The organism is Mycolicibacterium sphagni, from assembly GCF_002250655.1.
In the GTDB taxonomy this organism is placed as follows: domain Bacteria; phylum Actinomycetota; class Actinomycetes; order Mycobacteriales; family Mycobacteriaceae; genus Mycobacterium; species Mycobacterium sphagni.
Map to the genome: position 1 here is coordinate 1 of NZ_NOZR01000015.1, position 56321 is coordinate 56321.

At 65.5% G+C, this 56321-nt stretch carries 59 protein-coding genes and 1 tRNA gene (1 of these 60 running past the window's edge); 36 read left to right on the top strand and 24 right to left on the bottom strand.

The window, feature by feature from the left end:
* Positions 1-173: 173 nt before the first annotated feature.
* Positions 174-3749, bottom strand: a complete 3576-nt coding sequence (locus CG716_RS17405; protein ID WP_094481831.1) for a tetratricopeptide repeat protein — start codon at positions 3747-3749, stop codon at positions 174-176.
* A gap of 195 nt (positions 3750-3944) precedes the next feature.
* Here CG716_RS17405 and CG716_RS17410 point away from each other — a divergent pair, with 195 nt between their 5' ends.
* The 7 genes from CG716_RS17410 to CG716_RS17440 all read left to right on the top strand — a co-directional run bounded on the left by CG716_RS17410 (position 3945) and on the right by CG716_RS17440 (position 8212).
* Entirely contained in the window at positions 3945-4454 is a 510-nt protein-coding gene (locus CG716_RS17410) for a hypothetical protein (RefSeq protein WP_094481833.1), read from the top strand.
* 219 nt (positions 4455-4673) lie between these two features.
* Positions 4674-4907, top strand: coding sequence for a hypothetical protein (locus CG716_RS17415; protein ID WP_094481835.1), 234 nt, complete (start codon positions 4674-4676; stop codon positions 4905-4907).
* Positions 4904-5689, top strand: a complete 786-nt coding sequence (locus CG716_RS17420) for a hypothetical protein (RefSeq protein ID WP_094481837.1) — start codon at positions 4904-4906, stop codon at positions 5687-5689. Before CG716_RS17415 ends, CG716_RS17420 begins: the two co-directional genes overlap by 4 nt.
* A 1-nt stretch (position 5690) precedes the next feature.
* Positions 5691-6743, top strand: a complete 1053-nt coding sequence (locus tag CG716_RS17425) for a hypothetical protein (RefSeq protein WP_133066966.1) — start codon at positions 5691-5693, stop codon at positions 6741-6743.
* Positions 6740-7609, top strand: a complete 870-nt coding sequence (locus CG716_RS17430; protein ID WP_094481841.1) for a vWA domain-containing protein — start codon at positions 6740-6742, stop codon at positions 7607-7609. Before CG716_RS17425 ends, CG716_RS17430 begins: the two co-directional genes overlap by 4 nt.
* Positions 7606-7809: a hypothetical protein gene (locus tag CG716_RS17435; RefSeq protein WP_234817886.1), complete on the top strand. Its 204-nt coding sequence runs from the start codon at positions 7606-7608 to the stop codon at positions 7807-7809. Before CG716_RS17430 ends, CG716_RS17435 begins: the two co-directional genes overlap by 4 nt.
* A 241-nt stretch (positions 7810-8050) precedes the next feature.
* Complete coding sequence (locus tag CG716_RS17440; RefSeq protein ID WP_234817887.1) at positions 8051-8212, top strand: hypothetical protein; 162 nt, start codon at positions 8051-8053, stop codon at positions 8210-8212.
* 352 nt (positions 8213-8564) lie between these two features.
* On the opposite strand, the gene CG716_RS30790 is transcribed toward CG716_RS17440, so the two are convergent.
* A complete protein-coding gene (locus CG716_RS30790; RefSeq protein WP_234817888.1) occupies positions 8565-8801 on the bottom strand; it encodes a hypothetical protein in 237 nt (78 codons plus the stop codon).
* Positions 8802-8852: 51 nt separating this feature from the next.
* On the opposite strand from CG716_RS30790, the gene CG716_RS17445 reads away from it, so the two are divergent.
* The 9 genes from CG716_RS17445 to CG716_RS17495 all read left to right on the top strand — a co-directional run bounded on the left by CG716_RS17445 (position 8853) and on the right by CG716_RS17495 (position 17578).
* Positions 8853-10409, top strand: a complete 1557-nt coding sequence (locus tag CG716_RS17445) for a type IV secretory system conjugative DNA transfer family protein (protein WP_234817889.1) — start codon at positions 8853-8855, stop codon at positions 10407-10409.
* Entirely contained in the window at positions 10406-11368 is a 963-nt protein-coding gene (locus CG716_RS17450; RefSeq protein ID WP_094481847.1) for a replication-relaxation family protein, read from the top strand. Before CG716_RS17445 ends, CG716_RS17450 begins: the two co-directional genes overlap by 4 nt.
* Positions 11365-12402, top strand: coding sequence for a DNA-methyltransferase (locus CG716_RS17455; protein ID WP_094481849.1), 1038 nt, complete (start codon positions 11365-11367; stop codon positions 12400-12402). The genes CG716_RS17450 and CG716_RS17455 overlap by 4 nt, the downstream gene beginning before the upstream one ends.
* An 86-nt stretch (positions 12403-12488) precedes the next feature.
* Positions 12489-12818 carry a hypothetical protein gene (locus CG716_RS17460; RefSeq protein WP_094481851.1) on the top strand — a complete coding sequence of 110 codons (330 nt, stop codon included), beginning with the start codon at positions 12489-12491 and terminating at the stop codon, positions 12816-12818.
* A 138-nt stretch (positions 12819-12956) separates the two neighbouring features.
* Positions 12957-13577, top strand: a complete 621-nt coding sequence (locus CG716_RS17465; RefSeq protein ID WP_094481853.1) for an antirestriction protein ArdA — start codon at positions 12957-12959, stop codon at positions 13575-13577.
* 85 nt (positions 13578-13662) lie between these two features.
* Positions 13663-14157, top strand: a complete 495-nt coding sequence (locus CG716_RS17470; RefSeq protein WP_234817891.1) for a helix-turn-helix domain-containing protein — start codon at positions 13663-13665, stop codon at positions 14155-14157.
* Entirely contained in the window at positions 14154-14483 is a 330-nt protein-coding gene (locus CG716_RS17475; protein ID WP_234817892.1) for a helix-turn-helix domain-containing protein, read from the top strand. Before CG716_RS17470 ends, CG716_RS17475 begins: the two co-directional genes overlap by 4 nt.
* Complete coding sequence (locus CG716_RS30240) at positions 14480-15859, top strand: tyrosine-type recombinase/integrase (protein ID WP_165774191.1); 1380 nt, start codon at positions 14480-14482, stop codon at positions 15857-15859. The genes CG716_RS17475 and CG716_RS30240 overlap by 4 nt, the downstream gene beginning before the upstream one ends.
* A gap of 39 nt (positions 15860-15898) precedes the next feature.
* Positions 15899-17578: a recombinase family protein gene (locus CG716_RS17495; protein WP_094481857.1), complete on the top strand. Its 1680-nt coding sequence runs from the start codon at positions 15899-15901 to the stop codon at positions 17576-17578.
* Here CG716_RS17495 and CG716_RS17500 read toward each other — a convergent pair.
* Positions 17547-17632, bottom strand: a tRNA-Tyr gene (locus tag CG716_RS17500). The two genes, CG716_RS17495 and CG716_RS17500, sit on opposite strands and share 32 nt — an antisense overlap.
* Before the next feature lie 106 nt (positions 17633-17738).
* Here CG716_RS17500 and CG716_RS17505 point away from each other — a divergent pair.
* Complete coding sequence (locus CG716_RS17505) at positions 17739-18230, top strand: YajQ family cyclic di-GMP-binding protein (protein WP_094481859.1); 492 nt, start codon at positions 17739-17741, stop codon at positions 18228-18230.
* A 70-nt stretch (positions 18231-18300) separates the two neighbouring features.
* Complete coding sequence (locus tag CG716_RS17510; RefSeq protein ID WP_094481861.1) at positions 18301-19815, top strand: flavin-containing monooxygenase; 1515 nt, start codon at positions 18301-18303, stop codon at positions 19813-19815.
* Here CG716_RS17510 and cynS read toward each other — a convergent pair.
* On the bottom strand, positions 19812-20267 hold the full coding sequence (gene cynS / locus CG716_RS17515; RefSeq protein ID WP_094482091.1) for a cyanase: 456 nt from the start codon (positions 20265-20267) through the stop codon (positions 19812-19814). The two genes, CG716_RS17510 and cynS, sit on opposite strands and share 4 nt — an antisense overlap.
* Before the next feature lie 180 nt (positions 20268-20447).
* On the opposite strand from cynS, the gene CG716_RS17520 reads away from it, so the two are divergent.
* Positions 20448-21473 (top strand): NAD(P)H-dependent glycerol-3-phosphate dehydrogenase, encoded by a 1026-nt coding sequence (locus tag CG716_RS17520; protein WP_094481863.1) that lies wholly within the window; start codon positions 20448-20450, stop codon positions 21471-21473.
* 130 nt (positions 21474-21603) lie between these two features.
* Here CG716_RS17520 and CG716_RS17525 read toward each other — a convergent pair whose 3' ends face one another.
* Positions 21604-22155, bottom strand: a complete 552-nt coding sequence (locus CG716_RS17525) for a hypothetical protein (protein WP_094482093.1) — start codon at positions 22153-22155, stop codon at positions 21604-21606.
* 205 nt (positions 22156-22360) lie between these two features.
* Between CG716_RS17525 and CG716_RS17530 the strand changes: the two genes are divergently transcribed.
* Entirely contained in the window at positions 22361-23269 is a 909-nt protein-coding gene (locus CG716_RS17530; RefSeq protein ID WP_094481865.1) for a mechanosensitive ion channel family protein, read from the top strand.
* Here CG716_RS17530 and htpX read toward each other — a convergent pair.
* Positions 23266-24132 carry a zinc metalloprotease HtpX gene (gene htpX / locus CG716_RS17535; protein ID WP_094481867.1) on the bottom strand — a complete coding sequence of 289 codons (867 nt, stop codon included), beginning with the start codon at positions 24130-24132 and terminating at the stop codon, positions 23266-23268. The genes CG716_RS17530 and htpX overlap by 4 nt on opposite strands.
* Positions 24133-24210: 78 nt before the next feature.
* The gene (gene grcC1, locus CG716_RS17540; RefSeq protein WP_207760709.1) at positions 24211-25218 is read right to left on the bottom strand and encodes a nonaprenyl/(2E,6E)-farnesyl/geranylgeranyl diphosphat synthase; all 1008 of its coding nucleotides are present in this window, start codon (positions 25216-25218) and stop codon (positions 24211-24213) included.
* Between the two features lie 21 nt (positions 25219-25239).
* On the opposite strand from grcC1, the gene menJ reads away from it, so the two are divergent.
* The gene (gene menJ, locus CG716_RS17545) at positions 25240-26496 is read left to right on the top strand and encodes a menaquinone reductase MenJ (RefSeq protein WP_094481871.1); all 1257 of its coding nucleotides are present in this window, start codon (positions 25240-25242) and stop codon (positions 26494-26496) included.
* A 95-nt stretch (positions 26497-26591) separates the two neighbouring features.
* A complete protein-coding gene (locus CG716_RS17550) occupies positions 26592-28157 on the top strand; it encodes a phytoene desaturase family protein (protein ID WP_094481873.1) in 1566 nt (521 codons plus the stop codon).
* 46 nt (positions 28158-28203) lie between these two features.
* Here the strand turns inward: CG716_RS17550 and CG716_RS17555 are convergent, their stop codons facing one another.
* On the bottom strand, positions 28204-28890 hold the full coding sequence (locus tag CG716_RS17555; protein ID WP_094481875.1) for a demethylmenaquinone methyltransferase: 687 nt from the start codon (positions 28888-28890) through the stop codon (positions 28204-28206).
* Between the two features lie 56 nt (positions 28891-28946).
* On the opposite strand from CG716_RS17555, the gene CG716_RS17560 reads away from it, so the two are divergent.
* Positions 28947-29771, top strand: a complete 825-nt coding sequence (locus tag CG716_RS17560) for an SDR family oxidoreductase (RefSeq protein ID WP_094481877.1) — start codon at positions 28947-28949, stop codon at positions 29769-29771.
* Positions 29772-30070: 299 nt separating this feature from the next.
* On the opposite strand, the gene CG716_RS17565 is transcribed toward CG716_RS17560, so the two are convergent.
* Positions 30071-31210, bottom strand: a complete 1140-nt coding sequence (locus tag CG716_RS17565) for a glycosyltransferase family 4 protein (RefSeq protein ID WP_094481879.1) — start codon at positions 31208-31210, stop codon at positions 30071-30073.
* Between the two features lie 89 nt (positions 31211-31299).
* Here CG716_RS17565 and CG716_RS17570 point away from each other — a divergent pair, with 89 nt between their 5' ends.
* Positions 31300-31962 carry a DsbA family protein gene (locus tag CG716_RS17570; protein WP_094481881.1) on the top strand — a complete coding sequence of 221 codons (663 nt, stop codon included), beginning with the start codon at positions 31300-31302 and terminating at the stop codon, positions 31960-31962.
* On the opposite strand, the gene CG716_RS17575 is transcribed toward CG716_RS17570, so the two are convergent.
* The 8 genes from CG716_RS17575 to CG716_RS17610 form a co-directional block, all read right to left on the bottom strand.
* A complete protein-coding gene (locus tag CG716_RS17575) occupies positions 31923-32444 on the bottom strand; it encodes a DUF3592 domain-containing protein (protein ID WP_234817898.1) in 522 nt (173 codons plus the stop codon). The two genes, CG716_RS17570 and CG716_RS17575, sit on opposite strands and share 40 nt — an antisense overlap.
* On the bottom strand, positions 32444-34069 hold the full coding sequence (gene menD / locus CG716_RS17580) for a 2-succinyl-5-enolpyruvyl-6-hydroxy-3-cyclohexene-1-carboxylic-acid synthase (RefSeq protein ID WP_094482095.1): 1626 nt from the start codon (positions 34067-34069) through the stop codon (positions 32444-32446). Before menD ends, CG716_RS17575 begins: the two co-directional genes overlap by 1 nt.
* Positions 34070-34103: 34 nt before the next feature.
* A complete protein-coding gene (locus CG716_RS17585; protein WP_094481885.1) occupies positions 34104-34892 on the bottom strand; it encodes an alpha/beta fold hydrolase in 789 nt (262 codons plus the stop codon).
* Positions 34889-35632, bottom strand: coding sequence for a DJ-1/PfpI family protein (locus CG716_RS17590; RefSeq protein WP_094481887.1), 744 nt, complete (start codon positions 35630-35632; stop codon positions 34889-34891). The genes CG716_RS17585 and CG716_RS17590 overlap by 4 nt, the downstream gene beginning before the upstream one ends.
* Positions 35633-35651: 19 nt before the next feature.
* Positions 35652-36599: a GlxA family transcriptional regulator gene (locus CG716_RS17595; RefSeq protein ID WP_094481889.1), complete on the bottom strand. Its 948-nt coding sequence runs from the start codon at positions 36597-36599 to the stop codon at positions 35652-35654.
* 75 nt (positions 36600-36674) lie between these two features.
* On the bottom strand, positions 36675-38165 hold the full coding sequence (locus CG716_RS17600) for an amino acid permease (protein WP_094481891.1): 1491 nt from the start codon (positions 38163-38165) through the stop codon (positions 36675-36677).
* 78 nt (positions 38166-38243) lie between these two features.
* Positions 38244-39035 (bottom strand): serine/threonine-protein kinase, encoded by a 792-nt coding sequence (locus CG716_RS17605; protein WP_094481893.1) that lies wholly within the window; start codon positions 39033-39035, stop codon positions 38244-38246.
* A gap of 9 nt (positions 39036-39044) precedes the next feature.
* On the bottom strand, positions 39045-39944 hold the full coding sequence (locus tag CG716_RS17610) for an SDR family oxidoreductase (protein WP_094481895.1): 900 nt from the start codon (positions 39942-39944) through the stop codon (positions 39045-39047).
* Between the two features lie 78 nt (positions 39945-40022).
* Here CG716_RS17610 and CG716_RS17615 point away from each other — a divergent pair, with 78 nt between their 5' ends.
* A complete protein-coding gene (locus tag CG716_RS17615; RefSeq protein ID WP_094481897.1) occupies positions 40023-40577 on the top strand; it encodes a TetR family transcriptional regulator in 555 nt (184 codons plus the stop codon).
* A gap of 30 nt (positions 40578-40607) precedes the next feature.
* Here CG716_RS17615 and CG716_RS17620 read toward each other — a convergent pair whose 3' ends face one another.
* Genes CG716_RS17620 through CG716_RS17630 form a run of 3 tightly spaced genes read right to left on the bottom strand, consistent with a single transcriptional unit; the run spans position 40608 to position 44725 of the window.
* Entirely contained in the window at positions 40608-41612 is a 1005-nt protein-coding gene (locus CG716_RS17620; protein ID WP_094481899.1) for an o-succinylbenzoate synthase, read from the bottom strand.
* Positions 41612-43177, bottom strand: a complete 1566-nt coding sequence (locus CG716_RS17625; RefSeq protein WP_094481901.1) for a long-chain-fatty-acid--CoA ligase — start codon at positions 43175-43177, stop codon at positions 41612-41614. Before CG716_RS17625 ends, CG716_RS17620 begins: the two co-directional genes overlap by 1 nt.
* 18 nt (positions 43178-43195) lie before the next feature.
* Positions 43196-44725 carry an MFS transporter gene (locus tag CG716_RS17630; RefSeq protein ID WP_094481903.1) on the bottom strand — a complete coding sequence of 510 codons (1530 nt, stop codon included), beginning with the start codon at positions 44723-44725 and terminating at the stop codon, positions 43196-43198.
* Between the two features lie 100 nt (positions 44726-44825).
* On the opposite strand from CG716_RS17630, the gene fadD8 reads away from it, so the two are divergent.
* Genes fadD8 through CG716_RS17645 form a run of 3 tightly spaced genes read left to right on the top strand, consistent with a single transcriptional unit; the run spans position 44826 to position 47694 of the window.
* On the top strand, positions 44826-46427 hold the full coding sequence (gene fadD8, locus CG716_RS17635; RefSeq protein ID WP_094482097.1) for a fatty-acid--CoA ligase FadD8: 1602 nt from the start codon (positions 44826-44828) through the stop codon (positions 46425-46427).
* Positions 46428-46449: 22 nt separating this feature from the next.
* Complete coding sequence (locus CG716_RS30535; protein WP_207760710.1) at positions 46450-46983, top strand: hypothetical protein; 534 nt, start codon at positions 46450-46452, stop codon at positions 46981-46983.
* Positions 46984-47004: 21 nt separating this feature from the next.
* On the top strand, positions 47005-47694 hold the full coding sequence (locus tag CG716_RS17645) for an HAD family hydrolase (protein WP_094481905.1): 690 nt from the start codon (positions 47005-47007) through the stop codon (positions 47692-47694).
* Here the strand turns inward: CG716_RS17645 and CG716_RS17650 are convergent.
* Positions 47684-47932 (bottom strand): hypothetical protein, encoded by a 249-nt coding sequence (locus CG716_RS17650; protein WP_133066967.1) that lies wholly within the window; start codon positions 47930-47932, stop codon positions 47684-47686. The genes CG716_RS17645 and CG716_RS17650 overlap by 11 nt on opposite strands.
* 161 nt (positions 47933-48093) lie before the next feature.
* Here CG716_RS17650 and CG716_RS17655 point away from each other — a divergent pair, with 161 nt between their 5' ends.
* From CG716_RS17655 to CG716_RS17665, 3 genes are all read left to right on the top strand, one after another.
* Positions 48094-48996, top strand: coding sequence for a 1,4-dihydroxy-2-naphthoyl-CoA synthase (locus CG716_RS17655; RefSeq protein ID WP_094481909.1), 903 nt, complete (start codon positions 48094-48096; stop codon positions 48994-48996).
* A gap of 151 nt (positions 48997-49147) precedes the next feature.
* Positions 49148-49996 (top strand): SDR family oxidoreductase, encoded by an 849-nt coding sequence (locus tag CG716_RS17660; RefSeq protein WP_420093202.1) that lies wholly within the window; start codon positions 49148-49150, stop codon positions 49994-49996.
* Positions 49997-50011: 15 nt separating this feature from the next.
* Positions 50012-50398 (top strand): VOC family protein, encoded by a 387-nt coding sequence (locus CG716_RS17665; protein ID WP_094481912.1) that lies wholly within the window; start codon positions 50012-50014, stop codon positions 50396-50398.
* Between the two features lie 4 nt (positions 50399-50402).
* Here the strand turns inward: CG716_RS17665 and CG716_RS17670 are convergent, their stop codons facing one another.
* From CG716_RS17670 to CG716_RS17680, 3 genes are read right to left on the bottom strand one after another with little or no spacing between them, the layout of a single operon-like run.
* Positions 50403-50711 (bottom strand): DUF3349 domain-containing protein, encoded by a 309-nt coding sequence (locus CG716_RS17670; protein ID WP_094481914.1) that lies wholly within the window; start codon positions 50709-50711, stop codon positions 50403-50405.
* 14 nt (positions 50712-50725) lie between these two features.
* Positions 50726-51004: a hypothetical protein gene (locus CG716_RS17675; RefSeq protein WP_094481916.1), complete on the bottom strand. Its 279-nt coding sequence runs from the start codon at positions 51002-51004 to the stop codon at positions 50726-50728.
* Positions 51005-51044: 40 nt separating this feature from the next.
* Positions 51045-52289: an inorganic phosphate transporter gene (locus CG716_RS17680; RefSeq protein WP_094481918.1), complete on the bottom strand. Its 1245-nt coding sequence runs from the start codon at positions 52287-52289 to the stop codon at positions 51045-51047.
* Between the two features lie 229 nt (positions 52290-52518).
* On the opposite strand from CG716_RS17680, the gene CG716_RS17685 reads away from it, so the two are divergent.
* The 5 genes in view from CG716_RS17685 to CG716_RS17705 are tightly spaced (at most 50 nt apart) and all read left to right on the top strand, a layout consistent with a single transcriptional unit that may run on beyond the window.
* Positions 52519-52821 (top strand): DUF3349 domain-containing protein, encoded by a 303-nt coding sequence (locus CG716_RS17685; RefSeq protein ID WP_094481920.1) that lies wholly within the window; start codon positions 52519-52521, stop codon positions 52819-52821.
* A gap of 50 nt (positions 52822-52871) precedes the next feature.
* The gene (gene menE / locus CG716_RS17690; RefSeq protein ID WP_094481922.1) at positions 52872-54017 is read left to right on the top strand and encodes an o-succinylbenzoate--CoA ligase; all 1146 of its coding nucleotides are present in this window, start codon (positions 52872-52874) and stop codon (positions 54015-54017) included.
* Between the two features lie 40 nt (positions 54018-54057).
* Entirely contained in the window at positions 54058-54927 is an 870-nt protein-coding gene (locus CG716_RS17695; RefSeq protein WP_094481924.1) for an alpha/beta fold hydrolase, read from the top strand.
* The gene (locus CG716_RS17700; protein ID WP_094481926.1) at positions 54924-55325 is read left to right on the top strand and encodes a TIGR03668 family PPOX class F420-dependent oxidoreductase; all 402 of its coding nucleotides are present in this window, start codon (positions 54924-54926) and stop codon (positions 55323-55325) included. Before CG716_RS17695 ends, CG716_RS17700 begins: the two co-directional genes overlap by 4 nt.
* 22 nt (positions 55326-55347) lie before the next feature.
* A protein-coding gene (locus CG716_RS17705; RefSeq protein WP_094481928.1) for a hypothetical protein crosses the window boundary here: on the top strand, positions 55348-56321 show its 5' portion. The gene runs 382 nt beyond the window's last position; the window shows 974 of its 1356 coding nt (coding positions 1-974); the start codon lies at positions 55348-55350; the stop codon falls past the right edge of the window.

Genomic DNA, 56321 nt, shown 5'->3' on the forward strand with positions numbered 1-56321 from the left:
GAATACGAAGCAATCATGACCACACCGGCCAGTCAGGCCGCGTGACCGTAACTGTCACCTGATCGTGCAGCAGACCCAATCAATGAGTCCCGTTGCATACGGCTGCAATGTGAACGCGGTCACCACCGGGCGAATCAGACCTGAGGTGAAGCGGAGGCGTGAACGAACACCACCTACGAATCGCTCGCCTCGGCCTCGATCTGCGCTGCCCGTTCGCGCCACCTGTTTGCTTCTCGCGACCTCGGCGGTTCCAACCCGTCCAACAGATCTGCAAGGTCCCACATTGCTGATGGGACATCCAGTTTTGCCGCGGCCGTCAGCCAGCGACGAGCATCCTTTGGTCTTGGCGGGTCGACAACGTCATTGAGAAGATGTGCGGCCCAAAGCATCGCACCCACATCGCCAGCATTTGCAGCAGCGACGGACCACGCGACCGCACGCTCTGGATCGTCGAACTCCTCGAGCAACAGATCGATCAACTCAGGTAGCGCGTCGCAGTACCCGTTCCGAAGTGCTTCCTCGAAGTGGTCGCGAGATTCTTCCGGGGTCTCTGCCCGAGCGATTATTCCCAACTTGTATCGCGCCACCAGGTGGCCGGCGTCCGCTGCCTTTGTGTACCAGGCGATCGCACCCTCCAGATCGGGTGGAGACCATTGGTGGCCAATGATGTAGGCCATCGAGTACATCGCCTCAGTCTCGCCTTCGTGAGCCGCTCGCTCCGACCACTGCCGAGCCATCCCCAACGATGGAGGGTCGTACCGATACAGAAATATCTGGACGAGTTCCATCATCGCATGCACGTGCCGACGCTCAGCAGCTCGCGTGTACCAAGCGACTGAATACTTGAGGTTGTCGTTTACTTGTCGCGAACCTCTAAGCCATCGCCGCCACCAGCGAGATTTTTGTTCGCCCGGTTGCTCCATGACGGCGGGATGATTATCGCGGTAGAGCTCACCGAGCTGGCACATCGCCGGTATGTGCCCACGCTGAGCGACATCAACGATGTGCTGGAATCCGATACGGCGATCGTCTGGTTCCGGCTGCGCAATCAGGAACCTACCGAGATCGAGCTTGGCTTGAATATCGCCCGTGTCCGCTGCCCGACTCAGCCAGTAGCGCGCATCGTCGGAAGACGATGACTGAAGCATGAATCGCACTCCATACGAGTGCATCGCGTAAGCGTCGCCTGTCAAAGCTGCTTGTTTGTAGAGACGATCTGCCCGTTTTCGATCAGGATTTGTCGAAAAATTCTCCGCGATATCTGCAAGGCCGACAAGGCCCCTCGTGTTCTCGCCGTCGACGGCCCTCTGGAAACACCGTTTTGCTTCGGCCACGCGGGGCGGATCCTGGTGTCGAAGCAATAGGTGACCGAGCCCGATGTCTGCATCGGTGATGTTGCGCCGGGACGCTTCAGTCAGCCAGTGCTTTGCGACCTCGATATCGGCGTTATCTCGCTCAGTGAGGAGAAGACCGAGGTGATGCATCGCGTCGGCATCGCCGGCATCCGCGCATACCGTGAACAGTTCGATTGCCTCGTCCTGCGACGATGCCTCGGGCTGCAACATCAGGAAATGTGCGTAGGCATACGTGGCCGAAATATCCCCGGTTGCCGCCGCTAACGCGTAGTACCGCCTGGCTTCATCACGTTCCGAGGCATCCTCTGACAACGAGAGAAGTCGCGCGGCGTGCAGCCTGCAGGACAAGTCGCCAAGATCCGCGCCGCGCCGGTACCAGATAAGTGCGCTTTGGGAATCCGGCGGATCGCCCGTCTCGTACAGATACCCGCTCATATGCATCGCATCGGTACTGCCGAGTTCCGCTGCGGATCGCCCGATGTGGAACGCCGTCGACAGCAACCCGCGCCAGTAGGCAGCCAGCATCACGCCATACGCCGTTGGGGCGTCGGCGGATTGCAGCGCGTCGTCCCAGCGATCTTCACCGATTAGACGAACGGCGCCAGCCTCATCGTCAGCCGACACAAGATACGCAAACGCCTTGTAGCCGCGGGTCCCGTCGTCGAGAAAGTGCGAGATGAGCGCGACTGCTTTGCCATCGCTCCTGCGCGGCGTTCGTGCCTGCTCGATCGCCTGCAGCAACAGTTCGGGAGTTGCCGCGAGATCGCTGCGAAACGTTCGCAGTTGCTTTTCAGCCAGACGTGCGAGTACCTGCTCGGGAATCGGGTCGTTCCGGCCGCAACGGGCCCAATCAATCGCGGCCCGCAAGACAGCGTGAAGCACAGGCTGTTGCCAGTGCTCGGCGTCGCGGTACAGGCGTAATAGTTCCGGTGCGCACGCAAGGGTCGCACCGAGGCCGAATTGAAAATCTTCATCCGCATACTCGCTCGCCGCAGCCAGCTGTTCATCGGCATCGATCGTGGTGTGGTCGAGATCGATAGTGGCTGCGCGATGCAGAATTTGGCGAACGTGGCGGATGCTGCCGTTTGTAGGCCGACTCCATTCGTGATCTATAACTGGCGCACCGCCACCCGGTCCCGAATGGCCGATACCGGGCACGTCATCCACGCATCGCGGGTCGAATAACCACGCGGTGCTACCTCGGCGATCATCCTCCGGGGCAACCTCGTCCCCGAGCAAGAACGCCCGTTGTTCACTTCGCAGTGTCCCCAGGAGGCGCGTGTCCCCGGGTCGGGCAAGGAGCTGATCGAGCAACGCCGGGGTGAGCGGGTCGGACGGCCCGAGGTACAAGTCGAGGTCATCAAGCCAGATCACCAGGGGCGTCGTGGTTTCCGCGACTAACGGATGCGCCACCAGTTCAGACAAACGGCCGGGTACAGGTACCACGATCCCGTGATCACCGAAGACCCCTCTGATAGCCTCAAACGCCGAGCGTGTCTTACCGGCCTTGGATGGTCCAACGATCAGGGTGAAATCGTTGGCACTGATCGACGTGACGAGCGTTTCGTCAAACTTGTTGCGGGTGCGTGCAACATACCGATCGTGCAACCCATAACTGCGCCGGTCGCCGTAGTGCGATTCCGTCGCCCCGAGGACGTACGGATTTGATTCCGCGACAGCAGGAAAGTTGTCGTGGCCGAACAACTCGACGAGTTCGCGAATGTCAGAAGCCGCGGCAGGATCTGTCGCAATGCTCGTTTTAGCCACTGCTCCGTGAGCTTCAGAAGCATGGTCGTCTGATGACGCATCGACGGGTAATCCCGCCTTGGCCAAATTCCCCCGATAAAACGACACGAGATTTGCGCGGAGGCCCTCGTCGCGAAGGAGGCGGTCAAGCTCGTCGTAGAGCGCCACCGCCACCTTCTTCGGCGCACCACCTTGCGATTGTTTCTCGACCTTCGATCGGGTCCAACTGGTGACATGTCCCCATTGCGGGAACCTCGTCGTAGCCATCGCTTGTCGATGTCGGACAAACGCGAAGTCTGGCTTCGCACCGGCAGGAAGGTCGGTTCGTGCTAGCGCACAAGCAGCTGCGAACGTGATGTTGGTCCCGGGCACGAGGTCGTGCGGCTCTTGCGGTAAGTCGTCGCCAAGTGCAAGCAGAAAGCGCGCCGCGTCAAGTTCAGGGCTCTGCATCCGACCATCAAGAGGACAGACCGCCTCCTCAAGGAGAAACCAAACCACGTCGCCCACTCGCAGCCGCTGATCGATGCCCAGTCGCCACACGACCCACTCGACGAGCTCGGGCGCAAGAGACAGTTCTTTTGGGAGCATCGGCTTGCCCGGTGTCAATAGCTCTATCAGCGCAGTGACAACGTCGTCTTTCTCGTGCACGAGTCGCGGCCCCCGCCCATTCGCTATTGACAATCATTTTCATTTGTGAGATAGTGACAGTGAGGGTTGGCCCCCTTTTAGTTAAGGAGGCCACCCATGGCCCATTTATATACGCGCGACAAAGAGTACGGGGCATCAACACGAGAGCTTCGGCACAGATCAGAAGTCAGCTTCAGGATGTGTCCTCACCCCGCAATGGATTCCTACATCCGCTTCATCCTGTACGGCCGGAAGACCCCCGAGGGCACCCAAAGCGCCGGTAGTTATCTCGACCGCGTCCGCATCGCAGTCCTCAATGGGGACACGTTGCCCCAGGACGCTCCCAGCTTTCTGGACACCATCGCAGCCTGGCTCATCTTCGGAGACGCCGTCGAGGCTTGTAAGACATTCGACAGCTACCTGATCATCGTGATTTGTCTGATCGCCGATTGGACAGACCGGCAGCACGCGGTCGGCGACGGTCAGGCGTTGGATACCAGTGGCGCCTGGGTCTACCAGGCGACGGAGGATCATGAGTCCGCCGCGAACGACAATGGGGATTTGGAGAAGGAGTACCGAGAACGCTGGCCAGAACAGCCGGAAGTCCGGATCTTCAGCGATCAGATGCCAATGTGCCGCCTGGACTACCACACCTGGCTCCACCCGGCGTTGAGCCGGACAACGTGGGAGTTGGCGGTCGCCGGACGAATCGACATCTACCAATGAAGTAGCAAATAACAAATCCATCACTTGGGCCAACCTGCCCGGTCAACCACTGTGTTGACCGGGCTTTTTAATGTCAGCCTCCCACCAACCAGCAAACCTCGTCACATAACCCATCACGTGACGTCACGTGATGGGGGCCGCGCGGTTGCGTGGCGTCGCGGCATGCCGTGTCGTGGGCGGATGAACATCATTCGCTCAACGAACTCAACGCCATATCCGATGCGAGACATCGTCATTCGCGGCTTGATCGACGCCGAGGGCGCCCTTTCTGGTGCCGCATTCAACGTCAGCGCCCACGGCTGGCAACTCAGCGCCGCCGACCTCCAGGACCTGCAGGAGCACATCGAGGAAATCGATGATCTGCTGCTGGCTCTGCAGCTGGCCATCACCGAGCCCTACGGACTGTCCGGCAAACATTCCCTCCCCCTGAGACGAACAGGAGCGACACTATGAACGCCACCGCGACCGCGACAATCGCCGCCGTATTGACCGGCATTTCACTACTTGCTGCCACGGCGTGCACGGCCACCCAGCCAGCCGCCCTCGATCAGGCAGCGCGCATCGCAGCGAGCTGCCCGACCGACGGCAGCCACATCGCAGCCATCATCCAGAGCGACCAGTCAGCGAGCCGGGAAAACTCAACCGCGCAGCCGGACACCCAGCAGATCATTCACGACGCCGCCGAGCGCACAGCAATTTGCAACGGCCATTTCCGGGTCAACATTTTCGCCGGCTCAGCCATCGCCACGACTGTCTTCGACGGCGACCTTCGGCTTGACGGTGCCACCGAGAACGCCCGACTGCGGAAGGCACCCACAGCTGCCGACGACGTCATGGTCCACGTCAACGCAGCACTCCCCGACGCCTCTATGCAACTGCCGGACGGCGCCACCGACATCGTCGGGCAGTACCAACCGGCCGCCGAATACGAAGCGCAGTTGGCAGCAACCGGCTCCTACCACCTCGAAGAAACCATCCTGACCGACGGCATCCAGACGGTCGGCCAAAACCTCAACGACCCCGGACTGACCCCCGATGAGGCGCAGACGCTGGCCGGGCTCGTCACCGTCCCGAACTTGGCCGGTGCCACGGTGCGCATCATCGGCGTCGGTCGGCAAGCCGACGACGCGCCGCTCCCGACGCCGTACATCGCCGCACTGCGGATGTTCCACACGACCGTCTGTGAGCGGACCCGGGCCGCGTGCACGGTCGTGACTGATGCTGCAGGTGCCTGACATGCCAAGTATTCGGTCACGTGCCCGCGGCACATCGACCACGACCCCTGGCGAAGGCGTCCGATTGATCCCGGTTGACCGGGCGTCGGCCGTGGTCCGGCCAGCCGCCATCGACAAGACCTACCTTGAACTGGCGCACGACGCGCTGGCGCTCGAACAACACCATCTGTTCGTCGCTGAAGGCGAGGTCCGGTCCCGCCCGGAGCAGGACCGGGCAGCGGCGCTTGCGTTCCGCGCCGTCCAGCTAAAGCGCGCGGTCGAGCGCGCGGGAACCGCGGCCGACACCGCCGCCGAGCGGTTCGAGCAGGCCGTCGCGGCTCTCGGCCCATACGTGCGCCGCAAGGCCACATCCTCACGCGGCTACGTTGCGCGCACGGCCGCACTTCTGATCGGGGACATCGCCGGGCTCAGCGGGGCCGCCATCGCCCTCGGTGAATACCCGACACTGGCCGTGACACAAGCGATCTCGGCCGGCACAGCCACCGTGACAGCGGGACTGGCCGCGACACAGCTGCGCCACCTCCAGCAATCGGCCGAACGTCAGCGGGACGACGCACGCGAAGCGCTGCAGCCATACATTCATCTGTTCGCGGGACCCGGGAAGGGCCAGCGCCTGCACACTGCGGTGTTCGTGATTGCGGCGCTGATCGCGCTCTTCGTGACGATCGGCGTCTTCGCGCTGCGGACGGCAATTGAAGGGTCACTGTCCGGGCTGACGTTCGGCGCCTTGGCCACAGCCATCGCGCTGGCCAGCTTCATCAACAGTTGGCACCATGCCGACCCGGTTGCCGACCTCGTCGAATCAGCCAAGCACGACGCCGACGTAGCCGACCGCCGCCATCGCCGATTGGCTTCGGGGCGGGTCGTCGGTCAGGCGGAACAAGCCGGGGCGCACGAGAATTCGGTCACCACTGAGTACACCCACCGGGGCCTCGCCGCCGCCGCCCACATCGAGGCAGACAAGTTCCGGGCGCTCCTGGCCAGCCCCGACGTTGTCGGCCACGGGCCAGGCCGCGGTCCAAGCCCGGTCATCAAGCGATCGAGGTCGGCGTGACGACCTCGATCCTCCCGGCCGCCTTGGTCGACCCACGGCTGCTGGCACCCCGCCTCCTCGGTGCCCAGAACCGCCACCACCCTCCGGGCCAGACGGCACCAGCCGGCGGCAGCGCTGTCGTGAGCCTCGGCGATCCGGGAACCTGTCCCGGCGGCGGGGCCGTGGTGTACATCGTCCTCGACGAATCGCTGAGCGTGGCGTCGGCCGGCGGCAACGATCCGCTCGGCCGTCGCCACGCAGAGACGGCCACGGCGATCGACCATTTGGCCGCCGCCTGCCGTTGCCGACGCGATCGGGTTGCCCTGGTCCCCTTCGACCTCGGCTCCCCCGGCCATGTCCCCCCGCAGCAGCTCAACCAGTTCGGCGTTCGGAGACTCCATCACGGGCTGCAACGCCTGTCGACGACACCGGGGATGTCGAGCAGCCTGCTCCCCGCCCTTGCGCACGTGGAACAGCTGGCGTCCACCAATCGTGGGTCCAGCGTGGTGGTGGTGTTTTCCGACTTCCTGTTGACCGACCGGGATCCGACGACAGCGATCCACCAACTCGCCAGCTTCCCGGGTGCGGTACACGCCGTCGTCCTCGGTGCCGCCCCGCCGTCACTGTTGTCGGACCACCCGGACATTGAGACAACCCGCCTCACGCCGTCGTCACCGGACGGCTCGACCGCTCTCGCGGTCTTCAACGGGCTGACGCACTATCGCGGACCCCGAAATGCCAACCAGGGCAGTGCCGCCCAGGCTGCAGGAAGCCTCGCCCCTAGGAAGGAGGACGCACATGACCGTCGCCAGCGGAATTTGATGCCACGACGGAGCCGCCATACCCACGGCATGCTGACCACCACCCCCACGAGGGAGGCACCGTGAGCCAGGAGCCGTCGAAGTGGATGGACAAGGTGATCGGCTGGTGTTTTGGCATCCTGTGCGGCGTCATTGCGCTTTACTGCGCCGTCCGGTTAATCGAACCAATCCTGCCGACGCTCATTGTGATAATAGGCATTATGGCACTCATCGCGGCCATTATTGGCGCCTTTGTTGTAATTTCTACATGGCGAAATCGATGGTAATTCAAGACCTTTCGACCCCTATTGACAGATGAGTTTGCTTATTTCATCGTAAGCCAACATTATTGACTATTACACAAATGTAATAGATAATAGCGTCGGCATTGACGCGAATTCAATTGCCGAAATCCATTTAGCACCTAATTCCGATTGGAGGATATCTATGTCTAAAACAGGAAGAACCAACCCCCGCCGCGGATCGCGCGGCACACCAAAACCCGAGCGGCACATCACCGTTCGAAGCGTGCGCCGGGAGCAGCCCGACCTGCGCAAGCTCAGTCGCGCCGTCATTGCTATGGCGCTGCGTGAGGCCGAAGCCAAAACCGAAGTCCGCGAAGCGCTGCTACGCCCTGGCGTTCAGCAATCAACAACGCAGACCGATACGGAGGAGGCCGCCAGTGCCTAACCCGGGTGATGCCACCCTGTCGGCGGGTTCGCTGGTCTGGCAACAGCTGTTCTGGCCGCAGCCTCTACGTGAGGCAACGGCGTTCGGACTGCTGCGCCATTGGGCAGCGCAATCCCACGCCCCGCAACTCATCCTGGAAGCGAGCGCCGACGTGACCGGCGTGGAATACCGAATCGGCAGTCAGCTCCGACACAAGGCGGTCGTCCGCCGTGCCGTTGAGCAACTTGTCGAGGGATCGATTGTCACTAGTTTTGACAATGCCGATCGCGAGTCCGTCAAGGTCGCCCGCCGAATCCAGTTGAGTACAAACGCCCGCCAGCTAGAGCCTGTCGACGCGGTGGCATCACATCGATCAATCCTCCATGCTCTGACCGCCGCCCAGAAGGGTGAGCGCCTCACTATTCAGATCGTGCTCGGCCCGCGCCAGCATCCCAACGTCGCGCCGGCCGACCCCAAGCACGGTAATCAGCAGCTGGTGTCGAAGCTCCTCCACGGCGTGCAGCCAGACACCCGCCCGGGTGCCCGCCACGCCCTTGAGCACAAGCTTGGCCAACACGCCTTCGCCGCTGCTGTCCGCCTCGGCGTCCATGCGCCGACGGCCGAACGCCGCCGATCCCTGCTACTCGGCCTGGCCGCCGCAATGGGCACCGCCGAATCTCCCGATGTCCGCATCACACTCAGGAACGAGAAGGCCGACCGGATCAACACGCCGCGCGCCTCCTGGTCGGTCTTCACCCCATCGCAGCGCCTGACCGTCACCGAGGTGGCCCGTATGTCCGGCTGGCCCATCGCCGACCACGACGAACACTTTCCGGGTCAGCCGCCACTGCATCCCCGCCCCGTCCGGCCCAGCTCGCCGCTGCAATCCGGCCAACGGGTGGTGGCCGACGCCTCGGCACCAGGTTTCAGCGGCGGCCTCGGCTACAACACCACCGACGCCTTGCGGCACACCTGGGTGATCGGCCCGAACGGCGTCGGCAAGTCGACCTTGCTTCTCAACCTGATCCTGCAAGACCTCGACGCCGACCGCCCGATCGTCGTCATCGAACCCAAGGACCTGATCGCCGATCTGCTGGCCCGTATCCCGGAGAAGCGACGGAGTGACATCGTCATCCTCGACCCCTTCGACGAGGCGCCGGTCGGCATCAATCCGCTCGACGCCGCGCATCGTCACGGCCGCTCACCAGAAGTGGTGGCCGACAGCCTGTTCGGCACCCTCAAGACGATCTGGGGTGATGGCCTCGGCCCGCGATCGGCCGATATCCTCAGGAACTGCCTCGAACTGCTGGCCCGACGCGACGATGCCACACTGGTCCAGCTGCCGCTGCTGCTCACCAATCCCGGCTTCCGCCGCCGCCTGACCCGCGGCGTCATGCAGTCGGATCCGTTCGCGGCAGGGCCTTTCTGGCACTGGTTCGACAGCCTCTCCCCCGAGGCTGCCGCCACTACCATCGCGCCGCTGTCGAACAAGTTGCGCCCACTGATCAGCAAGCCGCTGCGCGATGTTCTCGCTCAGCAGCATCCGAAGTTCAATGTCCGCCAGGTGCTTCGCCAGAGGAAGGTCCTGCTGGTGCCGCTCCAGAAGGGCATCATCGGGCCCGAGAATGCCCAGCTGCTCGGCGCGCTGGTCGTGGCCGAGCTCTGGCAGGCCATCCGTGAACGAGCCGGAACACCCGAGGGCAGTCGCGACCCCGTCATGATCTATATCGATGAGGCCCAGGACTACATCCGCGGTATCCCGACCGATCTTGGCGACGCACTCGCCCAAGCACGTTCACTTGGTGCCGCCTTTCATCTCGCGCACCAGTACCAAAAGCAACTGCCCCCAGCCATGCTGGAAGCCTTCCGCAACAACGCCCGGTCCCGCGTCTGCTTCCAGTTGCAGGCGGGCGATGCCAAGGACATGACCGCCGGCCAGTCGGTGCTCACCGTTGAAGACTTCACCCGACTCCCGGCCCACCACGTCTACGCCAGTCTGGTGCGGGACAACGCCGTGCAGCCGTGGGCCTCGGGCGTGACCAAGCCCGCCCCGAAGCCGTCCAGCGATCCCGCCGCCATCCGCCAGCTGAGCCGCGCGCGCTTCGGCCGTCCGGTCAGCGAGATCGAAGCCAGCTTCGCCGCCCTGGTTGAAAGTGCTCCCGGCGGTGACGATTCCGACTCCATCGGCGGTGCACGGACGCGCCGGAGGCCGTCATGAGTGACTACCCCCTGGGCCACCCCCTCGGGTCGACTCCTGCGCACCCGTCACCCCTGGCAGACGAACGAAATCGTCTCCCAGGGTTGGGGAATAGTGGTGCCCTAGAGGGCACCACAACGCCCGCCAAACGGCCATCTCACCGACGCCTATCCGCCACTGGCATCACTGCCATAGCCGATCAACTCAGCGACCGTGATCTGGCCATCATCCGGTCTATCGACGACCATCGGTTCCTGACCGTCCGCCAGATCCGCACCATCCACTTCGCTGATCTGGCGCCAACATCGGGACAACGCACGACCAAACGAGTCCTGGCCCGACTGCGCGGCCTCGGCGTGATCAGTGCCCTGACCCAACGCATCGGTGGGGTGCGGGCCGGCTCAGACGGACTCGTGCACTACGTCGATAGCGTCGGTGATCGGATACTGCGTCAGCGATCTGGCCGCGGTGCCCGGCGCCGCTACGAACCCAGCGCCCGTTTCGTCCACCATCGCTTGGTCGTCGCTGCTGCGCATATCGCGCTTATCACTGCCAACCGCCATGGCGGACTGGACGTCGTCGCCACCGCGGTCGAACCAGCCACCTGGCGTCCCTACATCGGCGTCGGCGGGACTCGCCGGACGCTCAAGCCAGACCTCTTCGCCGAGACCGCCACCGCTGACGAACTGGTCTACGCCTGGTTTGTTGAGATCGATCTCGGCACCGAGCACATCCCGACGCTGCTGTCGAAATGCCGCGAGTACGAGGCGTATCGGCGGGCCGGCATCGAACAAGAACGCCACGGATCGTTCCCGCTTGTCGTCTGGTCAATGACCCACCAAGATCCGGCCACGGCCAAGCGCCGCCGTCAGGCGCTGGCGGCCGCCATTGCCGCTGACCGATCGCTACCGTCCGCACTGTTTCGCATCGTGGCCCCCGACGATGTCGTGCCACTGATGCAGACCGGAGGCGCAGAGTGAGTCTCGCGCCAATCCTGCGGCGCAACCGGATCGTCGTTGGCGACGCCCTCCATCGATTGCGGCAGTTGCCGGATGCCTCGGTCGACTGCGTGATCACGTCGCCGCCGTACTACTCACTCCGGGACTACGGCGCGACTGGCCAAATTGGCCTCGAACGATCCGTCGATCAGTGGGTCGACCAGCTGGCCGCGATCACCCAAGAAATCGCGCGAGTTCTCGTCCCCACAGGCACCTATTGGCTGAATCTGGGCGACACCTACTCCGGTCATCCGTCGCAGGGAGCAGCCCGCAAGAGCCTGCTGATGGCGCCAGAACGGCTCGCCTTCCGCTTGCAACAGGACGGCTGGATCATCCGCAACAAGATCGTCTGGGCCAAACCAAACCCCGTGCCGTCCAGCGTGCCCGACCGCCTCAACTGCACATACGAGGTCATTTATGTGATGGCCCGCCAACCGAAGTATTTCTTCGACCTCGACGCCATTCGGGTGCCGCACCGCTCGGCACCGTCTGCGAACCAACAACGACAGCAGACAACGACACCGATCGAAAAGTGGCGCGGCCCCAACGGCATGACCGCCACTGGCCTCGCAGGCCTGAAAGCTCGCGGGCAGGTCGGCCACCCACTCGGCAAGAACCCCGGCGACGTCTGGACGATCACGCCGGGCGGCTACCGCAGCGCGCACCATGCGATATTTCCGATGGCCCTTGCCGAACGCATGATCGCCGCCGGCTGCCCCGAAGCGCGATGCACACGCTGTCGATCCCCATGGCAGAGGCGTGTCATTCGGGGACTCGGCCACGTCGCGACGCGAGCCAGCCTGACGCCGACTTGCAAGTGCAAACAGGCCAGCGAACCGGCCATCGTCTGCGATCCGTTCATGGGTAGTGGCACCACTGCTGTGGCCGCCGAAAGGCTCGGTCGAGATTGGCTGGGGATCGAGCTCAATCCCGAATTCGCCGCTGTAGCACGAGCCCGCATCGCCGAAGCCCGCGAGCAACAGTTCGAATCCCCATCCACAAGGGCAGCCGCATGAGCCGGCGGCTGCCTCGTCGGTGTCATGCGGCCGCACCAGTAAGCGCACCAAGCACTTACCGGCCGCAGCGCACCGAGGAGGTCGCTATGTCCACACCCGACGAGTACACACCAGGCGTCAAAACGCTTGGGGTCAAGCTCCAACCCGACGTCCATGCCCAGCTGAGCTTCATTGCAGGCCTCCGCCCGGGCAAGGGCACCATCACCGATGAGATCCAGATCGCCATTGCCGAGCACATCGCCCGCGCCAAAGACGATCCGGAACTGGCCAGCAGGGCAGCTGAGGCGCGCGCCGAAATCGAGCGCGAAGCCGCAGCCCGCCAGCAGGCCATCGCCACTCTGTTCGCCGACGGCGGCGAACCCGCATCCCGGCAGCGCCGGAATACGAAGGGAGGCGATACCCCACCGGCAGCATGACCGTGCCCTTCGGACACGGGCGTCAGTGATCACTCACGGCGCGCCCGGGGCCGGCGGGAAGCAGATCGAGCCACCGGCTCTCTGCTTCCCGACCGGCCCCACACAAACCCACGAGTTAAGAACAGAAAGGAGGTGAGGATGAATGAAACCCACCACGAACCAACACAACCCGAGGCTCAGCCAGACGCTGCGACGCGTCAGGAGGCCGAACCAATACCATCACCACGCATCTACGTCGCGAGTCTTGCCGACTACAACAACGGCGTGCTGCACGGCGCCTGGATTAACGCCGCACGCGAGCCAGACGACATCCAAGCCGACATCGTCGCCATGCTGGCCAAATCACGCGAACCGAACGCGGAGGAGTGGGCCATCCACGACTATGACCAGTTCGGCCGCTGGCGCGTCAACGAATACGACAGCATCGAGCAGGTATCTCGCGTTGCGAAAGGCATTGCCCAACACGGCTACGCCTTCGCGGCGTGGGCCGACGTCTTCGACGGCGAACCAGCCAGCTTCGACACCGATGCCTTCCAAGAAGCCTTCCTCGGCCGTTACGACTCCGTCCAGGACTACGTCGAACAGATGGCTGACGATCTGGGCTACGAGGACGAATTGGCAAGGCTTCCTGAACATCTGCGACGCTACGTGCGCATCGCGTACGGCACCATGGCGCGCGACATGCTGGCATCCGGCGGCATCGCGGTCGTCGACCATCCCGGCGACGATGGCGTGTGGATCTTCCGCGCCGATCGGTAGCGATCGCCGCAAGGTGGAGCCCCAGCACCATGACCTGATAAACAACTTAAACCGGACCGCATTTCGTCGTTATTACGTTGTAGAATTGTCGAATTCCATTGATTTACAACACTATTCAGTTGTACAATTAATGGTTACAGAGGAGGCAACCATCGTGACTCCGGAAGAAACCGCCAATCTCACGAATCTGATCATGGTCAAGCGCAATCAGTTGCAGCTCAGTGTGAATGAAGTCGCCCGCCGTGCCGATATCTCCCCCACCATGATGTGGCGGATTGAGCAGGGGCTTATCGCGAACACGCGCATGGACCGTCTGCTGGCAATCACGGACGCGCTCGGTATCACCAGGACCGACCTGTTCACCACCATCGGTTGGCTGCCTGCCGCCGATCTCCCGACGCTCAGTACCTATCTTCGCGTCAAGTACTACCACTTACCTGATGCCGTCATCCGACATATCGCCCGCGATGTCACAAAGATCGTGCACGCGTACAACAACCGCACGGATACAGACGAAAGCTGTCCAGAGTGCACCGACCGGCAGCCTGACCATCCCGCCGACCACGGAGGGCAATCGTGACTTCGGCTGCCCCGATGCGTGATGCGCAGGCGCGCGAGGTACTTCGCGCAATTGGCCATGCGGCTCTGGCGCTCGCCGACGGCCACACCATCGACGACAGCATCGCACAGCGGCTGCTCGCAAGTCAGACCGGCGGGACCGATGACGCAACGCTGTTGACCGTGCCCGAAGCCTGCGCGCGTCTGCGCATCAGCCGCTGGAGCTTCTACGAGCTGATCCACCAAAATCGATTGCGCACCGTCACGATCGGCCGTCGCCGCTTTGTTTCGCAACCCGAGCTGAACGCCTTCATCGGTTCCCTCAACGGCTACGGGAGCACTGCATGACCAGTGCGCGCGCTAACGGCGAGGGAACGCTCTACCGCCGCAAGGACGGGCGGTGGGAAGGTGCTGCGTATGTGCCGACCGCCAGCGGCAAGCGGAAACGTATTCGTATCTACGGAAAAACCCGGGACGAAGCCCATACCAAACTGACCGCTCGTCTGTCCGACGCCGACCGCAACATCCCGGTCAGTGACGTCGGTTGGACGATCGGCCGGTACCTCGACTACTGGCTGAACGACGTCGCGCCAAACACTCTGCGCCCTAAGACGTTGGAGTCGTACGAGTCGATCATTCGTATCCATCTCAAACCACGCCTCGGAACACGGCGGCTCACCGAACTGTCGGTCACGGCGTTGCAGCAGATCTTCAATGAACAACTCGCCGAGGGACACTCGGTTCGCATCGTCCAACTGACCCGCACCGTCCTCAGCGCAGCGCTCACCCGTGCCATGCGCGAGGAGATCGTTTTTCGCAATGTAGCGCGGCTCGTGACGCTGCCCACCTGGGAACGCAAAGATCTCACCCCGTGGACAGCCGAAGAAGCCGGCCATTTCCTGACGTCGGCATTCGCAGACCGGCTCTACGCAGCCTTCCTGCTCCTCATCGTCTATGGCATGCGCCGTGGCGAAGTGCTCGGTCTCCGCTGGCGCGATATCGACTGGGACAACAATCAAATTCACATCACTCAGCAGCTGCAGCAGGTCGGGAACGCGCTCCAGGTCGGCCCGGTCAAGACCAACGCAGGCAAGCGCGATCTGCCGCTGCTCGCGCCGGTTCGCGCCGCGCTGAGTGAGCTCCAAGCCGGAAGCGACGCTGCGGACACATCGTCCGATCTGGTCTTCCTCAGCACCGATCGCACGCCGATCTGGCCACGCAACTTCGCCAAGCACTTCCACGACCTGCGGGAGCGGGCCGGGCTGCGCCGCATCACCATCCATTACCTGCGCCACACTGCGGCGACACTCCTCAAGAACTTTGGTGTGCCAGCACGCGACGTCCAACTCATCCTGGGCCATGCGCAGATCACGACCACGCTCCAGCTGTACCAACATGGCGATGTCGCCGCGCAACAAACAGCGCTCGACCGTGTGGGTCGAGCGCTGCTCGTGTCTGTTGGTGACGGCACGCGTTGCCGTCAAATCCAGCCGTCAACAACGGAATTGATGTTCGAAAATGCGTCGATTATATCTGGAGGGCCAGGAGGGGCTCGAACCCTCGACACCCTGCTTAAGAGGCAAGTTTCGTTAAGTCAACGAGACTCGCTCGCCTCTGTGGTCAGACAGCTACGAACACGAACAAACACGCACGTACTTGGCTACGTTGCCGTCAAGCGTTGCCGTCAAATCACCGATCATCGGCACGAGTACCTAACTGCCTAAAACGCACAAGACACCACACCAAAGCACACAGGAGAACGCATGGAGACCTCGAGGACAGCAGCGGTGATCTATCTGCGCGTATCGACCAAGGAACAAGCCCAACGAGGCGGCGAAATCGAAGGCTTCTCGATCCCCGCCCAGCGTGAGGCCTGTGAGAAGCGCGCCGAAGCACTTGGTGCCGAAGTCATTATGGAATTCGTCGACGCGGGAGAATCTGCACGTTCAGCCGACCGACCAGAATTGCAGCTGATGCTTAGGTTCTTAGATCGCCGCCGCTGCGACTACGTCATCGTTCACAAGATCGACCGCCTGGCACGTAACCGTGTGGACGACGTCGAAATCAACCTTGCGATCCAACGAGCCGGCGCAACACTCGTATCCGTCAGTGAGAACATCGACGAGACACCAAGCGGCATGTTGATGCACGGCATCATGAGCTCAATCGCCGAGTTCTACAGCCGCAACCTCGCCAGCGAGACGCGCAAAGGCATGGCGCAAAAGGTCAGAAATGGTGGCACACCCGGGAGCGTGCCCTTTGGATACCTAAACGTGCGAACGAGATCAGTCGAGGGCTACGAGATACGCACCGTAGCAGTCGATCCCGATCGCGCCCCACAAGTCCAATGGATCTACGAAGCGTACGGATCAGGAGAGTGGACAATGACCCAGATCCGAGAAGAACTGGAACGGCGTGACGTCACGTCGCTGCCGCGGCCGAAACGACCACCACGACCGATTGCCACGTCGCATATCGAGGTCATCCTCAAGAATCGGTACTACCTAGGTGAGGTGAAATTCGAGGGCGCCTGGCACCAGGGCAAGCACGAACCGCTCGTCACCGAAGATCTTTGGCAACGGGTGCAATCGATCCGCGAATCTCGCGTGCGCACCAAGGAAAAGCCCCAACAACATGCTCATTGGTTGAAGGGAACCGTTGCATGCGGCCACTGTGGAGAAACTCTGGGAATCGAGGTTGTTGTGAACGGGACGGGTGTGCGATATCCGTACTTCTACTGTCTCGGCCGCAAGATGCGCCGCACCAACTGTGACTTTCGAGCGATCGCCGTTACCAGCGTTGAAGAGCTCGTCGCAGACCATTGGCGTACCCGGCGACTAACCGACAAACAAATCGACCGTGTCCGAGTCCTCGTCGCTGAGTACGTTGACACGTTGCTTCCAGAACGCGATAAGCGGCTACGTACCGCTCAACGCGTCATCGCCAAGTTAACGAACGAACGCGACATGCTGCTGCGCGCGCACTATGCCGGCGCCGTACCACTTTCACAGCTCCGGTCGGAGCAGGATCGAATAGCCGCTGCACTCGCGGTCGCCTCACGCGACCTCGACCAGCGGCAGATGACTCGGGATCAGCTTTCGGCCGGGCTGGAACGGGCCCTCGACCTTCTACGCAACCCGCATCAGGCATACGCGTGCAGCGACTCAGTCGGACGGCGAGCCATGAACCAGGCAGTGTTCGACCGGCTCTACATTCACGACGACGAGATCAAGGACGCTCAACTCACCGAGTTGTTCGACCGTCTTCTCGACCCTCAGCTGAAGGAACACCTCGATGTCGAGCTGACATCGATCACAGTGCCGTCCCGATCTCGGCGAAAATCCGCCAGAACATCAGGGAACTCGAACTTGTGCCCTGATGATCAGGGCACAAGTTCGAACTTTGCAACATTGGTGGCAGGTACAGGATTCGAACCTGTGTAGGCTTCCGCCGACGGATTTACAGTCCGCTCCCATTGGCCGCTCGGGCAACCTGCCTGGGTGCGCCGCACCGGAGATCCGGTTTGGTGCGACTAGCAGGGTACAACGAGGATGTACCTCAGATACAAACCGGCCGATCACGTCAGGGAAGGGGACGAGTCCAATGGCGGATTCATCGTTCGACATCGTGAGCAAGGTCGACCGCCAAGAGGTCGACAACGCGCTGAACCAGGCGGCCAAGGAGTTGAGCACCCGATTCGACTTCCGCGGCACCGACACCACCATCGCCTGGAAGGGCGACGAGGTCATCGAGATCGTCAGCTCCACCGAGGAGCGGGTCAAGGCCGCGGTCGACGTCTTCAAGGAGAAGCTCATTCGCCGTGACATCTCCATGAAGGCCTTCGACGCCGGAGAACCGCAGGCCAGCGGCAAGACCTACAAGGTCAGCGGCGGCCTCAAGCAGGGCATCGACCAGGAGAACGCGAAGAAGATCAACAAGCTGATCCGCGACGAAGGCCCCAAGGGCGTCAAGACCCAGGTCCAGGGTGACGAGATCCGAGTCAGCTCCAAGAAGCGCGACGACCTGCAGGCCGTGCAGGCCCTGCTCCGCGGCGCCGACCTGGACGTGGCGCTGCAGTTCGTCAACTACCGGTAGGTCTCTCGCCCGCCCGCTCGCCAGTGCTTAGTGTGGTGACCATCACTACACGCACGAAGCGAGGACCGCGATGACAGCTAGCCCGGCGACCGAGCCCGTACCTGCCGAACAGGATGGCGGCTCCTACGACGTCGTGATCATCGGCGCCGGATTCTCCGGGCTCGGCGCGGCCTACCGCATCACCGAGCGCAACCCTGGCACCCGCTACGCCGTCCTGGAACGCCGGGACCGCATCGGCGGCACCTGGGACCTGTTCCGCTACCCCGGCGTCCGCTCGGACAGCAGCATCTTCTCGCTGTCCTGGCCGTGGGAACCGTGGACCCGCAAGGAGGGCGTAGCCGACGGCGACCACATCCGCGAATACATGGAGGACACCGCCCGCAAGCGCGGCATCCTCCCCCACGTCCACTTCGGGACCCACGTACAGTCCGCGGACTGGGATTCAGCCACCGATACCTGGACCGTGCATGTCACCGAGAATGGTGCCGCGAAAACTTATCGCGCCCGCTTCGTGTTCTTCGGGTCCGGCTACTACAACTACGACGAGGGATACACCCCCGAATTCCCGGGCCTGAACACCTTCGCGGGCACCGTCGTGCATCCGCAATTCTGGCCCGAGGATCTCGACTACACCGGCAAGAAGGTGATCGTCATCGGCAGCGGCGCCACCGCCGTGTCACTGATCCCCGCGCTGGCGCAGAAGGCCTCCAAAGTGACGATGCTGCAGCGCTCACCGACCTATCTGCTGGCTGGGTCCCGGGTCAATCCCCTCATCGAGCTCGTGCGAAAGTTCACTCCCCGCAAGATCTCTCACGGGTTCGCCCGCTACTTCGCGGTGGCGTTCGAAAGCATCGTCTGGTTCGTGGCCCGGACCGCTCCCGGGTTGGCCAGGAAGATTATCCGGGCGCAGAACGCCAGCAGCCTGCCCGCCGGCTATCCGGTCGACGTGCACTTCAAGCCGCGCTACAACGTGTGGGACCAACGGTTGTGTCTGGTGGCCGACGGCGATCTGTTCGAGGCCATCAAAAATGGTCGCGCCGAGGTGGTCACCGATCACATCGACCGCTTCGACCAAACCGGCATCACACTCAAATCCGGCCAGCACCTGGATGCCGACATCGTGGTCACTGCCACCGGTCTGCAACTACATGCCCTCGGCGGTGTACGAATCACAGTGGACGGCAACGAGATCAAGCCGCAGGATCGGTTCTCCTACAAGGCGCACATGCTCGAAGATGTGCCCAACCTGATCTGGTGCATCGGCTACACCAACGCATCGTGGACGCTGCGTGCCGACATGACCGCCCGCGCGGCCGCCAAGTTGATCGCGTACATGAATTCCCGCGGATACACCCACGCCTTCCCGCACCTGGGCGGTGAACCGATCGCCGAGAAGCCGGCGTGGGACATTCAGGCCAGCTACGTGTTGCGCAACCTGCACGCCCTGCCCAAGTCCGGCCTCAAGCGGCCGTGGGTGGTGCGGCAGAACTACATCGCCGACGCGATCGACCACCACTTCATCGACAAGATCGACGAGGACATGACCTTCGGACGGGTCGCCACCCCGGCGCGGGTCGCGGGTTAGGTCGCGGCCGACGTCCAGTCGTACGGCAGGAACTTTCCGTCGAAGGTGACGACCACCCGGTCGCCCGCAGGGTGCGGCTTCTTCTCCAGGCAGACACTGAAATTGATCGCGCTCATGATCCCGTCGCCGAACTGTTCGTGGATCAACTCCTTGATCGCCCCGCCGTACACCTGCAGCGCTTCGTAGAAACGGTAGATCGTCGGATCGGTCGGTACCGCGGTCGGTAGCCCGCCCCGCATGGGTACCGCCGCCAACACCGGGATCGCGGACTCATCGAGGTCCAGCATGCCGACAAGGACTGCCGCCTGTTCGGCCGGAATGGGGTGTTGCCCCAGCAGCGCCGCAGTGGTCCACACCACCGGACGGTCGATGGCGTCGGCCAATTCCTGCCACGTCAGCCCCTTGGCGAGGCGAGCCGCGACGATCTCTTCGGTGAATTCCTCTCGCGTCATGGCGCTCAGCATGCACCAGCGCTGTTTCGCCGGCGTGACGCAATCCGCTACTTCGGCTGTCCATCAAAGGCAAGCAGGAAAACCCTCCCGCAAGGCAAAGCAAGGACAAACTGCGAGACGTCGCATCGCAGTTGCCGAACTCCACGTGAACACAGGGGTATCCGCAATACGCTCAATGCCATGACGTCTGAGCGCCGCGAACCCAAAGTTGTCGTACTCGGTGGCGGATCCTGGGGTACCACCGTCGCATCCATCTGCTCTCGCCGGGGGCCGACGTTGCAGTGGGTGCGTTCGGACGAGACCGCCAAGGACATCAACGACAACCACCGTAATTCCCGCTATTTGGGCGACGATGTCGAACTGTCGGAAACCTTGCGCGCCACCACCGATTTCAGCGAGGCTGCCGAGTGCGCCGACGTCGTCGTCATGGGTGTGCCCTCGCACGGCTTCCGCGGTGTGCTAGCCGAACTGAGCAGGGAACTGCGACCCTGGGTTCCTGTTGTCAGCCTGGTCAAAGGCCTCGAGCAGGGCACCAATATGCGGATGAGCCAGATCATCGACGAGGTCCTGCCCGGTCACCCGGCCGGCATCCTCGCCGGGCCCAACATCGCGCGTGAGGTCGCCGACGGCTTCGCCGCCGCCGCCGTGCTGGCCATGCCCGATCAGCATCTGGCCGCCAACCTCGCGAAGATGTTCCGCACCAAGCGGTTCCGCGTCTACACCACCGACGATGTCGTCGGCGTGGAGATGGCCGGCGCGCTGAAAAACGTCTACGCCATCGCTGTCGGCATGGGCTATTCGCTGGGCATCGGCGAGAACACGCGGGCGCTGGTGATGGCCCGTGCAGTGCGCGAGATGTCGCGACTCGGCGAGGCCATCGGCGGCCATCGCGACACCTTCTCCGGCTTGGCCGGCATGGGCGACCTCATCGTCACCTGCACATCGCAGCGCAGCCGCAACCGCCACGTCGGTGAACAACTGGGCTCAGGCAAGACCATCGAGGAAATCATCGCCTCCATGAATCAGGTCGCCGAAGGCGTCAAGGCCGCCAGCGTGATCATGGAGTTCGCCGACAAGTACGGCCTGAACATGCCGATCGCGCGGGAAGTCGACGCCGTCATCAATCACGGCGCCAACGTCGAGCAGGCCTACCGTGGCCTGATGGCCGAGAAGCCTGGCCACGAGGTCAACGACTCACACTTCTAATCGAGTCGGCCGATGCCGACCTCTGAGCTCGACTCTGCAGTGGCTGCATCGATCCTGCGGTGAGAGCGCCTTTGAGGGCGTGGATGGCACGCTGAGCGCAGGGTCGATCTGGTGCAGTTCCAGAAGTGAGCTAGCCCGGGAACGACGGGAACAACGGGTTGCCGTTCTTCGGCCGATCCAGCATCGGGCTGGGACCCGACGCGAACGAGGCCGTCGGCCCGACGACGAAGCCGACCTGGTCATGGTTGTTCACACAGGCGACTGTCCCGCCGCCGTCGACGCCACAGCTGACATCGCGAAAGCTCAGCCGGGTGTTCGGCGGAAGCGGCTTGACGTCACCGGCAGCTGCGTAGATCGACGCGCCGGTAGTCGAGAACCCTGGTTGGCCCGCCGGGCCAGCACTCACCAGGTCCGCGCCGTCGGGCGCACCCGGTAGCGCACCACTGCAGCCGTAGCTGCCGTTCCCCTTGTCCAAGACGCAGATGACGCCGGGCGGGCCGGCGAAGGCGTACCAGTTGCCGCCCATCGCCGTGTAGGCCGCCGGGTTCACCGGGGTGTAGGCGTTGACGTTGGGAAGGACCGGGGCCGGCGCCGGGTCAGGATCGGCCGAGGCCACACCCGGCACACCGACCGCCATCGCCCCCGCGGCGCTCACCAGGCCGATCAGGATTCTGCTCAGCATCATCACACCCTACGTAAGCGCCGCTCGCGGCGCAGTTTGCGCACTCACCCGGTCCTTCGGTCTGACACCCGCGATGCGTTACCCCCGAACAGTGGCCAACGACACCCCTAGGTGTAAAACTCGCCCGATTCGGAAACGCAACGACGGTCCCCGCGCTTGACGCATACCAAACGAGCGCAACTACAAGGCAATTCGCGATAGGACCATGACTTCACTTACAACGACGTATCTCGCTGCTGGCCATTGGCAGGAGTTTTGGGCCGGACACATCGGCGACTGGCTGCGCACCAGAGGTCTACACATCGTGCTGGTGATTGCCGCGGCCCTACTGGGCACCCGGCTGATTCGCTGGATCGCCGGCAAGATCGCTGTCCGCCTCGACAGCGGTGATGAACTGGTGCGCTCGGAGACCGCCAAGCACCGCGCCGCCGTCGCCTCGGTGATCTCCTCGGTGGCGATCGCGATTCTCTACGTGCTCGTTTCGGTGGATGTCTTCGACCAGCTGGGCCTGCCCATCGGCTCGCTGGTCGCACCGGCCGCGGTGTTGGGCGCCGCACTGGGTTTCGGCGCCCAGCGGATCGTGCAGGACCTGCTCAGCGGCTTCTTTATCATCACTGAGAAGCAATATGGCTTCGGCGACTTGGTGGCATTGACCGTCACCGGATCAGCGGCCGAGGCCCAAGGCACCGTCGAGGATGTCACCCTGCGCGTGACGAAGCTGCGCACCAGTGACGGCGAGGTGTTCACCATTCCCAACGGCCAGATCGTCAAGGCGTTGAACCTGTCCAAGGACTGGGCGCGCGCCGTCGTCGACATCCCGGTGCCCACCAGCGCCGACCTCAACAAGGTCAACGACGTCCTGCACGAGGTCGCAACCGCCGCGACCACCGACGCCCGCTTGGACCAGCTCCTCCTGGACGAGCCCGCGCTGATGGGCGTGGAGAGCATCAAGCTGGACACGGTCAACCTGCGGATGGTGGCGCGCACTCTGCCGGGCAAGCAGTTCGAGGTCGGCCGAATGCTGAGGGCGATGGTGTTGCGCTCGCTGCGTCAGGCCGGCATCGCCACACCCGCCAAAGCGACTACCGCGACGCCGGTGGCCGCGACGAGCTAGTACCCGGCCATCTTCTCCAGCCGGGCGATCCGGTCTTGGATCGGCGGGTGGGTGGAGAACAGCTTGCCGATCTTCTCGTTGGCGCGGAACGGGCTGGCGATCATCAGGTGCGCCTGATCGGCCAGCTGGGGCTCCGGCGGCAGCGGAGCATTCTCCACCCCGCCACTGATCTTGCGCAGCGCCGACGCCAGCGACAGCGGATCACCGGAGAGCTCAGCCCCTGACTCGTCGGCCTGATACTCGCGCGAGCGCGACACCGCCAGCCGGATCAACGTCGCGGCGATGGGCCCGAGCAATGAAACCAGGAGCAAGGCAAAGGGATTGGCACCGCCTTCGCGGTTGCCGCCGCCGAACATCCCGGCGAACATCGCGATGTTGGCCAATGCGGTGATCACCGAGGCCAGCGCGCCGGCCACACACGAGATCAGGATGTCGCGGTTGTAGACGTGGGACAGCTCGTGGCCCAGCACCGCGCGCAGTTCACGCTCGCTGAGCAGGTCCAGGATGCCGGTGGTGACACACACCGCGGCGTTGCGCGGGTTGCGTCCGGTGGCGAAGGCGTTGGGGTTGGCGGTGTCGCTGATGTACAACCGCGGCATCGGCTGGTGCGCGGTGGTGGCCAGCTCCCGCACGATCGCGTAAATCTTCGGTGCCTGCACCTCGGTGATGGGCTGGGCATGCATAGCGCGCAGGGCGAGTTTGTCGGAGTTGAAGTACACGTAGACGTTCATGCCGATCGCGAAGAGCAGCGCCAGGAACATCACGTTGCGACCGAACAACGACCCGACGAAGACGATCATCGCCGACATTCCGACGAGCAGCATGAACGTCTTGAAGGTGTTGGCGGTCGGATGCCAAGTCATCGAATTCCTCCTACGAGCAAACGCACTCTCACCGGAGATTAACGCCTCGGACCGACGGCTAGGTTCCGCGAATCGCCGTCAGCCGTGCCGGTTGATCGTGTAGTCCATCAGTGAGGCCAGGGCGCGACGGCCCGGCCCATTGGGCAGCCCGGCCAGCTCCTGACCGGCCTCTTCGGCATAACGCTGCACGGTCGCCTTGGCCTTGGCGATGCCGTCGCCCGATCGCAGCAACGCCAGCGCCTCAGCTAGCGCGTCGTCGTCTTCGATCGGGCCTTTGACCAGCTCACGCAGCCGGTCGGCGTCCGGTCCAGTCTCCTGCAATGCGTACAGCACCGGCAGGGTGTGAACACCTTCACGCAAATCGGTCCCCGGCAGCTTGCCCGACTCGTCGGGATCGCTGTCGATGTCGATGATGTCGTCCGAGATCTGGAACGCGGTGCCGACAATGCCCCCGAGCCGGCTCAGCCGCTCGACCTGATCCTCGGTGGCCCCGGCGAACGTCGCGCCGAATAGGCCCGACGCCGCGATCAGGCAGGCGGTCTTCTCATAGACCACCTTCAGGTAGTGCTCCACCGGATCCACACCACTGGTGTTGCCCTTGGTCTCGCGCATCTGGCCCGTGACCAGCTGGGCGAACGTCTCGGCGATGATGCGCACCGCATCTGGACCCAGCCGGCTGACCAGCCGCGAGGCCGTCGCGAACAGGTAGTCCCCGGCCAGGATCGCGATGTTGTTGCCCCAGCGGGCGTTGGCGCTGGGCGCCCCGCGGCGCAGCTGCGCCTCGTCCATCACGTCGTCGTGATACAGCGTGGCCAGGTGCACCAGCTCGATCACCGCGCCGGCCACCGTGACCTGCCAGGCGTCGGGTTCGGGGCCGATCTGCGCCGAGAGCACCGTGAACAGCGGCCGGAATCGCTTGCCGCCGGCTTCGAAGAGATGCACGACCGCTTCGGTCATCAGCTCGTCGCCGCCGCGCAGTTCGGTGCTCATCAGCTCTTCGATGCGGCCCACCCCGTCGCGGACGCTCTGGGCGAACTCCGGATCCCCGAAGTCCACCCCTGCCACCACCGTCGCCGGAGTCCTCACCCTGCCAACATACTGGGGGACATGGACAGGCATGCGACCGGACGGCGGGCAGGAGCGCAGCGACCGGGGGTCGATGTGGTCGTCGTCGGGGCCGGACCAGCCGGTTCGGCGGCCGCGGCCTGGGCCGCCCGGCACGGCCACGACGTGCTGGTCGTCGACGCTGCCGAGTTTCCCCGCGACAAGCCCTGCGGCGACGGGCTGACCCCGCGCGCGGTGCTGGAGTTGCAGCGGCTGGGCCTGGGCGACTGGCTGGACGGCCACATCCGTCATCACGGGCTGCGGTTGTCCGGGTTCGGCGCTGACGTCGAGGTGCCCTGGCCGGGGCCGTCCTTCCCTTCCGGTGGGTCCGCGGTGCCCCGCACCGAGCTCGACGACCGGATCCGCAAGGTGGCCGAGGACGCCGGGGCGTCGATGCTGCTGGGCATGAAAGCCGTTGACGCGTCCGTCGATTCGCGTGGGCAGGTGGACGCGGTGGTGCTGGCCGACGGGTCCAGGGTGTCGTGCCGGTGGGTCATCGTGGCCGACGGAGCCCGGTCGCCGTTCGGTCGCGTGTTAGGCCGGCAGTGGCATCAGGAGACGGTGTACGGGGTGGCCGTGCGGGGCTATCTGGCCTCGCCGCGGTCTTCAGAGCCGTGGATCTCCTCAGATCTGGAATTGCGCTCCGTCGACGGGCAGGTGTTGCCCGGCTACGGCTGGATCTTCCCGCTGGGCAACGGCGAGGTGAACATTGGCGTCGGCGCGCTGGCCACCGCCAAACGGCCCGCCGACGTGGCGCTGCGGCCGCTGATCAAGCACTACACCGACCTCAAGCGCACGTCGTGGGGGTTCGAGGGCGCTCCGCGTGCAGTGTCCTCGGCGTTGTTGCCGATGGGCGGAGCCGTGTCGGGAGTGGCCGGCCCGAACTGGGTGCTCATCGGCGACGCGGCGGCGTGCGTCAACCCGCTCAACGGCGAGGGCATCGACTACGGACTGGAGACCGGGCGGCTGGCCGCCGAGATGCTGGGCAGCGGCGACCTGTCCCTGGCCTGGCCTTCGATGCTCCAGGCGCACTACGGGCGTGGTTTCTCGGTGGCCCGCCGGTTGGGGCTGTTGCTGACGCTGCCGCGGTTCCTGCCGCTGACCGGCCCGATCGCGATGCGCTCTACGGCCTTGATGGGGGTTGCCGTGCGGGTGATGGGAAACCTGGTGACCGACGACGACGCCGACCTGGTAGCCAGGGCATGGCGGGTAGCGGGGCTGGGTTCGCGAATGTTGGACCGCCGCAAGCCTTTCAGCTGACCCGTCCCGGCCGGGGGCTTGGCCGCCAAATTCCGAAATGACAAATTTGACAAAACTTCTTCAAATCGGCTCGTTGCTGACTTAAGCTCCGCCGCATGACTGATTACGACGCGATCATCGTGGGGGCTGGACACAATGGGCTCACCGCAGCGGTGGTGCTGCAGCGTGCGGGACTGCGCACGCTGTGCCTGGAGGCCAACACCTACAGCGGCGGCATGTCGGCGACGGTCGAGCTGATCGACGGGTTCAAGTACGAGATCGCGGGATCCGTGCGCTTCCCGACCGCGCAGAAGATCAACAGCGAGCTGGGCCTGGACACCCTGCCGACCATCGAGTCGGAGATCATGTCGGTCAACCTCGGGGAAAACGGCGAGGAAGCGATGATCTTCCACAGCGACCCGATGGCGATGATGACCCATCTCAATGAGAAGCACGGCATAGAAGCCGTGATGGCGATGGCCAATCTGTATGCCTGGAGTACCGGCCCCGGCAAGGCGCTCGGCCGCTTCGACGCCCTGGCACTCCCGAAGACCATCGACGAGATGTATGCCTGTGCCGCAGACGAAAACGAACGCAGGGCGATACACGAGATGCTGTTCGGCTCGGCGATGGACGTCGTCGACCGGTTCCTGCCCGACAAGGACAAGCATGCGGTAATCCGCGGCATGCTGGCGTTCCTGGCGGTGAACTCCACCTACCGCGGCCCCTACACCCCCGGCAGCGCAACGTGTTTGGCGTTCGCGATGGCCATGCCCCCCGAGGGCGGCCAGATGACCACCAAACTCAAGGGCGGAATCGGCGTGCTCGCCGAGCATCTGCGCGATCTGTTCGTCGATGCCGCCGGCGAAATGCGTTACCGCGCGAAGGTCGAACAGATCCTGGTCGAAGACGCCCACGTCATCGGGGTTCGGCTCAAGGACGGCGAAGTGATCACCGCGCCGATCGTGGTGTCCAACCTCGCGCCCGAGACCACCCTGCTGGATCTCGTTGGCGTCGATCATCTTCCGTCGTCACTGGTGACCCGTCTCGGCGGTCGCGACCACCGGGCGTCGTTCATGCAGATCCACTTCGCCCTGGACGGGCTGCCCGAGTACGCCGCCCCCTACGACTACCTCAACGAGCCGGGCATGCAGATGTCGGTGGGCATGTTCGGTTCACCCGAAGAGCAGCAGCGCCAATGGGAGAAGTGCCGTCGCGGTGAAGTTCCGGACAACCCCGCGCTGTCGATCCAGATGCCGACAGTCGGCGATCCCGAGATGGCTCCCGAAGGTAAGCACGCCGCCAGTGTGTACGCCTACGCGTTCCCCGTCGAGGCGCCCCGCGAGCAGCACGGCCAGTTGAAAACTGAGATGGCTCAACGGGTTGTCGACAAAATCACCCGGTATGCCCCGAACTTCAAAGACATCCTGATCCGCGACATCACCTTCGCGCCGTACCACATGAACACCATGTTCGCCGCACCCAACGGCGACTTCTGCCACGGCCTGCTGCAGCCTGAGCTGATGGGCGTGAACCGGCCGGGGCCCAAGGGATTCATCGACGAGCCAATCCCCATCGAGGGCCTCTACCTCGGCGGCGCGGGCTGCCACGGCGGCCCCGGCATCACATTCGTTCCGGGCTACAACGCCGGTTATCAAGTACTGGCCGACGCGGGGCGCTGATGCCGGCGCGGTTTCGTGCACAGAGCGCACGTTGCCGCGCGGAAATCTACGGCTTGACCGCGGAGTGCAGCGCGACAATCCCGCCAGTGAGGTTGCGCCAGCGCACCTGCGACCAGCCGGCGTCCCGGATCTGCCGGGCCAGCGTCGGTTGGTCGGGCCACGCCCGGATGGACTCGGCCAGATAGACGTAGGCCTCCGGATTGCTCGACACCGCGCGAGCCACCCGCGGCAGCATCTGCATTAGGTACTCCTTGTAGACGGTCGAGAACACCGGCACTACCGGCGTGGAGAACTCGCACACCACCAGCCGACCGCCGGGGCGGGTTACCCGCGCCATCTCGCGCAGGCCCTCGGGGTGGTCGACGACATTTCGCAGACCGAAGCTGATTGTCACTGCGTCGAAAACGTCGTCACCGAAAGGCAGCTTGGTGGCGTCGGCGGCCACCTTCGACACCGGCCGCGCGGCACCGGCCCGCAGCATGCCGACCGAGAAGTCCGCGGCCACACACCACGCGCCGGACTTGGCCAGCTCGACTGTCGATACCGCCGTGCCCGCCGCCAGATCCAGCACCCGGTCGCCGGGGCCGATGCCCAGCGCCGCGCGCATCGCCCGCCGCCACGAGCGGTCCTGGCCGAGCGAGAGCACCGTATTGGTGATGTCATAGCGGCGCGCCACGGCGTCGAACATCGACGCCACATCACGGGGATCCTTGTCCAGCGTCGCGCGGCTCACGGTGCCGACGCTACCCGAGCGGGAATCATGGGCCCGCTCACGCGTTGCACACAGCCATGAGCGAAAAAGTTTGGTTCATCACCGGCACGTCGCGAGGCTTCGGCCGGGAGTGGGCGATCGGCGCCCTGGACCGCGGCGACAAGGTCGCCGCCACCGCACGGGACACCGGCACGCTGGCCGACCTGGTTGACACCTACGGCGACGCGATCCTGCCGATCCAGCTCGACGTCACCGACCGCGAGGCCGACTTCGCCGCCGTCAAGCAGGCCCATGACCACTTCGGCCGCCTCGACATCGTCGTCAACAACGCCGGCTACGGCCACTTCGGCTTCATCGAGGAGCTCAGCGAGGAAGACGCGCGCGACCAGATCGAAACGAACGTATTCGGGGCGCTGTGGATCACTCAGGCCGCGCTGCCATATCTGCGGGCTCAGGGCAGCGGCCACATCATCCAGGTGTCCTCGATCGGCGGCATCACCGCGTTCCCGCTTGTCGGCATCTACCACGCCTCGAAGTGGGCGCTCGAAGGTTTCTCCCAGGCGCTGGCGCAGGAGGTCGCACCGTTCGGCATTCACGTCACGCTGATCGAGCCGGGCGGCTTCGACACCGACTGGTCGGGCCCATCATCGAAGCGATCGGTCGAGCTACCCGACTACGCGGATTTGCACAAGCAGGTCGATGAGTTGCGCGCCAAGCGGTGGGCCAAACCCGGCGACCCCAAGGCGTCGGCGGCGGCGATTCTCAAGATCGTGGATGCGCCGACACCGCCCCTGCGGGCATTCTTCGGGGAGTCGCCACTGGCCACAGCAAAGGCCGACTACGAAGGTCGACTCGCCAACTGGGAGCAGTGGCAGCCGCTCGCCGTCGAGGCGCAGGGCTAGTTATATTGCGCGGGCGTCAACTCGCGATAATTGACGTGCGCGACTAGCCATCCGTTCGCTGAGGTGAATGAGCCGATCCTCGTGCCCAGCCGGCATGGTGTAAGCCAACTTACGGAGTTCGAGGGCAAATTCACTGAGATCTTGGCGATGCAAGGCGTCGTTCATTAGACGTCCCCCGTCGAGGAGAGGTGGTGTTGTCATTTGCGATTAGCGTTCCCCCGCTTGGCTTTCAGTCTGCTCCAGACCACCCGGTATGAAAAGGTTTCTCAGGAACAATTAAGGCTATGGTTCGGTGTCGCTCAGGCCGCGTGGGTACGACGCCGGCGGCGTCCCTCGATCCGCACCGCCTCGTAGTGACCAATTAGCTGGTCGCAGATCGCCGGCCACGTCCGGCCAAGCACACTGCGACGGGCGGCCAGCGAATAGCGGGACCGTTCATCGAGTAAATGGTCCACTGACTGCGGCAGCCGAGTCTCGAATTCGTCGACCGCCAGCAAAAGACCCGTGCGGTACGGCGCCACCAGATCGCGCGGGCCACCCGCATTGGGCGCGACGACCGGCAGACCCGAGGCCATTGCCTCCTGCACGGCCTGGCAGAAAGTCTCGTGCTCACCCGGGTGGACGAAGACATCCATGCTGGCGTAGGCCGCAGCCAGCTGTCCCCCGTACAGCGCGCCGGTGAACACCGCCGACGGCAGCAGTGTTCGCAGCTTCTCGCGGTCGACACCGTCACCGACGATGACCAGCTGCAGGTCGTCGCGCCGGGCCAGCACCGCCAGCCGTTCGACGTGCTTCTCCGGCGCGAGCCGCCCCACGAAGCCCACGATCGGCTTGCCGTCCGGTGACCATTGCGCGCGCAGCTCGCTGTCGCGCGCCGACGGCGCGAAGCCGGTGACGTCGACTCCGCGGGCCCATTGATGAACCCTCGGAATACCATGTGCGGCAAGGTCTTCCATCGCAGCCGTGGACGGGGCCAGGGTGCGGTCGACTCGGGAGTGAAGGTGCCGGTTCCATGCCCACGCCGCCCGCGCTGCCGCACCGATGCCGTAGCTTTGCGCGAACCCGGCGATATCGGTCTGGTACACGGCCACGGTCGGCACACCGAGGTACCGCGCGGCCTGCAGGCCGCCGTATCCCAGCAGCGCCGGGGACGCCAGATGCACGACATGGGGGTCGAACCCGCGTAGCACCCGCACCATGCGCGGCCGTGGCACGCCCAGCGGCAACGACGTCACCTTCGGGAACATCTTCGACGGGACCCTGTGCACCCGGATTCCGTCATGGACACGCTCGGCCGCCGGCTCACCACGCGGGGTGTCCGGGGCGATTACGAGCGCTTCGTGCCCCGTGCGACGGAGATGCTCCAACACCCGCAGCACCGAATTGGTGACTCCGTTGACGTTGGGCAGGAAAGACTCGGCGACAATCGCAACGCGCACACGACAAGGGTGGCATCAGCGCCTTTAGGCAAGGTTGCGCTCAGACATACACGACACGAAAAACTGGTGGAACCGGGTACCGTTCGAGCATGCGGTACTGGTCTGTGCTCGTCGTGGCGCTGGTCATGTTAGTTGGCGGTTGCAGTAAGGAAATCACCGGCGCGGCACAGATGGATCCGCACGGGCCGACGACCGCGATCAGTAAGGACGGCTTCGGCATTGTGGTCGGAGACCCCAACGCGCGCGTCCACATCGAGCTCTACACCGAACCGCAATGCAATCACTGTGCCGATCTGCAGAAGGATTTCGGTGATCAGCTGTCGAGCTACATGAAGCTCGGTCAGCTCGTCGTCACCTATCGGCCGTTGACGTTCCTGGACGACCAGCCCGGCGGCTATTCCGACCGCGTGGCCAACGCATTGTTCCTGGCGGCCGGACCAGACACCTTAGCCAAAGCGTTTCAGGCGTTCGTCCAAGATCTTTGGGGCCATCAGAGCCCAGGCAGCAAGGGCCCCACCGACACACAGATCGCCGACATGGCCCGCGAAAGCGGTGTGCCGCCAGCGGCGGTCGACGCCATGCGGGCGGCCAAATCGGCGCTGGATCTGCAAGAGATGGAAGACACCAACTTCGAATATCTCTACGAGATCGACCCGATGAACACCGGTACCCCGACGGTGTTCGACCTCACCACGAACAAGACGGTCGATATCTACGACAACAACTGGCTGTCCAAGCTGATGTCCAGCTGACTCACCCGGCGCTCGAGGAACACCAATACCGTCAGCACCAGACCGGCGATCAGCCAGGCCACCACCGCGATCGAGCCGGCCGGAATGATCGCCAGAGCGGCCGTACGGTGTTGCACCCGAACCAGATCCGGATCGTTCTTGTCGTACTCGACGTATATGCGCATCCCCTCGGCCAGCTCCGAGGGGTAGAGAACCCCGAGCTCGGGACGGTACGTGACACGGTCAGGGGTGACGAACTCGATGGTCGAACGGCGCGGCCCGGCCGAGAGCACTTCGGCTTGTGCCACACCCATATTGCGTTCGATCTGGCGGTCGTTGCGCCACGCGCCGGCCACCAGTAGTACAGATTGCAGGGTGACCAGTCCGACCAGGATCCACACCGCACACTTGCTCCAGCGCAACAGCTTTCGCTGCTTGGTGTCGACGACGTCGGGATTGCGCCTCGGCAGTGCGGCACGCAGCAGGGCAAGGAGCCTGCCGATCACAGTGCCGCCCGGATCGCGGCATGCAGCTGCCGCAACGAGGACCGGTCCGCCTTGACCTCGAGAACCCGCATGCCGTCGTGAGATTCGCCCAGCGCGGGACCGAGTTCGTCGACCTCGATCTGGCGGGCATCGATGTGATACGCGCGGCACAGCGCGCCGACGTCGACGTCATGCGGGGTGCCGAAGACCCGCGACGACACATCGGAGAACCGCGGATCGCCCTGCTCGAGTAGTTCGAAGATGCCGCCGCCGTTGTCGTTGGACACCACGATCGTCAGGTTCTTCGGCATCGGCTCGGTGGGGCCGATCAACAACCCGGAGCTGTCGTGCACGAACGTCATGTCACCGATCAGACCGATGGTGCGGCCCGGGTGTGCCAGGGCCGCACCGATGATCGTCGACACAGTGCCGTCGATACCGGCCACGCCACGGTTGGAGCGCACCTTCACGCCCTCGGTGTTCAGCCCGACCAGAGCCGCGTCGCGCACCGGGTTGGAGGCGCCGAGCACGAGCTGATCCCCCGGGCGCACCGCGTCGGCCACCGCGGCCGCGACATGGAGGCCGGTGGTCAGCGGGTGGGCGGCCAGCTGGTTGCGCACGGCGGTCATCGCGTGCCGGTTAGCGTCCGCGCAGCGCTGCAGCCACGCCGGGGCCGGTGCGCCACGAGTCTCGGCCCGGGTGCCGGTGGCCTGCGAGTTGCCCGAGACGTCCGGCCAGCGGGGGCCGGTGGTCAACGCGAACACCGGCAGCGACGGGTCGGCCAGCAGCGTCGACACCGGCCGGTGCAGGGTGGGCCGGCCCAGCATGATGACCTGGCGAGGCCGCAGCAGCGGCAGCGCCAGCGGATGCAGCGGGTTGGCGGCGTGCGGTGCGGTCGGCTCGGCGACCGTGGGCAGGGCGGCCAGGTTGGGGTGCACACCGGCGCCGTGCCCGGCGATCACCACGGTGTCAGGGGTGAGGTCGATCTCCAGGGGCTGGTCGAAAGTGACCGGCGGGGTGTACGTCCACGGCTTGCCGTCGGGGCGTCCGGCCGGAACGTCGGCGGGTGTCGGGTCGGCATCGGGCACCAGCGGTTCGCGCAGCGGGATGTCGAATTGCACCGGACCGGCGTTAGCGGTGCGGGCGCCGGTGGCCGCGGCCAGCACACGGCAGGTCGCCGAGCGCCACTGCGCGTTGAGTGCATCGAGCTTGTCGGTTCCCTCTTCGGCGAGGCCGAGACTGATCGCCGCGCGAACCTGGGTGCCGAAGTAGCCGAGCTGCTCGAAGGTCTGGTTGGCGCCGGTGCCCAGCAGCTCGTAGGGCCGGTTGGCCGAGAGCAGGATCAGCGGGACGCGGGCGTAGTTGGCCTCCACAACGGCGGGCCCCATGTTGGCCACCGCGGTACCCGACGTCATCGCCACGCATACCGGGGCGCGCTCGGCCACCGCGAGGCCGATCGCCAGATAGCCGGCGGTGCGCTCGTCGATACGGACGTGCAGGCGGAGCCGGCCGGCCCGGTCGGCATCAGAGAGCGCGAAGGCCAGCGGGGCGTTGCGTGAGCCCGGGCACAGCACGACGTCGCGGACGCCGCCGCGAATCAATTCGTCGACGACGACACGAGCCTGAGCCGTCGATGGGTTCACCACTACAGCGTGTCACACGTCGGTTCCGAGGGGCTCAGACCAGCGAGCCGGCGAAGAAGTCGAGCATCGCGCTGTTCACCGTGTCCGGGCGCTCCAGGAATCCCAGATGCCCGGTATGGCCGATCTGCACGTAGCGGCCGTTGGGCATGGCGTCGGCGACCTCGCGGCCCAGCGCCGCCGGGGTCAGCAGATCGTCGGCGAACCCGATCACCAACACCTCGGTGGTGATGGCGCGGTAGGCGGCCAGCCGATTCTCGTGTGGATAGACCTCGAGCTGGGCGCGCAGCCCCGGCGTGCGCTTGATCGGGAAGGCGGTGAACATCTCCATCCAGTCCCCGATGGCCTTCTCATCGTTGATGGTCTTCGGGGAGAAGTTCTCCAGCACACGGACTTTCGCGGCATAGGAGGCCGGCACCTGGACCTCGGCCTTGTTCAGCTCGACGTCGGCGGCGCGGAACGACCGCCGGATGCGGTCCAGCCGCCCGCGGGTGCCCATCAGCACGGCCTGGCTGATCAGGTCGGGGCGCAGCAGCATCAATTCCTGGGCGATATAGGCGCCCATCGACATCGCCACCACCCGTGTCGGGCCACCGACGACCTGCTCGATGAGCTCGGCAGTGTCGGCGACCATCTGCTCGGTGCCGAATCCGCCGGCGTTCTCGGTGGCCCCGATTCCGCGGTTGTCGAACGTGATGCAGCGATAGCCTGCCGCCATGAACGGCGGGACCTGGTGGATGTGCCAGGTACGCCCGGCGCCGCCGGTGCCGGCGATGAACAGAACCGGGTCGCCGGAGCCGTTTTCCTCGTAGGCCAGGTTGATCACCTGGCAGAGGCTACGCGCCCCCGTTTGCGCCTGCTCCGCGACCGGGCCGCGTCGATCGCACCGGTCCACATCAACGACGTCATCGCCTTGAGCTGGGTGGGGGTGGCCACTTCCCTGGCCATCAGCGCGGTGGCGGTGGCCTTGGTGGCCGCCGACGCCTTGGACATGTGACCGGAGTCGAACGGCGGCTGCGGGTCGTACTCCATCGACAGCTGGATCGCCTTGGCACGCTCGTCGCCGCCGATCTGGCCCGCCAGCCACAACGCGAGGTCGATGCCCGCCGACACCCCTGCGCTGGTGACGATGTCGCCTTCGTGGACCACCCGCTCGTCCTTGACCGCTGTCACACCGAGCGCCTTGAGCGCGGTGAGCGCCGCCCAGTGCGACGTCGCCCGCTTGCCCTTCAGCAGTCCGGCGGCGGCCAGGATCACCGACCCCGAGCACACCGAGGTCGTCCAGGTGGCCGTTTCGTGCGCGCGGCGTAGCCAATCGAGCAGCTTCTCGTCACGGGCATGCGCCATGGTGGTCATCCCGCCGGGCACGAGAATGACTTCGGGAGAAGGGGTTTCGCCGAAGGAGTGGGTGGCGCCGATGACGAGCACGCCGGAGTCGGCGGTGATCGGCCCTGGCTCGTGCCACACGAACCGGACCTCGGTGTCGGGCAGCCAGCGCAGCACTTCGTAGGGGCCGATGAAGTCCAGCGCGGTGAAGCCGGGATAGAGCACGATGGCGATCTGCATGGGAATCTCCTCTAGCCGATTAGGCAAACGTTTTGCGGTATTGGTCAGGCGATATCCCGATCCGGCGAATGAAGTTGCGGCGCATGGTTTCCGATGTCCCGAATCCGCATCGCGCGGCAATGCTGACGACGGTGTCGTCGGTCTCCTCCAGCTGGCGGCGCGCAGCTTCGGTGCGGACACGTTCGACGTAGGCGCCGGGCGCCTCACCGATTTCGTCGGTGAACACCCGGGTGAAATGCCGCGGGCTCATCGCGGCACGCCGCGCCAAATCCGAGATGCTATGGGCGGCACCGGGTTCGGATTCGATGGCCTCCTGGACGTCCCGGATGGGCTGGCGCCGCGCCCGCGGCATCCACACCGGCGCGGCGAATTGGGTCTGCCCGCCGGGGCGGCGCAGGTACAACACCAGGTAGCGGGCGACGGTCTGGGCCACCTCGGTGCCGTAGTCGTCCTCGACTAGTGCCAGCGACAGGTCGATGCCCGCCGTCACTCCGGCCGCCGTCCACACGGTGGCCGAGCTGCGCAAGAAGATGGGTTCGCGGTCGACGGTGATGGCCGGGTACTCGCGGGCCATCCGGTCGGCGAATGCCCAGTGCGTGGTCGCGCGGCAGCCGTCGAGCAGACCGGCCTCGGCCGCCAGGAAGGACCCGGTGCACACGCTGACGACGCGGCGGGAGTTGGCGGCGGCCCGCCGGATCCAGGCCATGGTGGCGGGGTCTTCGCGGGCGGCGTCGACGCCCGCACCCCCCGGCAGGATGAGGGTGTCGATATCGGCCGGCTCGGGCATCGCCTCGGCGACGAAGGCCAGGCTGGTCGCGGTGGTGACAGGTTCGCCGTCGCGGGAGGCGACGCCGACCCGGTATCCACCCTCTGTCAGCAGCGCCGCGCCGGTGAACACGTCGTGGGGTCCGACCAGGTCCAGCGCCTGGACGCCGGGAAAGCCGAGGATCACCACCGATCGCGCCATGCGTTCAGTCTCGGCGCTCACCACTTATGGCGTCTAGGCCATGCACCCCACAAATCAGGACATAGCGTTCGGCGCTCAGGGCTTCCCCCGGTCCTCCTCAAGGAACTCGTCCATCAGCGGGGTCTCGGCGACCACCGGGTAGTCGCCGGTGTAGCCGACACGCTCCTGCGCCATCTCCAGCACCCGGCCGCGTACCGCGTACCAGCCCACGATCAACACGGGCACGATCACCACGAGCGCGACCAGATTCCAATAGTTCTCGTAGCACATCAGCCCGGTCACCACCGCGAGGAAGGCCAACGTGGCGTAGCTGGTGTAGGGCGTTCCCCACAGCCGGAAGGCGGGCCGGCTCAGGATGCCCTTCTGCGACCAGCGATACAGCTGGATCTGACAAATGACGATGGTGCCCCACGAGGCGATGATGCCCAGCGCCGAGAGATCCAGCGCGATGTTGAACGCCTCGGCGGGCACCACGAGATTGAGGAACACCCCAAGCACGGTGAAGCACGCCGTGAGTGCGATACCGGCGAACGGGACACCGCGTTTGGTCATGCGCCCGGTGACTTGTGGTGCGCTGCCGTTCATCGCCATCGAACGCAGGATTCGGCCGGTGGAGTACAGGCCTGCGTTGAGGCTCGACATGGCCGCGGTGAGCACCACGAAGTTCATGATGGTTCCCGCCGCGGGCACCCCGATTCGGGAGAAAAACGTCACGAACGGGCTCTCGCCCTGTTTGTACGTGGTGTAGGGCAACAGCAAGGCCAGCAGGACCAAAGATCCGACGTAGAACACCGCGATACGGACCACGACCGAGTTGATGGCCTTGGGCATCACCTTGTCCGGGTTCTCCGTCTCACCAGCAGCCGTGCCCACCAATTCCACTGCGGCATAAGCGAAAATCACACCGGAGGTGATGACCACCAGGGACAGCACTCCGGTGGGCAGCAGACCGCCGTTGTCTGCGATCACCGTCGTCCCGGTGGTCGACCCCTCGATCGTGAAGCGACCCGCCAGGAACACGATGCCCACCACCAGGAACGTCACCAGCGCGACGACCTTGATCAGCGCGGCCCAGAACTCCATCTCACCGAAGACCTTCACCGAGATCATGTTGACGGTGAGCACGATGAGGAGCGCGACCAGCGCGATGGCCCACTGGGGGATCGCCTTGAACGCGCCCCAGTAGTGCATGTACAGCGCGACGGCGGTGACGTCCACGATCGACGTGCAGGCCCAGTTGAAGAAGTACATCCAGCCGGCCACATAGGCGGCCTTCTCCCCGAGGAATTCTCGTGCGTAGGACACGAACGACCCCGACGACGGGCGGTGCAACACCAGCTCGCCCAATGCCCGCAGGATGAAGAACACGAATACGCCGCAGATCGCGTAGACGATGAACAGTCCCGGCCCCGCGGTGTGGAGCCGTCCCCCGGCACCCATGAACAGGCCGGTGCCGATCGCTCCCCCGATGGCGATCATCTGCAACTGCCGCGGTTTGAGCCCCTTGTGATAGCCGACGTCCTCGTGGGCCAACGCGGATTTGTCGTATGCGGTTGGCGCTGCCATTGCCGGAGGGTATCCAGTGCAGGCTACGGCCGAAACGGCCTGGGCGTTAAGCTTCAGTTACGCAAGGTTTCCCGCTTGTCACGTCATTAGTCGTCTGATCAGCGAGACGAATTCGGAACATGTCTGGTAACGCTGCTCGGGGCGTTTGGCCATCGCTTTGGCCAGAACGGAATCGAACGCTCGCGGCACCCACTCAACGCTGTAGGACACCCGAGGCGGCCGGTGGTGCAGGTGTGCGTCGATGAGCCCCATCGCGGTGACGGCGCGGAATGGTGTTGCACCCGTGAGCATCTCGACCGCAGTACAGGCCAACTCGTACTCGTCGGTCGCCGGGGAAGGCGTTTCACCGGTCAGCAGTTCAGGCGCGACATAGGGCAACGACGCCGTGATGTGAGTGGGGCGATCGGCCAGCGGCGCTGGTGGCTCGCCGGTCAGGTGCGCGACTCCGAAGTCGATGAGTACCGCACCTTCGTGCGAAAAGTCGCTACCTACAAGAATATTGGTAGGTTTGACGTCGCAATGCACCACACCGTTGGCATGTGCGTAGTCCAGGGCATCGGCGATCTGAGTGAGCGCCGTCAACTTGTCGGTAAGAGCCGTCAATGCCTGAGCGCTGCCACCGTCGACGTACTGCATGGCCAACCAGGTGGGCCCGCTGTCCGACATCGCCACGATGTGCCGGTGGTGCAGGCCACTGGCGATGACGAATTCGCGCCGAAGACGCTCCAGGGCCTCGGGAGCGTCGTCGGCGATGACCTTCAGCGCGAAGGAGTCTGACTCTCGGTGGACCTGATAGACCGTCGCGCTGCCGCCACGTCCCAACGACCTGTCGACGACGTAGCCGGCGAACTGATCACCCGGACGCAGCACATGCCAAGCCTATATCCGGGCGGATTGGGTGGCGAAGTAGTAACCCTGGTCGAGATCCTCGAGCAGCCCGATGTGGTTGGGTTGCCAGCCGAAGCGCTGGCGCGTGATCGCACTGCTGGCCGGAATGTCGAGGGCGAAAAACGCTCCGATCCAACCGAAATGCTCGAACGCGGTCTCCGGTGCGATGCTGCCGACCGGTATACCGAGATTGCGGCCGATGGTTTCGGCGATGTCGCGGGTGGCAACGCCTTCCTCGCCGATCGCGTGCAGAACCGTTCCCGTCTCCGCGGATTCGACGGCCAGCCGGAACAACACCGCGGCGTCGTCGCGGTGCACCGCCGACCAGCGGTTGGCACCGTCGCCTGGGTAGGCCGCCACGCCCTTGGTACGGGCGACCTCGATCAGCACGGGGACGAAGCCGTAGTCCCCGGTGCCGTGCGTGGTCGGGGCCAGTCGGACGATCGATACCCGGACGTCGCGGTCGGCGAAAGCCAGTGCGGCTTGCTCGGAACCGCGGGGCGAGTGTGGGTTGGCGGGCTGGTCCTCGGTGAGGACCTGGCCCGGCGCGTGCCCGGCGGTCCCGCTGGTGACCACCAGCGGCCGGCCAGAACCGGCGAGCGTCTCGCCGAGGGCGGCGATGGCCTGCCGGTCGAGTTCGCCCGCTTCGACGAAGTTTTCGAAGTCGTGATGGAAGGCCAGGTGGATGACCCCGTCGGACTGTGCGGCGCCGCTGCGCAGACTGTCCAGGTCGGCCAGATCGCCGCGATGTACGTCGGCCCCTGCTTCGGTGAGTTTCTGGGCCGAAGCATCGGATCGGGCCAGGCCCACCACCTGATGGCCGGCGGCCACCAGCTCGGGCACCACCGCCGAGCCGACCCAGCCGGACGCTCCCGTGACGAATAGTTTCATGGCGCTACCTCCATGTCAGTCGCTGTCATCAGACACTAGCGTTGATGTCAGCATCTGTCATCGCGATAAAATTCCCCCATGAGTCGCTGGGAGCCCGATGCCCAGGGCCGTCTGCAACAGGCGGCCCTGGAGCTCTACACCGAGCGAGGGTTCGACCAGACGACGGTCGCCGAGATCGCCGAACGGGCGGGGCTGACCGAGCGCACCTTCTTCCGGTACTTCGCCGACAAGCGCGAGGTACTGTTCGGCGGCCAGGCACCTCTGCTGGAGCTGTTGACGAAAAGCGTTGCTGAGGCGCCTGATTCGGCTAGCCCGTTGGACGCCGTCGGCGTTGCGCTGGAGGGGGCCGCGGCGTTTTTGGACGGCCGCCGCGACGGCTCACGGCTGCGGCAGGCGGTGATCGACGCCAACCCGGCGCTGCAGGAGCGCGATTTGGCCAAGCGCGCCGCGATGGCGGGGGCCATCGCTGAAGGCTTGGTGCACCGCGGCGTCAGCGAGACAACAGCCCGGCTGACCGCGGAAGCGGGTGCCGCAGTCTTCGGGCTCGCCTTCGAGCAGTGGCTGGCCGCCGACCGCCACGGCCTGGCTTATTTCGTGCGCCGCGCGCTGGCGGAGCTCAAGACGCTGAGCTGACGCGCGCCGAGATCGACGTTGTGTCGCGGTCTACCCGCGATTGTTCGGCCGTTTGTCGGTCTGGGCGGAAATCTCGCGCGCGGAGAGGACCGCGTGGCAGTCCCGGATGCGGGCGATCCACCAGTCGCGACGCTCGGCCGGGGCGGCGAGCGCAGCGAGGCGCGCCGGATCGGGCGTCACGTCGCCGACGGGCAGGCCGCCCGCGACGGGCGTGATGTCCGCAACGTCCTCGACGAACAGCCCGCCGGTGCCCAGCCCGCACGCATGTTCCAGCGACGGCAGCGCCGCGGCGGCGGCCAGTCCTCCCGCGATGCCGACTGCGGAGTCCAGCGCGCTGGAGATCACCACCGGAATGTCGATTTCGGCGGCGATGTCCAGCAGCGCGGCGATGCCGCCCAGCGGGGCCACTTTGAGCACCGCGATGTCGGCGGCTCGCGCGCGCACCACCGCCAGCGGGTCGGCGGCCTTGCGAATGCTCTCGTCGGCGGCCACGGCGACCGCCACCCGGCTGCGCACCTCGGCCAGTTCGGCCACCGTCGCGCAGGGCTGCTCGAGGTATTCGAGTGGGCCATCGGCACTCAGCGCAGCCGCGGCGGCCACGGCCTGCTCGACCGTCCAGCCGCCGTTGGCGTCCACCCGCACCGTCGGAATCAGCGCGCGCACGGCGTTGACCCGGGCGACGTCGTCGGCGAGTGTCTGTCCGGGCTCGGCCACTTTCACCTTGGCGGTGCGCGCTCCGGGGAATCGCGCCAGCACTTCCGGCACCTGGGCGGCGGGCACCGCCGGCACCGTGGCGTTGATGGGCACGACGTCACGAAGAACCGGAGGTCTCGTGCCGTAGGCGGATTCGATGCCCGACGCCAACCAGTGCGCGGCCTCGGGCGGCTCGTATTCGAGGAATGGCCCGAACTCACCCCAGCCCGTCGGCCCGTCGATCAGCGCCACCTCGCGAACCATGATGCCGCGGAAGCGAACCCGCATCGGCAGCGCGACGACGTGCAGTCGCTCCAGCAGACCTTCCAGCGACACCGCCATCAGATCGCGCGGCCGCTCTTCTCCCAGTACGGGGCGCGCAGGTCGCGCTTGAGGAGCTTGCCGGTGGGGTTACGCGGCAGCGCCTCGGAGATCTCCACACTGCGCGGGCACTTGTAGTGCGCCAGCCGCTCCCGGCACCACGCCACCAGCTCAGCCTCGGAAGTCTCTCCCCCGGCAGACAATTCGACGACGGCCTTGACGGACTCGCCCCATTTGTCGTCGGGGATGCCGAACACAGCGGCGTCGAGCACCGCGGGGTGATCGGTCAGCACCCGTTCGACCTCGACGGAGTAGATGTTCTCCCCGCCGGAGATGATCATGTCCTTGAGACGATCCTCGACGAACAAGAAACCTTCGTCGTCGAGGCGGCCGATGTCACCGGTGCGGAACCAGCCGTCCTCCGTGATCGCCGCGGCGGTGGCTTCGGGCCTGTTGTGATAGCCCTTCATCAACTGCGGTGAGCGGAACCACAACTCACCGGGCTGGCCGTTCGGCACGTCGGCGAGCGTCTCGGGGTCGACCACCCGCACCTCCGCCTCGCGGGCCGGCTTGCCGGCACTGAGCATGCGCTCTGGGCGGGATTCGTCGCGATGCGCCTCGGGCGGGAGCTGGGTGATCGCGCCACAAACCTCGGTCAAGCCGTACACCTGGATGAAGTCGGTGTCCGGCCACGCCTTGAGCGCCGACTTCAACAGTGCCGGCGGCATCGGCGATGCACCGTAGACGAATGTCCGCAGCCCGCTGAAGAGCTTCACCGCGTCCTCACCGGATTCCAGCACCTTGCCGAGCACGGCCGGCACCAGGAAGGTGCGGTTGGCGCCCTGCAGCAGCGCGCCGGCCAGCGACGCGCCGTCGGCCTCGCGGGTCATGATCGTCGGGATGCCGGCGTGAATGCCGTATTGCACGTAGGCCGACCCGCCGACGTGGAAAAGCGGCATGGCCACCATGTTCTTGTCATCCGGTCCGAACTCGAAGGTGGCCGCGTTGATGGTGTGCGCCAAGACATTTCGCTGGGACAGCACGACACCCTTTGGCCGCCCGGTGGTGCCGGAGGAGTACATGATCAGGCAGGTGTCGCCGGGGTCGACCTCGGCGCGGCGGCCGAGAGGAGCGGCGCTGGCCAGCAGCGCCTCGTACCCGTCACCGTCGGCGCCGTCGGGCGTGACCTCGACGACATGCTCGACGTTGGTGAGCCGATCACGGATCTTGTCGACGACCCCGATCAGCTCGGTGCCGACGATCAGCATCTTGGCACCGGAGTCGTTGAGGACGTAGTCCATCTCGTCGCCGGCCAGCCGGAAGTTGATGACCGCCGTCGCCGCGCCGATCGACGCCGTGGCCAGCTGCAGCTCGACGCAGGCCGGATGGTTCTTGTCCAGGAACGCCACCACGTCGCCGCGCCCGATGCCCCGCTCGGTGAGTGCGCCGGCCAGGCGTCGGATCCGGTCGTCCCACTGCGCCCAGGTCCAGCTGCGGCCGAGATAGCTGACGGCCTCGCCGTCGGGCTTGTGCTGGGCCCAATAGCCTGGCCGGTCGTCGAGAAAACGCGGTTCCGGTGGATGCATACCGGCCAGGGTGCCACGTCAGGCCGAACCCGAGCCAGCCTTCGGTCGAAGCAGCACCCACGCGACGACGATGGCCACGGCCGGCACGACAGCCATGATCAGGCTCAGGTCGTGGATGGCGGTCAACCAGCTCTGCGCTGCCTCCGAGACCACCCAACGGGCCTTGTCCGGATCGAGCACCTGGGCACCCGCCGCCGGCCCGGGTACGCCACCGTGCGCGACGCGCAGCGCGTCGCGGGCCTGGTCCTCACTGATCCCCGACCCTTCGAGTTTGTGACGGCCGTCGCGCAGGAACAACGTCGTGCCCACCAATGCGAACAGCGCGGGGCCCAGTGAGTAACTGGCCTGTCCGACAGCGGGTTTCACGGCGGAGATGACTCCACCCAACTCGGGCGGCGCGCTGGACATCATGATGGTGGACTGCGGGGTTTGCACCACCGCGCCGCCGATCGCATTCAGCGCTACCGCGAACCCGAGGACCCAAATCGAGGTGTGGGCGTCGAGCACCACCAGCATCACCATCCCGGCCAACAGGATGGCCAGCCCGGTCACCAGTACCGCGCGTTCTCCGAAGCGGGTGACGGCCCGCCCGGCCGCGGTGGCCGCCACCGACGCCAGCAGCACCGCCGGAATGAGCAGGAGGCCCAGCAGTTCGGGCGACTCGCCACGAATGGTGACCAGGTAGTAGGCGAACAGGATGGTCGCACCACCCTGCAGGAAGTTGAACGTCGCACCAGCGGTCACCGCCGCGTTGAACCGCCCGGATCGAAAGATCCGCATATCCAGTGCCGGTGCGGCGGTCCGCAACTCCCACCAGATGAACGCCACCGCCAGCCCGACCCCGACCAGGATCTGCACCAGCGCGGTGACGTGGAAACCGCCCTGCAGCTGGGTGAGCCCGAGGATCACCAGGATCAGCGCGACCGCGATCAGCGCGATCCCGACGATGTCGAGCTTTCGCTGCCAGCGCAGTGTCTCCGGCACATACCGCAGGGTCAACGCGAGGGTGGCCGCGGCGAGCACCGGGGTGACCAGAAAGCAGGCGCGCCAACCGAAATGGGTCGCCAGCCAGCTGCCGACCGCGGGCTGGAAGACGCTGAGAGCGTGGCCAGCACCGAGATACATCGCGATCGCGGCAGCGCGGCGGCCCGCTGGGAACACCGCATTGATGATCGCCAACGACAGACCGAGGACGAACGCGAAGGCGATGCCGATCCCGGCCCGCGCGGCGGTGAGCACCGCGACGTTGGGGGCCACCGCGGCGAGCACACCGAACCCGATCGAGCCGTAGCTTCCGATCACGAACAGCCGCTTCATGCCGTACAGGTCTCCGAGCGCGCCGGCGCCGAGGACCGCGGCGGCCAGCGTCAGTGTGGCCAGACAGGCCAGAAAACTGGCGGTGCTCGGGCTGAAGCCGAGGCCGTGCCGCACCGCGGCGAGATTGGTGGACAGGATCGTCGGGTCGGCGGCGGTGATGCTGTACCCGAGCCCCATCGCCAGCACGGTCATGGTTGCCGCGCGCCCGGTGACTTCCTGCTGCTGCGGCATTGGCCGATGCTAGCGGCGGCGGCATCGGGGGCGGGGAGAAAGCCGCGTAGAAAACGGCACCCCTTCCATCAAATCTGGAACACGTTCTAATGTGGACGGCATGAGTGACGAGCTGCTGCGCCATCCCATTCATTCCGGGCACCTCACGGTCGGCGCGCTGAAGCGCCACAAGACCAAGCCAGTGCTGCACCTGGGCGACACCACGCTGACCGGTGGCGAGCTCGCCGACCGCATCAGCCAGTACATTCAGGCGTTCGAGGCGCTCGGCGCGGGCTCCGGTGCGACGGCCGGACTGCTGTCGCTGAATCGGCCCGAGGTGCTGATGATCATCGGCGCCGGCCAGACCCAGGGCTACCGGCGCGTGGCACTACACCCTCTCGGCTCGCTGGACGATCACGCTTACGTCCTCAACGACGCCGGGGTGACGTCGCTGATCATCGACCCCAACCCGATGTTCATCGAGCGGGCGCAGGGCCTGCTGGAGAAGGTGCCCGCCCTCAAGCAGGTGCTGACGCTCGGCCCGGTTCCCGAGGCGCTGGGAGATTCGGCCGTCGACCTGATCGCCGAGGCCGCCAAGTACTCACCGAAGCCGTTGGTGGCAGCTGACCTTGCCCCCGATCACGTGGGCGGCATGGCCTACACCGGCGGCACCACCGGCAAGCCCAAGGGTGTGCTGGGCACCGCGCAGTCGATCACCACGATGACCACCGTCCAGCTCGCCGAGTGGGAGTGGCCGGACAATCCGCGGTTCCTGATGTGCACGCCGCTGTCGCATGCCGGTGCGGCGTTCTTCGTGCCGACCGTCGTCAAGGGCGGCGAGCTGGTGGTGCTGACAAAGTTCGACCCGGCCGAGGTGCTGCGGGTGATCGAGGAGCAGAAGATCACCGCGACGATGCTGGTGCCGTCGATGATCTACGCGTTGATGGATCACCCCGACTCGCACACCCGCGACCTGTCGTCGCTGGAGACGGTGTACTACGGGGCTTCCGCGATGAACCCGGTGCGACTGGCCGAGGCGATCCGGCGCTTCGGCCCGATCTTCGCGCAGTACTACGGACAGTCCGAGGCACCGATGGTGATCTCGTACCTGGGCAAGAAGGACCACGACGAGAAGCGGCTTACGTCCTGCGGACGGCCGACGCTGTTCGCCCGCACCGCACTGCTGGACGCCGACGGCAAGCAGGTGGCCCAGGGTGAGGTCGGCGAGATCTGTGTGTCTGGGCCGCTGCTGAGCGGCGGGTACTGGAACCTGCCGGAGGAGACGGCCAAGACCTTCAAGGACGGCTGGCTGCACACCGGCGACATGGCGCGCGAGGACGAGGACGGCTACTGGTTCATCGTCGACCGGGTCAAGGACATGATCGTCACCGGCGGCTTCAACGTTTTCCCGCGCGAGGTCGAGGACGTCGTCGCCGAGCACCCGGCGGTCGCACAGGTCTGCGTGATCGGCACGCCCGACGAGAAGTGGGGCGAGGCGGTCACCGCGGTGATCGTGCTGCGCCCCGACCACCCCGCCGACGAAGACTCGGTGGCGAAGCTGACCGCCGAGATCCAGTCGGCGGTCAAGGACCGCAAGGGTTCGGTCCAGTCCCCCAAGCAGGTGATCGTCGTCGACTCGGTGCCGGTGACCGCATTGGGCAAGCCGGACAAGAAGGCCGTGCGGGCGCAATTCTGGGAAGGGTCGTCACGAGCCATCGGCTAGTGCGGCGGCGCATACTTGGATGATGCTGTCCCGGGTCATCCCGCTCGAGTACCTCAAAGAGCGCGACCTGATGTTCTGGCTGCCGCCCGGCGGCCGGGACAACGAGGTGTGGGCGGACACCTGGGTGATCCTCGCCGACCTCGAACCCGCTGACGCCGAACCGGTTCTGGCCGCTCTGCGCGACGCGGACGTCGGCGCCTACATCGCCGGCCCGAGCGGGCGAAGAGGCGCGACCAACGCGGGCGTGCAGCTCTACGTGGACCGGGAGCAGCACAATCGGGCCACCGATGTGGTGATGCAGTTCCTGCGAGGCAAGTCCCATCCCGCGGCACCGGCGACGCGGAAGCGGGTGGCGCGACCCGTCCGCGCGGCGCGTGAACTGCCCGCTGCGGTGCGCATCCTGCTGATGGTGTCCAAGGTCGCGGCGGCCGCCGGGCTGATCGCCCTGGTCATGTTTTTGGCCTACCGCTATGGTCCGTCGCGATTTCCCGGCGTGCACGGACACCACCCGGCGCCGACCTCTGCTGCGCCGGGCATTACCGGCAGTCGCCCCTGAGACCAATGCGACGATGGGGCAATGCCCTTTCGCGCTGTGCTGTTCGATTTCTCCGGCACCCTGTTCCGCCTCGAGGAAGACGACAGCTGGTTCGCCGGGATGGAACTGATCGACGCCGACGGTCGCCGCGCGGTCGACGAACATGTGCAGGCCGAGCTGATGGAGCGCCTGACCCACCCCACCGGCGGTTCGGCGACGAGGACCGAGGAGGCCCATCGAGCCTGGGTCAACCGCGACCTCGCTCCGGCCCTGCACCGTGAGGCCTACCTTCATGCGCTGCGCGACGCCGGCCTACCCGACCACCACGCCGAAGTGCTGTACCAACAAGCAATCGACCCGGCATCCTGGGTTCCCTACCCCGACACCGTCGAGGTGCTGCGGTCGCTGGCGGCCAACGGTCTGAAAACGGCGATCGTCTCCAACATCGCCTTCGACATCCGCCCGGCGTTTTCCACCGCGGGTGCCGAGGCTGACGAGTTCGTGCTGTCCTTCGAAGTCGGTGTCGTCAAACCAGATCCGCGGATCTTCCAGATGGCGCTGCAGCGCCTCGGCGTCGCCGCCGGCGATGCAGTGATGGTCGGGGACAGCGAAGAGAACGATGGCGCGGCCCGCGCCGTCGGCTGCGATTTCATCCTGGTCGACCCGTTGCCCGTCGCCGAACGTCCGACCGGGCTGATCGACGCATTGCGCGACCGCGGTATCAGCTGCTGACGGCGTCCGCCAGCACAGCCAGGCCGTCGAGCAGCCGGTCGAGCTCGCTGCGTTGTCGCTCCATCTTGCGTATGCGGTAGCGGATGGACTTCACGCCGCAGGTGCTGCCCGAGCGGTGCCGGGCCGCCAACCGTTGAGCATCTTCGGCCAGCCGGGCGTCGAGCTCGGCCCGCCGCTCGGCGAGGATGCACCTGAAGTGCTGCGCCTGATCACTGTCAGCCGCTGACCTGCTCGTCAAATGTGACACATGATTCGATCGTGAACGATGTGGCGGGCGTTACAGACGAGTTGACCATCCAGCCAGGCCGGAAAAGGCGGGGCGTAAGTTTTGCACATGGCCACTGGCCGGCCGATAGGCGGCGGCCCGATTCGCCCACTAGGAGATGGAGTTCAAAAACCTTGAATGACAACCCATTTGACGCTTCCCAGTGGCGATCCATCGACGGCTTCGAGGACCTGACCGACATCACCTATCACCGCCACGTCTCCGACGGAACGGTGCGGGTCGCCTTCGACCGGCCCGAGGTACGCAACGCTTTTCGCCCGCACACCGTCGACGAGCTGTACCAGGCCCTCGACCATGCCCGGATGTCGCCCGATGTCGGGGTGGTGCTGCTGACCGGCAACGGCCCCTCCCCCAAGGACGGCGGCTGGGCGTTCTGCTCCGGGGGCGATCAACGCATTCGCGGCCGCAGCGGCTATCAGTACGCCGCCGGAGAAACGGCCGAGACCGTCGATCCGGCCCGCGCCGGGCGACTGCACATCCTCGAGGTGCAGCGGCTCATCCGGTTCATGCCCAAGGTCGTCATCTGCCTGGTCAACGGTTGGGCTGCCGGCGGCGGGCACAGCCTGCACGTGGTCTGCGACCTGACGCTGGCCAGCCGCGAGCACGCCCGGTTCAAGCAGACCGACGCCGACGTCGGCAGCTTCGACGGCGGATACGGCAGCGCCTATCTGGCGCGCCAGGTCGGCCAGAAGTTCGCCCGCGAGATCTTCTTCCTCGGCCGCGCCTACACCGCCGAGCAGATGCATCAGATGGGTGCGGTCAACGAGGTCGTCGACCACGCCGAGTTGGAGAACGTGGCGGTGCAGTGGGCCAAGGAGATCAACGGCAAGTCGCCTCAGGCCCAACGCATGCTGAAGTTCGCCTTCAACCTGCTCGACGACGGGCTCGTCGGCCAGCAACTTTTCGCCGGTGAAGCCACCAGGCTGGCGTACATGACCGACGAAGCGGTCGAGGGCCGCGACGCATTCTTGGAGAAGCGCGACCCCGATTGGACTCCGTTCCCCCGCTACTTCTAGGGGGCGGATCTCCAATTCCGTAGCGCTGCATCAACGACAGCGGCATCCCGAACGGCGCCGGCTTGGCCGTCCCGCTGGCGGTCTTCATGCGGGCATGGCGGGCGGACGGCTTCGAAACCGCGCCCAAGTCGCCGACATAGACTCGGCAACCGTGAATCCCCTGCGCCGCAGACTGACCGATGCCATCGCCCTGACCGGCATGCGGCCGCCGCTCAGCTTGCCGACCGGCATCAACATCGACCTGCGCGGTAAGCGGGTACTGATCACCGGGGCCTCCTCGGGGATCGGCGCCGCCGGCGCTGAATTGTTCGCCGCCCAGGGGTGTGAAGTCGTCGTAGTCGCGCGGCGCGAAGAACTGCTCGCCGAAGTCGTCGACCGCATCACCGCAGCGGGAGGCGAGGCGTCCGCGATCGCCTGCGACCTGTCCGATCTCGACGCCGTCGACGGCCTGGCTGACGAAGTCGGTGACGTCGACATCCTGGTGAACAACGCCGGCCGCTCGATCCGGCGGCCGCTGGCCGAATCGCTGGACCGCTGGCATGACGTCGAGCGCACCATGACGCTGAATTACTTCTCGCCGCTGCGGCTCATCCGCGGGCTGGCGCCGGCGATGATCGAACGCGGCGACGGCCACATCATCAACGTCGCGACCTGGGGCGTGTTCAGCGAAGCTTCCCCGCTGTTCGGGGTCTACAACGCCTCGAAGTGCGCACTCAGCGCGGTCAGCAGGGTCATCGAAACCGAATGGTCCAGCTACGGCGTGCATTCGACGACGCTGTACTACCCGCTGGTGGCCACGCCGATGATCGCACCGACGAAGGCCTACGACGGGCTGGCGGCGCTGACCCCCGAAGAGGCCGGGCAATGGATGATCGAGGCGGCCCGGCACCGCCCGGTGCGGATCGCGCCACGCATGTCCATCGCCGCCCGCGCGCTGGACGTCGTCGCCCCCGGGGCGATCAGCCGCGTGATGAAGCGTCAGCGGTTGCAGCCCAACTGAGGTAGACACAACGCCATGGAGATCCTCGCGAGCCGGATGCTGCTCCGGCCAGCGGATTACGAACGCTCGGTGTGCTTCTACCGCGATGCGCTCGGCCTGGCCATCGCCCGCGAATACAGCGGCGGCACGGTGTTCTACGCCGGCCAGTCGCTGATCGAGCTGGCCGGCCACGGCGCGGGCGCCCATGCCGGTGGCCCGTTCCCCGCATCATTGTGGCTGCAAGTTCGCGACCTCTACGCCACCCAAACGGACTTACAGAACCGCGGTGTCGACATCGCGCGCGAGGCCCGTCGCGAACCGTGGGGCCTGCACGAGATGCAGGTCAGCGACCCCGACGGGACCACGCTGATCTTCGTCCAGGTCCCCGGGGACCACCCACTGCGCCGGGACTCCCGCGACTGACCGGCTAGCGCACGCCCGCGTCCAACGGCCAGCCGACCAGAGCCAGCCGAGCCGCAACTTGATGAATCTCTTCTGGATTCGGCTCTTTTTCGATCACCTGGTGAATCGCTGCGTGGATCTCTTCTTCGGTGACCGGGGTGTCACCGTCGCCCGTCCGCAGGATGGACTGCACCGCCTTGATGACCTCTTGCTCGTCCAGCGAGCGCTTCAGCAGCGCCAGCAGAGCGAAGTAGTCCTTCGGCGGCACCCCCTCCGGATAGCCGGCGTGCAGCCAGCCCAGCACGTTGTCCACGAATTTCGCATTGCCTGTCATGCAGACCAACTCGCTTAGGGGAGGAAGGGAACGGGATTGAAGCCGAAGTGGTGGATGATCGTGTTTTTGGTGATGTAGAGGATCGCGATCACGATCACCAGGGCGACCGCCGCGAAGATCAACAGACCCAGGGCTTTAAGTGCCGGGTTGGGCGCGTCGATCGTGCCGTCGGCTTCCGCGCCGCCCGCACCTCGCGAGAAGGCGACGAGTCCGACCCCGAACACCGCAGGCAGGCCTGCGCCGAGGATCAGCCCGACCACGAGCACTTTGAGAATGGCTTCGACGTACGTCATCAGAAGGTCCTTCTGCTATCAGTGGATGAGGATCGGGGGATCAGACCGAAGCCGTCGGCTTGGCATCCTTGGACTTGCGCTCGTCGGCCGGGACCACCGAGTTCGTCGACTCGTCCCAATCGGCGTTGACGTTGCTGCTGTCGACCTTCTGCTGCTGCGCGCGCCAGTACATGTAACCGGACAGCGCCACCAGGATCAGGAAGATGACGCCGTCGCCGACCAGCTGAGAGTTGGTGGCGGACTTGAGCGCGTAGGAGATCCAGTACGAGATCGCGCCGACCAGTGCGGCGGCGGGCAGCGTGACCAGCCACGCGACCGCCATCCGGCCCGCGACCGCCCAGCGCACCTCGGCGCCGGGTTTGCCGACGCCGCTGCCGAGGATCGATCCGGTCGCGACCTGCGTGGTGGACAGCGCCATACCCGCGGCGCTGGAGCTCAGGATTACCGCGGCCGATGCGGCCTCGGCAGCCATGCCCTGGGGCGATTCGATCTCGACAAGACCCTTGCCCAGCGTGCGGATGACGCGCCAGCCGCCGATGTAGGTACCGAGGCCGATCGCCAGCGCGCAGCTGAAGATGATCCAGAACGGCAGGCCGTCCTTCTTCACATCGCCGGTCAGGTGGCCGGTGGTGATCAGGGCAAGGGCGATGACGCCCATGGTCTTCTGCGCGTCACCGGTGCCGTGTGCCAGTGCGACGAGCGACGCAGTGACGATCTGGCCCCAGCGGAAGCCCTCTTCGCGGCGCTTCTTCTCCACCTTGCGGGTCAGTCGGTAGACCAGCCAGGTGCCGGCCGCGGCGACGATGCCCGCGATGAACGGTGAAGCCAAAGCGGGGATCAGGACCTTGCTGACGACGCCCGGCCAGTTCACCCCGGCCATGCCGAGTGCGGCGATGCCCGAACCGATCAGACCGCCGAACAAAGCGTGCGACGAGCTGGACGGAATGCCGAACAGCCACGTCAGCAGGTTCCAGAGGATGCCGCCGACCAGGCCGGCGAAGATGATCGTCAGGCCCATCGATGCGTTGACGTTGGGGAGCAGATGTCCCGTCTTACCGTCCTGCACCTTGAGCACCGACGTCGTGACGGTGACAGCCACCTCGACGGAGAGGAAGGCGCCGACCAGGTTCAAGATGCCGGCCAGCAGCACCGCAGTCTTGGGCTTGAGGGCACCCGTGGCGATCGATGTCGCCATGGCATTGCCGGTGTCGTGGAATCCGTTGGTGAAGTCGAATGCCAACGCCGTGGCAATTAGCAACACCAGGATGATCATCTCCGCGCTCATGGGTGTGATTCTGCGGCGTAAGGGGACGCTTTGACCAGCGGTCAAAAGTCCCCGAACTGCACATTTGCGAACGTCTTGCAGGTGTTCATCGGCTGTTAACCTTCGAGCCGTCCATGGTTTGTCTGAACCGCTGGATCCCGGGTACCAGAAAGGGGCGCGGCGCGAATGCGCCGTCTAGGATTCTTGACGTCCACTGGGCGCCAGACGCCCCCGCCAGGGAGATGCCGCGGTGACCAATTTCCTATCCAAGATCGTGGCCTGGATCAAGGCCGGTTACCCCGAGGGGGTGCCCGATCCCGACCAGGTCCCGCTTTTCGCGCTGCTACGCAGACGGCTGAGCGACGACGAAGTCATCGCGGTCGCCAAGGCGCTGCTGGAACGCGGCGACTTCGACCACATCGATGTGGGGGTTTCGATCACCGAGATCACCGATGCGCTGCCGACCCCAGACGATATCGACCGGGTCCATAACAAGCTCGCCGCCTACGGATGGCCGCTCGACGATCCGCGTGACAGTGAGGATGCCGAATAACCACTCTGCGAGCACTTGCCATCCCGCCCGGTCCGTCGGCGCACTCACTGATGGCCGCCCTGGTTGGCGTCCTCGACGGACGCGACGCACCCCTGGTGCCGATCCCGGCCGGCGATCTGCGCGAAAGTGATCTGCTGACAACGTCTTTGCGGGTCGGCGAGGAGATCGGCGACGACGTCGCACTGGTGGTGCCGACATCGGGGACCACCGGCACCCCCAAGGGCGCGATGCTGACTCCGGCCGCGCTGATCGCCAGCGCGGCGGCCACCCATGACCGCCTCGGCGGCAACGGCACCTGGTTGCTGGCGTTGCCGAGCCACCACATCGCCGGAATTCAAGTGCTGGTGCGCAGCCTGCAGGCCGGCACGGTACCGGTCGAGATGGACATCTCGGCGGGCTTCGACGTCGCCGAATTGCCAACGGCCATCGCACAACTCGGCTCCGGCCGGCGCTATACGGCGCTGGTCGCCACCCAGCTGGCCAAGGCGCTGCTTGACCCGGAGGCCACCGCGGCCCTGGCCGAACTCGACGCGGTGCTGCTCGGTGGCGGCCCGGCACCGCGCCCCGTCCTGGAGGGCGCCGCTGCCGCCGGCATCCCGGTGGTGCGGACCTACGGCTCGAGCGAAACGGCCGGTGGATGCGTGTATGACGGTGTGCCGCTGGACGGCGTGACGATCCGGCTCGACGAGGGTGCCGATCCCGGCGAGGGTCGCATCGCCATCGGCGGGCCGACCGTGGCGATGGGGTATCGCAACCCGCCGGATCCGAACCCGTTCGACGAACCGGGCTGGTTTCGCACCGACGACCTCGGCCTGCTCGACGAGGCAGGCACGTTGACCGTGCTGGGCCGCGTCGACGAAGCGATCAGTACCGGTGGGCTGACTGTGATGCCCGCGCCCGTCGAAACGATGCTGTCGCGGCATCCGGCGGTGGCCGACTGCGCGGTGTTCGGCCTGGAGGACGACCGGCTCGGCGAGCGGGTGGTCGCTGCGGTCGTTGTCGCCGGCGGCGTGGCCGAACCGACACTCGAGGACATCCGGGAGTACTTGTCACACTCGCTGAACTCGACGGCCGCCCCACGGGAGCTGCACATAGTCGATGAGCTGCCACGACGCGGGATCGGCAAGCTGGACCGCCGTGCGCTGCGCGAGCGGTTCGCCAACGGCGGCGACCTACCCGGCGGCTACGGCTGGTGAACAATGGTTTGTATCGCCAGATAGAGGGGACAGCAAGATCATGGAAGAGCTGAAGTATCTCGACCTCCACGGCAACCGGGTCGCGTACCTGGACGAAGGCCACGGCGACGTGATCCTGCTGCTGCACGGCATGGCCGGCAGTTCGCAGACCTGGCGCTCGGTGTTGCGCCCGCTGTCGAGCAAGTTCCGGGTGATCGCCCCTGACCTGCCCGGCCACGGCCACTCGGACAAACCGCGCAGCGACTACTCGCTGGGCGCGTTCGCGGTGTTCCTGCGCGACCTGCTCGACGAACTCGGGGTCACGCATGCCACCGTCGTCGGGCAGTCGCTGGGCGGCGGCATCGCCATGCAGTTCGTCTACCAGCATCCCGACTACTGCCAGCGGCTGGTCCTGATGAGCAGCGGCGGACTGGGGCCGGACGTCGGATGGACACTGCGACTGCTCTCCGCTCCAGGAGCCGAGTTGATCATGCCGATCATCGCGCCGCCTCCGGTGGTGGCCGCCGGCGAGCGGGTGCGTTCGTGGTTCGGCAAGCTGGGCGTTTCGTCGCCGCGCGGCGCGGAGATCTGGAACGCCTACAGCTCCTTCGCCGATGCCCAGTCACGGCAGGCGTTCCTGCGCACACTGCGCTCGGTGGTCGACTATCGCGGCCAGGCCGTCAGCGCGTTGAATCGGTTGAACGTCGCCGATGTGCCGGTCATGGTCATCTGGGGCGATCAGGACGCCATCATTCCCGTCGAGCACGCGTATGCCGCCCACGAGGCACGGCCCGACGTCCGGCTCGAGGTGCTGCCCGGAGTGGGGCACTTCCCGCAGGTGGAACGGCCCACCGACGTGGTCGACCTGATCAACGACTTCATCGGCGGCACCAAGGCCGCTGAAATCGAACAGCCCGCCACCCAGGCGTGACTGAGCTCGCGGAACGCTTCGCGGCCGCCAAGGTCGCCCGGCTGGCGACCGTCACCCCCGACGGTCCCCCGCATCTGGTGCCGATCGTGTTCGCATTGGCCGAGACCACGATCTACACCGCGGTGGACGGCAAGCCGAAAGCCAGCCAGCGGCTACGGCGGCTGGCCAATATCGAGGCCAACCCGCGGGTGAGCATCCTGGTCGACCACTACGAGGACGACTGGACGCAGCTGTGGTGGGTGCGGGCCGACGGCATCGCCGCAATCCACCACAACGGCACGGCATGCGACCGCGGCTTCGAACTACTACGCACGAAATATCCTCAGTATGAATATGTTCCGCTGGCAGGTCCGGTGATCGTGGTGGACGTCGATCAGTGGTCGTCCTGGTCCGGCTGAATCGTCCGTACCCTGGGATCTTGTGAGCATCGGTCGCAAGGAGGCGATCGCGGTCACCGTCGGCGTGCTGCTGGTGGTCGCGGCGTTCGTCGTTCCGCACCTGCACCTGGGCATCGTCACGCCACTCATCAACAGCTCACCGGCCGCGATCAAGAGCTTCGCGGACACCGCGCCGATCTTCGGCTGGTGGAATGCCCATATCGGCTGGGGCACAGTCCCGGCCATCCTGATCGGCGCGGTAACCGTCGCGTGGGGTTCGTCGGTCGCGCAGCGGCTGGCCTGGCGCACGTTGACGCTGACAGTGTGGGCGACCTCCTTCTCGTGGGCGTTCGCGCTGGCGATGATCGACGGCTGGCAACGCGGGTTCGCGGGCCGGCTCACCGCCCGCCACGAGTACCTGAACCAAGTCCCGACCATCACCGATATCCCCGAAGCCGTCCATACGTTCTCCAGCCGGATCCTGGATTTCCAGCCGAACTCGTGGATCACCCACGTCTCAGGTCACCCGCCGGGCGCATTGCTGACGTTCGTCTGGCTGGACCGTATCGGGCTGGGCGGCGGCGCATGGGCCGGTCTGTGGTGCGTGCTGTTCGGGTCGTCGGCGGCGGCCGCAGTTTTGGTGGCGGTGCGTGCCCTCAACGATGAACAGACCGCAAGGCTGGTGGCACCATTCGTCGCTGTCGCGCCGACCGCGATCTGGATCGCGGTGTCGGCCGACGGGTACTTCGCCGGTGTAGCGGCATGGGGTATTGCGCTGTTGGCGTTGGCGGTTCGCCGGACGGGACGCTGGCCGATTCTCGCCGCTGTGACCTCCGGCCTCATCCTGGGCTGGGCAATATTCCTCAACTACGGGCTGGCCCTGATGGCGCTTCCCGCGCTGGCGGTGCTGATCTGCGCGGCGTCCTGGCGGGATGCGGTGCGCGCGCTGATCCCTGCCGTGTTCGGCGCGCTGGCGGTGGTGGGCGTGTTCGTCGTCGCCGGATTCTGGTGGTTCGA

Excerpts from the sequence above, each read along its gene's own strand:
- CG716_RS17410 (WP_094481833.1), top strand. The coding sequence starts at position 3,945 with ATGGATTCCTACATCCGCTTCATCCTGTACGGCCGGAAGACCCCCGAG.
- CG716_RS17415 (WP_094481835.1), top strand. The coding sequence starts at position 4,674 with ATGCGAGACATCGTCATTCGCGGCTTGATCGACGCCGAGGGCGCCCTT.
- CG716_RS17420 (WP_094481837.1), top strand. The coding sequence starts at position 4,904 with ATGAACGCCACCGCGACCGCGACAATCGCCGCCGTATTGACCGGCATT.
- CG716_RS17425 (WP_133066966.1), top strand. The coding sequence starts at position 5,691 with ATGCCAAGTATTCGGTCACGTGCCCGCGGCACATCGACCACGACCCCT.
- CG716_RS30790 (WP_234817888.1), bottom strand. The coding sequence starts at position 8,801 with ATGGACGCCGAGGCGGACAGCAGCGGCGAAGGCGTGTTGGCCAAGCTT.
- CG716_RS17445 (WP_234817889.1), top strand. The coding sequence starts at position 8,853 with ATGGGCACCGCCGAATCTCCCGATGTCCGCATCACACTCAGGAACGAG.
- CG716_RS17450 (WP_094481847.1), top strand. The coding sequence starts at position 10,406 with ATGAGTGACTACCCCCTGGGCCACCCCCTCGGGTCGACTCCTGCGCAC.
- CG716_RS17460 (WP_094481851.1), top strand. The coding sequence starts at position 12,489 with ATGTCCACACCCGACGAGTACACACCAGGCGTCAAAACGCTTGGGGTC.
- CG716_RS17465 (WP_094481853.1), top strand. The coding sequence starts at position 12,957 with ATGAATGAAACCCACCACGAACCAACACAACCCGAGGCTCAGCCAGAC.
- CG716_RS30240 (WP_165774191.1), top strand. The coding sequence starts at position 14,480 with ATGACCAGTGCGCGCGCTAACGGCGAGGGAACGCTCTACCGCCGCAAG.
- CG716_RS17495 (WP_094481857.1), top strand. The coding sequence starts at position 15,899 with ATGGAGACCTCGAGGACAGCAGCGGTGATCTATCTGCGCGTATCGACC.
- CG716_RS17505 (WP_094481859.1), top strand. The coding sequence starts at position 17,739 with ATGGCGGATTCATCGTTCGACATCGTGAGCAAGGTCGACCGCCAAGAG.
- CG716_RS17510 (WP_094481861.1), top strand. The coding sequence starts at position 18,301 with ATGACAGCTAGCCCGGCGACCGAGCCCGTACCTGCCGAACAGGATGGC.
- cynS (WP_094482091.1), bottom strand. The coding sequence starts at position 20,267 with ATGACGCGAGAGGAATTCACCGAAGAGATCGTCGCGGCTCGCCTCGCC.
- CG716_RS17520 (WP_094481863.1), top strand. The coding sequence starts at position 20,448 with ATGACGTCTGAGCGCCGCGAACCCAAAGTTGTCGTACTCGGTGGCGGA.
- CG716_RS17525 (WP_094482093.1), bottom strand. The coding sequence starts at position 22,155 with ATGCTGAGCAGAATCCTGATCGGCCTGGTGAGCGCCGCGGGGGCGATG.
- CG716_RS17530 (WP_094481865.1), top strand. The coding sequence starts at position 22,361 with ATGACTTCACTTACAACGACGTATCTCGCTGCTGGCCATTGGCAGGAG.
- htpX (WP_094481867.1), bottom strand. The coding sequence starts at position 24,132 with ATGACTTGGCATCCGACCGCCAACACCTTCAAGACGTTCATGCTGCTC.
- menJ (WP_094481871.1), top strand. The coding sequence starts at position 25,240 with ATGGACAGGCATGCGACCGGACGGCGGGCAGGAGCGCAGCGACCGGGG.
- CG716_RS17550 (WP_094481873.1), top strand. The coding sequence starts at position 26,592 with ATGACTGATTACGACGCGATCATCGTGGGGGCTGGACACAATGGGCTC.
- CG716_RS17560 (WP_094481877.1), top strand. The coding sequence starts at position 28,947 with ATGAGCGAAAAAGTTTGGTTCATCACCGGCACGTCGCGAGGCTTCGGC.
- CG716_RS17570 (WP_094481881.1), top strand. The coding sequence starts at position 31,300 with ATGCGGTACTGGTCTGTGCTCGTCGTGGCGCTGGTCATGTTAGTTGGC.
- CG716_RS17590 (WP_094481887.1), bottom strand. The coding sequence starts at position 35,632 with ATGCAGATCGCCATCGTGCTCTATCCCGGCTTCACCGCGCTGGACTTC.
- CG716_RS17595 (WP_094481889.1), bottom strand. The coding sequence starts at position 36,599 with ATGGCGCGATCGGTGGTGATCCTCGGCTTTCCCGGCGTCCAGGCGCTG.
- CG716_RS17600 (WP_094481891.1), bottom strand. The coding sequence starts at position 38,165 with ATGGCAGCGCCAACCGCATACGACAAATCCGCGTTGGCCCACGAGGAC.
- CG716_RS17610 (WP_094481895.1), bottom strand. The coding sequence starts at position 39,944 with ATGAAACTATTCGTCACGGGAGCGTCCGGCTGGGTCGGCTCGGCGGTG.
- CG716_RS17615 (WP_094481897.1), top strand. The coding sequence starts at position 40,023 with ATGAGTCGCTGGGAGCCCGATGCCCAGGGCCGTCTGCAACAGGCGGCC.
- CG716_RS17620 (WP_094481899.1), bottom strand. The coding sequence starts at position 41,612 with ATGGCGGTGTCGCTGGAAGGTCTGCTGGAGCGACTGCACGTCGTCGCG.
- CG716_RS17625 (WP_094481901.1), bottom strand. The coding sequence starts at position 43,177 with ATGCATCCACCGGAACCGCGTTTTCTCGACGACCGGCCAGGCTATTGG.
- CG716_RS17630 (WP_094481903.1), bottom strand. The coding sequence starts at position 44,725 with ATGCCGCAGCAGCAGGAAGTCACCGGGCGCGCGGCAACCATGACCGTG.
- fadD8 (WP_094482097.1), top strand. The coding sequence starts at position 44,826 with ATGAGTGACGAGCTGCTGCGCCATCCCATTCATTCCGGGCACCTCACG.
- CG716_RS30535 (WP_207760710.1), top strand. The coding sequence starts at position 46,450 with ATGCTGTCCCGGGTCATCCCGCTCGAGTACCTCAAAGAGCGCGACCTG.
- CG716_RS17645 (WP_094481905.1), top strand. The coding sequence starts at position 47,005 with ATGCCCTTTCGCGCTGTGCTGTTCGATTTCTCCGGCACCCTGTTCCGC.
- CG716_RS17665 (WP_094481912.1), top strand. The coding sequence starts at position 50,012 with ATGGAGATCCTCGCGAGCCGGATGCTGCTCCGGCCAGCGGATTACGAA.
- CG716_RS17670 (WP_094481914.1), bottom strand. The coding sequence starts at position 50,711 with ATGACAGGCAATGCGAAATTCGTGGACAACGTGCTGGGCTGGCTGCAC.
- CG716_RS17675 (WP_094481916.1), bottom strand. The coding sequence starts at position 51,004 with ATGACGTACGTCGAAGCCATTCTCAAAGTGCTCGTGGTCGGGCTGATC.
- CG716_RS17680 (WP_094481918.1), bottom strand. The coding sequence starts at position 52,289 with ATGAGCGCGGAGATGATCATCCTGGTGTTGCTAATTGCCACGGCGTTG.
- menE (WP_094481922.1), top strand. The coding sequence starts at position 52,872 with ATGGCCGCCCTGGTTGGCGTCCTCGACGGACGCGACGCACCCCTGGTG.
- CG716_RS17695 (WP_094481924.1), top strand. The coding sequence starts at position 54,058 with ATGGAAGAGCTGAAGTATCTCGACCTCCACGGCAACCGGGTCGCGTAC.